Annotated in this window: 57 protein-coding genes, 1 tRNA gene and 1 pseudogene (1 of these 59 running past the window's edge); 39 read left to right on the top strand and 20 right to left on the bottom strand. The window is 73.4% G+C overall.

The annotated features are described in order from the left end of the window. The 10 genes in view from PSD17_RS08975 to PSD17_RS08930 are tightly spaced (at most 49 nt apart) and all read left to right on the top strand, a layout consistent with a single transcriptional unit that may run on beyond the window. Window positions 1-1,187: the 3' portion of an APC family permease gene (locus PSD17_RS08975; RefSeq protein WP_013678135.1), read on the top strand. It extends 232 nt beyond the left edge of the window; 1,187 of the gene's 1,419 nt are visible here — the last part of the coding sequence; its start codon lies off the left edge, out of view; it ends in the stop codon at window positions 1,185-1,187. A 49-nt stretch (window positions 1,188-1,236) separates the two neighbouring features. Then, the gene (locus PSD17_RS08970; RefSeq protein WP_103382262.1) at window positions 1,237-2,367 is read left to right on the top strand and encodes an FAD-dependent oxidoreductase; all 1,131 of its coding nucleotides are present in this window, start codon (window positions 1,237-1,239) and stop codon (window positions 2,365-2,367) included. Between the two features lie 10 nt (window positions 2,368-2,377). Next, window positions 2,378-2,782 (top strand): hypothetical protein, encoded by a 405-nt coding sequence (locus tag PSD17_RS08965; RefSeq protein ID WP_013678133.1) that lies wholly within the window; start codon window positions 2,378-2,380, stop codon window positions 2,780-2,782. 10 nt (window positions 2,783-2,792) lie between these two features. Then, window positions 2,793-5,285, top strand: a complete 2,493-nt coding sequence (locus PSD17_RS08960; RefSeq protein ID WP_339122360.1) for a xanthine dehydrogenase family protein molybdopterin-binding subunit — start codon at window positions 2,793-2,795, stop codon at window positions 5,283-5,285. Beyond that, entirely contained in the window at window positions 5,285-6,121 is an 837-nt protein-coding gene (locus tag PSD17_RS08955) for an FAD binding domain-containing protein (RefSeq protein WP_013678131.1), read from the top strand. Before PSD17_RS08960 ends, PSD17_RS08955 begins: the two co-directional genes overlap by 1 nt. After that, window positions 6,121-6,723, top strand: coding sequence for a (2Fe-2S)-binding protein (locus tag PSD17_RS08950; RefSeq protein ID WP_013678130.1), 603 nt, complete (start codon window positions 6,121-6,123; stop codon window positions 6,721-6,723). The genes PSD17_RS08955 and PSD17_RS08950 overlap by 1 nt, the downstream gene beginning before the upstream one ends. Beyond that, a complete protein-coding gene (locus PSD17_RS08945; protein ID WP_339122359.1) occupies window positions 6,716-7,636 on the top strand; it encodes an AAA family ATPase in 921 nt (306 codons plus the stop codon). Before PSD17_RS08950 ends, PSD17_RS08945 begins: the two co-directional genes overlap by 8 nt. Further along, a complete protein-coding gene (locus PSD17_RS08940; RefSeq protein WP_339122358.1) occupies window positions 7,633-8,850 on the top strand; it encodes a vWA domain-containing protein in 1,218 nt (405 codons plus the stop codon). Before PSD17_RS08945 ends, PSD17_RS08940 begins: the two co-directional genes overlap by 4 nt. Further along, entirely contained in the window at window positions 8,837-9,229 is a 393-nt protein-coding gene (locus PSD17_RS08935; RefSeq protein ID WP_013678127.1) for a RidA family protein, read from the top strand. The genes PSD17_RS08940 and PSD17_RS08935 overlap by 14 nt, the downstream gene beginning before the upstream one ends. Continuing rightward, window positions 9,226-10,068 (top strand): fumarylacetoacetate hydrolase family protein, encoded by an 843-nt coding sequence (locus tag PSD17_RS08930; protein ID WP_013678126.1) that lies wholly within the window; start codon window positions 9,226-9,228, stop codon window positions 10,066-10,068. Before PSD17_RS08935 ends, PSD17_RS08930 begins: the two co-directional genes overlap by 4 nt. Window positions 10,069-10,181: 113 nt before the next feature. On the opposite strand, the gene PSD17_RS08925 is transcribed toward PSD17_RS08930, so the two are convergent. Continuing rightward, complete coding sequence (locus tag PSD17_RS08925) at window positions 10,182-10,685, bottom strand: inorganic diphosphatase (RefSeq protein WP_013678125.1); 504 nt, start codon at window positions 10,683-10,685, stop codon at window positions 10,182-10,184. Window positions 10,686-10,846: 161 nt separating this feature from the next. Here PSD17_RS08925 and dacB point away from each other — a divergent pair, with 161 nt between their 5' ends. The 4 genes from dacB to hpt all read left to right on the top strand — a co-directional run bounded on the left by dacB (window position 10,847) and on the right by hpt (window position 15,074). Continuing rightward, window positions 10,847-12,262, top strand: coding sequence for a D-alanyl-D-alanine carboxypeptidase/D-alanyl-D-alanine endopeptidase (gene dacB / locus PSD17_RS08920; protein ID WP_339122357.1), 1,416 nt, complete (start codon window positions 10,847-10,849; stop codon window positions 12,260-12,262). A 116-nt stretch (window positions 12,263-12,378) separates the two neighbouring features. Beyond that, complete coding sequence (locus tag PSD17_RS08915) at window positions 12,379-13,440, top strand: zinc-dependent metalloprotease (protein ID WP_339122356.1); 1,062 nt, start codon at window positions 12,379-12,381, stop codon at window positions 13,438-13,440. Window positions 13,441-13,450: 10 nt separating this feature from the next. Next, window positions 13,451-14,437, top strand: coding sequence for a tRNA lysidine(34) synthetase TilS (gene tilS / locus PSD17_RS08910; RefSeq protein WP_339122355.1), 987 nt, complete (start codon window positions 13,451-13,453; stop codon window positions 14,435-14,437). Between the two features lie 76 nt (window positions 14,438-14,513). Beyond that, window positions 14,514-15,074 (top strand): hypoxanthine phosphoribosyltransferase, encoded by a 561-nt coding sequence (gene hpt / locus PSD17_RS08905; RefSeq protein ID WP_013678121.1) that lies wholly within the window; start codon window positions 14,514-14,516, stop codon window positions 15,072-15,074. Between the two features lie 24 nt (window positions 15,075-15,098). Here the strand turns inward: hpt and PSD17_RS08900 are convergent, their stop codons facing one another. After that, window positions 15,099-16,046, bottom strand: coding sequence for a serine protease (locus PSD17_RS08900; protein WP_339122354.1), 948 nt, complete (start codon window positions 16,044-16,046; stop codon window positions 15,099-15,101). Between the two features lie 358 nt (window positions 16,047-16,404). Here PSD17_RS08900 and ftsH point away from each other — a divergent pair, with 358 nt between their 5' ends. From ftsH to PSD17_RS08825, 15 genes are all read left to right on the top strand, one after another. Further along, complete coding sequence (ftsH, locus tag PSD17_RS08895; protein WP_013678119.1) at window positions 16,405-18,861, top strand: ATP-dependent zinc metalloprotease FtsH; 2,457 nt, start codon at window positions 16,405-16,407, stop codon at window positions 18,859-18,861. A gap of 2 nt (window positions 18,862-18,863) precedes the next feature. Further along, window positions 18,864-19,481: a GTP cyclohydrolase I FolE gene (gene folE / locus PSD17_RS08890; RefSeq protein WP_013678118.1), complete on the top strand. Its 618-nt coding sequence runs from the start codon at window positions 18,864-18,866 to the stop codon at window positions 19,479-19,481. A gap of 3 nt (window positions 19,482-19,484) precedes the next feature. Further along, window positions 19,485-20,348 (top strand): dihydropteroate synthase, encoded by an 864-nt coding sequence (gene folP, locus PSD17_RS08885; protein ID WP_013678117.1) that lies wholly within the window; start codon window positions 19,485-19,487, stop codon window positions 20,346-20,348. Then, entirely contained in the window at window positions 20,345-20,743 is a 399-nt protein-coding gene (gene folB, locus PSD17_RS08880) for a dihydroneopterin aldolase (RefSeq protein ID WP_013678116.1), read from the top strand. Before folP ends, folB begins: the two co-directional genes overlap by 4 nt. Further along, on the top strand, window positions 20,740-21,264 hold the full coding sequence (folK, locus tag PSD17_RS08875; RefSeq protein ID WP_013678115.1) for a 2-amino-4-hydroxy-6-hydroxymethyldihydropteridine diphosphokinase: 525 nt from the start codon (window positions 20,740-20,742) through the stop codon (window positions 21,262-21,264). The genes folB and folK overlap by 4 nt, the downstream gene beginning before the upstream one ends. Then, window positions 21,261-21,740 (top strand): DUF3180 domain-containing protein, encoded by a 480-nt coding sequence (locus PSD17_RS08870; RefSeq protein WP_013678114.1) that lies wholly within the window; start codon window positions 21,261-21,263, stop codon window positions 21,738-21,740. The genes folK and PSD17_RS08870 overlap by 4 nt, the downstream gene beginning before the upstream one ends. A 42-nt stretch (window positions 21,741-21,782) precedes the next feature. Further along, window positions 21,783-23,156 (top strand): PrsW family intramembrane metalloprotease, encoded by a 1,374-nt coding sequence (locus PSD17_RS08865; RefSeq protein WP_339122353.1) that lies wholly within the window; start codon window positions 21,783-21,785, stop codon window positions 23,154-23,156. A gap of 198 nt (window positions 23,157-23,354) precedes the next feature. Further along, a complete protein-coding gene (locus tag PSD17_RS08860) occupies window positions 23,355-24,248 on the top strand; it encodes a Rossmann-like and DUF2520 domain-containing protein (protein ID WP_013678112.1) in 894 nt (297 codons plus the stop codon). Further along, window positions 24,245-25,126 carry a pantoate--beta-alanine ligase gene (panC, locus tag PSD17_RS08855; protein WP_013678111.1) on the top strand — a complete coding sequence of 294 codons (882 nt, stop codon included), beginning with the start codon at window positions 24,245-24,247 and terminating at the stop codon, window positions 25,124-25,126. Before PSD17_RS08860 ends, panC begins: the two co-directional genes overlap by 4 nt. Window positions 25,127-25,139: 13 nt before the next feature. Continuing rightward, window positions 25,140-25,565 carry an aspartate 1-decarboxylase gene (panD, locus tag PSD17_RS08850; protein ID WP_013678110.1) on the top strand — a complete coding sequence of 142 codons (426 nt, stop codon included), beginning with the start codon at window positions 25,140-25,142 and terminating at the stop codon, window positions 25,563-25,565. A 5-nt stretch (window positions 25,566-25,570) separates the two neighbouring features. Continuing rightward, window positions 25,571-26,449: a type III pantothenate kinase gene (locus tag PSD17_RS08845; RefSeq protein WP_013678109.1), complete on the top strand. Its 879-nt coding sequence runs from the start codon at window positions 25,571-25,573 to the stop codon at window positions 26,447-26,449. Window positions 26,450-26,604: 155 nt separating this feature from the next. Then, window positions 26,605-28,107, top strand: a complete 1,503-nt coding sequence (gene lysS / locus PSD17_RS08840) for a lysine--tRNA ligase (protein ID WP_013678108.1) — start codon at window positions 26,605-26,607, stop codon at window positions 28,105-28,107. A 141-nt stretch (window positions 28,108-28,248) separates the two neighbouring features. Next, the gene (locus tag PSD17_RS08835) at window positions 28,249-28,590 is read left to right on the top strand and encodes a histone-like nucleoid-structuring protein Lsr2 (protein WP_013678107.1); all 342 of its coding nucleotides are present in this window, start codon (window positions 28,249-28,251) and stop codon (window positions 28,588-28,590) included. A 209-nt stretch (window positions 28,591-28,799) separates the two neighbouring features. After that, window positions 28,800-29,675 carry a siderophore-interacting protein gene (locus PSD17_RS08830; protein WP_103384106.1) on the top strand — a complete coding sequence of 292 codons (876 nt, stop codon included), beginning with the start codon at window positions 28,800-28,802 and terminating at the stop codon, window positions 29,673-29,675. Between the two features lie 190 nt (window positions 29,676-29,865). Next, window positions 29,866-32,409 carry an ATP-dependent Clp protease ATP-binding subunit gene (locus PSD17_RS08825; protein ID WP_013678105.1) on the top strand — a complete coding sequence of 848 codons (2,544 nt, stop codon included), beginning with the start codon at window positions 29,866-29,868 and terminating at the stop codon, window positions 32,407-32,409. Window positions 32,410-32,491: 82 nt separating this feature from the next. Here PSD17_RS08825 and PSD17_RS08820 read toward each other — a convergent pair whose 3' ends face one another. From PSD17_RS08820 to PSD17_RS08810, 3 genes are all read right to left on the bottom strand, one after another. Next, the gene (locus PSD17_RS08820) at window positions 32,492-33,157 is read right to left on the bottom strand and encodes a GAF domain-containing protein (protein WP_049803546.1); all 666 of its coding nucleotides are present in this window, start codon (window positions 33,155-33,157) and stop codon (window positions 32,492-32,494) included. A gap of 131 nt (window positions 33,158-33,288) precedes the next feature. After that, window positions 33,289-34,047, bottom strand: coding sequence for an SIR2 family NAD-dependent protein deacylase (locus PSD17_RS08815; protein ID WP_339122352.1), 759 nt, complete (start codon window positions 34,045-34,047; stop codon window positions 33,289-33,291). Between the two features lie 71 nt (window positions 34,048-34,118). Next, complete coding sequence (locus tag PSD17_RS08810) at window positions 34,119-34,439, bottom strand: antibiotic biosynthesis monooxygenase family protein (protein WP_013678102.1); 321 nt, start codon at window positions 34,437-34,439, stop codon at window positions 34,119-34,121. Between the two features lie 35 nt (window positions 34,440-34,474). On the opposite strand from PSD17_RS08810, the gene PSD17_RS08805 reads away from it, so the two are divergent. Then, window positions 34,475-35,302: an alpha/beta fold hydrolase gene (locus PSD17_RS08805; RefSeq protein WP_339122351.1), complete on the top strand. Its 828-nt coding sequence runs from the start codon at window positions 34,475-34,477 to the stop codon at window positions 35,300-35,302. A gap of 245 nt (window positions 35,303-35,547) precedes the next feature. On the opposite strand, the gene PSD17_RS08800 is transcribed toward PSD17_RS08805, so the two are convergent. The 3 genes from PSD17_RS08800 to PSD17_RS08790 are packed head-to-tail and all read right to left on the bottom strand — an operon-like array spanning window position 35,548 to window position 37,472. Beyond that, window positions 35,548-36,036: a 2'-5' RNA ligase family protein gene (locus PSD17_RS08800; RefSeq protein WP_339122350.1), complete on the bottom strand. Its 489-nt coding sequence runs from the start codon at window positions 36,034-36,036 to the stop codon at window positions 35,548-35,550. A 15-nt stretch (window positions 36,037-36,051) separates the two neighbouring features. Continuing rightward, window positions 36,052-36,936, bottom strand: coding sequence for an A/G-specific adenine glycosylase (locus PSD17_RS08795; RefSeq protein ID WP_013678099.1), 885 nt, complete (start codon window positions 36,934-36,936; stop codon window positions 36,052-36,054). A gap of 44 nt (window positions 36,937-36,980) precedes the next feature. Further along, complete coding sequence (locus tag PSD17_RS08790; protein WP_103384460.1) at window positions 36,981-37,472, bottom strand: beta-class carbonic anhydrase; 492 nt, start codon at window positions 37,470-37,472, stop codon at window positions 36,981-36,983. Window positions 37,473-37,778: 306 nt separating this feature from the next. Here PSD17_RS08790 and PSD17_RS08785 point away from each other — a divergent pair, with 306 nt between their 5' ends. Continuing rightward, window positions 37,779-38,624 carry a hypothetical protein gene (locus tag PSD17_RS08785; RefSeq protein ID WP_339122349.1) on the top strand — a complete coding sequence of 282 codons (846 nt, stop codon included), beginning with the start codon at window positions 37,779-37,781 and terminating at the stop codon, window positions 38,622-38,624. Window positions 38,625-38,790: 166 nt separating this feature from the next. On the opposite strand, the gene radA is transcribed toward PSD17_RS08785, so the two are convergent. After that, the gene (gene radA / locus PSD17_RS08780; protein WP_041760157.1) at window positions 38,791-40,167 is read right to left on the bottom strand and encodes a DNA repair protein RadA; all 1,377 of its coding nucleotides are present in this window, start codon (window positions 40,165-40,167) and stop codon (window positions 38,791-38,793) included. Beyond that, the gene (locus PSD17_RS08775) at window positions 40,164-40,766 is read right to left on the bottom strand and encodes a copper chaperone PCu(A)C (protein WP_013678096.1); all 603 of its coding nucleotides are present in this window, start codon (window positions 40,764-40,766) and stop codon (window positions 40,164-40,166) included. Before PSD17_RS08775 ends, radA begins: the two co-directional genes overlap by 4 nt. Before the next feature lie 249 nt (window positions 40,767-41,015). On the opposite strand from PSD17_RS08775, the gene PSD17_RS08770 reads away from it, so the two are divergent. The 3 genes from PSD17_RS08770 to ispF are packed head-to-tail and all read left to right on the top strand — an operon-like array spanning window position 41,016 to window position 42,786. Then, window positions 41,016-41,510, top strand: a complete 495-nt coding sequence (locus PSD17_RS08770; RefSeq protein ID WP_013678095.1) for a CarD family transcriptional regulator — start codon at window positions 41,016-41,018, stop codon at window positions 41,508-41,510. A gap of 41 nt (window positions 41,511-41,551) precedes the next feature. Then, on the top strand, window positions 41,552-42,307 hold the full coding sequence (ispD, locus tag PSD17_RS08765; protein ID WP_013678094.1) for a 2-C-methyl-D-erythritol 4-phosphate cytidylyltransferase: 756 nt from the start codon (window positions 41,552-41,554) through the stop codon (window positions 42,305-42,307). Then, window positions 42,304-42,786: a 2-C-methyl-D-erythritol 2,4-cyclodiphosphate synthase gene (gene ispF, locus PSD17_RS08760; RefSeq protein ID WP_013678093.1), complete on the top strand. Its 483-nt coding sequence runs from the start codon at window positions 42,304-42,306 to the stop codon at window positions 42,784-42,786. The genes ispD and ispF overlap by 4 nt, the downstream gene beginning before the upstream one ends. A 219-nt stretch (window positions 42,787-43,005) precedes the next feature. Here the strand turns inward: ispF and PSD17_RS08755 are convergent, their stop codons facing one another. Next, window positions 43,006-43,446 (bottom strand): VOC family protein, encoded by a 441-nt coding sequence (locus tag PSD17_RS08755; RefSeq protein WP_339122348.1) that lies wholly within the window; start codon window positions 43,444-43,446, stop codon window positions 43,006-43,008. A 96-nt stretch (window positions 43,447-43,542) separates the two neighbouring features. On the opposite strand from PSD17_RS08755, the gene cysS reads away from it, so the two are divergent. Together cysS and rlmB are read left to right on the top strand one after the other, a co-directional pair. After that, window positions 43,543-44,937: a cysteine--tRNA ligase gene (gene cysS / locus PSD17_RS08750; RefSeq protein ID WP_339122347.1), complete on the top strand. Its 1,395-nt coding sequence runs from the start codon at window positions 43,543-43,545 to the stop codon at window positions 44,935-44,937. 44 nt (window positions 44,938-44,981) lie between these two features. Then, window positions 44,982-45,971: a 23S rRNA (guanosine(2251)-2'-O)-methyltransferase RlmB gene (gene rlmB / locus PSD17_RS08745; RefSeq protein WP_103384159.1), complete on the top strand. Its 990-nt coding sequence runs from the start codon at window positions 44,982-44,984 to the stop codon at window positions 45,969-45,971. 204 nt (window positions 45,972-46,175) lie between these two features. On the opposite strand, the gene PSD17_RS08740 is transcribed toward rlmB, so the two are convergent. Genes PSD17_RS08740 through PSD17_RS08730 form a run of 3 tightly spaced genes read right to left on the bottom strand, consistent with a single transcriptional unit; the run spans window position 46,176 to window position 48,846 of the window. Continuing rightward, complete coding sequence (locus PSD17_RS08740) at window positions 46,176-47,018, bottom strand: metal ABC transporter permease (protein WP_041762927.1); 843 nt, start codon at window positions 47,016-47,018, stop codon at window positions 46,176-46,178. A 32-nt stretch (window positions 47,019-47,050) separates the two neighbouring features. Continuing rightward, window positions 47,051-47,899, bottom strand: a complete 849-nt coding sequence (locus tag PSD17_RS08735) for a metal ABC transporter ATP-binding protein (protein ID WP_339122346.1) — start codon at window positions 47,897-47,899, stop codon at window positions 47,051-47,053. A 20-nt stretch (window positions 47,900-47,919) separates the two neighbouring features. After that, the gene (locus PSD17_RS08730) at window positions 47,920-48,846 is read right to left on the bottom strand and encodes a metal ABC transporter solute-binding protein, Zn/Mn family (protein WP_013678087.1); all 927 of its coding nucleotides are present in this window, start codon (window positions 48,844-48,846) and stop codon (window positions 47,920-47,922) included. Between the two features lie 134 nt (window positions 48,847-48,980). Between PSD17_RS08730 and PSD17_RS08725 the strand changes: the two genes are divergently transcribed. Beyond that, the gene (locus tag PSD17_RS08725) at window positions 48,981-50,078 is read left to right on the top strand and encodes a LacI family DNA-binding transcriptional regulator (RefSeq protein ID WP_013678086.1); all 1,098 of its coding nucleotides are present in this window, start codon (window positions 48,981-48,983) and stop codon (window positions 50,076-50,078) included. Window positions 50,079-50,083: 5 nt separating this feature from the next. Here the strand turns inward: PSD17_RS08725 and otsB are convergent, their stop codons facing one another. From otsB to PSD17_RS08700, 5 genes and pseudogenes are all read right to left on the bottom strand, one after another. Further along, entirely contained in the window at window positions 50,084-50,857 is a 774-nt protein-coding gene (gene otsB / locus PSD17_RS08720) for a trehalose-phosphatase (RefSeq protein ID WP_339122345.1), read from the bottom strand. Beyond that, the gene (locus PSD17_RS08715; protein ID WP_013678084.1) at window positions 50,850-52,286 is read right to left on the bottom strand and encodes an alpha,alpha-trehalose-phosphate synthase (UDP-forming); all 1,437 of its coding nucleotides are present in this window, start codon (window positions 52,284-52,286) and stop codon (window positions 50,850-50,852) included. The genes otsB and PSD17_RS08715 overlap by 8 nt, the downstream gene beginning before the upstream one ends. 51 nt (window positions 52,287-52,337) lie before the next feature. Next, window positions 52,338-53,774: a threonine/serine exporter family protein gene (locus tag PSD17_RS08710; protein ID WP_339122344.1), complete on the bottom strand. Its 1,437-nt coding sequence runs from the start codon at window positions 53,772-53,774 to the stop codon at window positions 52,338-52,340. A gap of 66 nt (window positions 53,775-53,840) precedes the next feature. Next, complete coding sequence (locus PSD17_RS08705; RefSeq protein ID WP_339122343.1) at window positions 53,841-54,506, bottom strand: ABC transporter permease; 666 nt, start codon at window positions 54,504-54,506, stop codon at window positions 53,841-53,843. 28 nt (window positions 54,507-54,534) lie between these two features. Next, a pseudogene (locus PSD17_RS08700) lies at window positions 54,535-54,912 on the bottom strand (ATP-binding cassette domain-containing protein); the annotation flags it as partial. Window positions 54,913-54,941: 29 nt separating this feature from the next. On the opposite strand from PSD17_RS08700, the gene PSD17_RS35335 reads away from it, so the two are divergent. Then, a complete protein-coding gene (locus PSD17_RS35335) occupies window positions 54,942-55,709 on the top strand; it encodes a TetR/AcrR family transcriptional regulator (protein WP_445261000.1) in 768 nt (255 codons plus the stop codon). Next, window positions 55,666-55,737 (top strand) — tRNA-Thr (locus tag PSD17_RS08695). The genes PSD17_RS35335 and PSD17_RS08695 overlap by 44 nt, the downstream gene beginning before the upstream one ends. Window positions 55,738-55,895: 158 nt before the next feature. On the opposite strand, the gene PSD17_RS08690 is transcribed toward PSD17_RS08695, so the two are convergent. Continuing rightward, a partial coding sequence (locus PSD17_RS08690) for a hypothetical protein (protein ID WP_339122342.1) occupies window positions 55,896-56,207 on the bottom strand: 312 nt, incomplete at its 5' end.

Genomic DNA, 56,207 nt, shown 5'->3' with positions numbered 1-56,207 from the left:
CGGCCTGGTGGCTGTACCGGGAGATGATCACCGCCGTCCCGGAGCCCGGGTCGCTCCAGTCCTACGCGCGTGAGGCGGGGGTCTTCCCGCTCGGCACGAGCTACCTCGTGCTCTACGCGCCGGTGTACGGCGCGTTCATGTGGCTGGAGCTGCTGATCGCCAACGAGCTCTTCGCGCTGCTCTTCCCGAGCGTCCCGGCGGCGATCTGGCCCTATGTGGTGCTCGTGCCGGTCCTGGCACTGAACCTGCTGGGCCACCAGATCACCGGCAAGGTGCAGTCGACGCTCGTCGTCATCACGCTCGTGGCCGACATCGTGCTGGCGATCTGCGTGTTCGCCCTGATCGCCAACGCGGACTCGTTCTCGCTGAACTGGCCCTCGCCGACCCCCATCACGTTCCTCGGCTTCTTCACGATCGTCGGCCTCTGGCTCGGGATCATGGCCGGGATCATGGAGGTCCAGCAGGTCCTCGTCGACGAGTGGAAGGACTTCCGGCGCTCCCGCGACATCGGGCTGCTGTCCGCGGCGTGGCAGCTGTGGATCCGCCAGATCCCGCTGGCCATCGGCATCCTGGGCAGCCTCCCGATCGCCGCGCTGGTCCTCATGCCGGTCCCGACGATCGGGGTCGTCGAGGAGAAGTTCGGGAACAACCCGCTGTTCTTCCTCGCGCTGATCGCCATGCTCATCGCGACCTACACGACGCTGTCGGTCTACTTCATGGGCATGGGCAAGATCCTCGCCCTCTACAGTCAGCAGGGCGCCCTGCCGCGGGTCATCGGCCGCTACTCGCGCCGCTCGGTCCCCTGGGTGGCGATCCTCATTCTCGCGGTCTTCGCGCTGATCGGCGTCTACATCGGCGACTTCACGTTCGTGTCGCACGTGCTGTCGACGTGGTCGGCGACGCTGTACTTCTTCGTCGCGCTGTTCTACCTGCTCATGAAGCGGCGCAAGGATCTCGACCGGCCGCTGGTGGCCCGCCTCGGCACGCCGCTCGCGGTCTTCCTGCTGGTCGTCACCGCGATCGTCGGCATCGCCATCGCGGCGACCGACTGGGCCGCCGCCACGACGTGGGCCGCCCTGGTGGTCGTCGTCGTCCTCTACGACATGTTCGTGGTGCCGCGGACCAAGCGCGGCGCCCTCTACCGCCAGCAGCTGCTGCGCCGGCGCACGTCGGCCGCCCGGCTGTAGGCCCTCCGCCGCCACCCCACGGCCCCACCGCACCACGGAAGGACCCTGCATGAGCACGACCAGGCACGCGGAGATCGCGGGTGCCGGCCTCGGCGGACTCGCGTTGGCGATCGCGCTCGCCCAGAAGGGATGGAGCGTCCGCGTCCATGAGCGGTCGGACGACCTGCGCATGTTCGGCGCCGGGATCTGGCTGTGGGAGAACGGGTTGCGCTCGCTCGAGGCCCTCGGCGTCGAGCAGACCGCCACGGCGAGGGCGAAGCGGATCGAGACCATGGTCGCCCGCGACCAGGACGGTCGGCCGTTGCTGCGTCGTTCCTTCGGCACGGAGGACCGGCTGATCCTCCCGCCGCGGGCCGATCTCTACGACGCGCTGATCGCCCGCGTCGGGGAGCTCGGCGTCGAGGTGGAGCTGCGGTCCACGGCCATCGGGATCACCCCGCGCGGCGAGCTGGAGATCGAGGACGGCAAGACGCTGCAGGCCGACCTCGTCGTCGCGGCCGACGGGGTGTTCTCCCGGCTGCGCGAGGCGCTCCTGCTGACCAGGCGGGTCGACTATCTCGACGAGGGCTACACGCGGCTGCTCATCCCGCGCCGCCCCGACGACCCGGACACCGAGGTCACCGAGTACTGGAGCGGGTCGCGCCGGCTGCTCTACGACCCCTGCACCGACGACGTGGACTACGTCTGCCTGTGCTGTCCCGTCGACGACGAGGCCGGCCGCCGCGTGCCCGTCGACAAGGAGTCCTGGCTCGCCTCCTTCCCGATGCTCGGCGGGATCATCGAGCGGATCGACGACTCGGGCCGTTGGGACCGCGCCATGCGGGTGACACCGCGGGCGTGGTCGCGTGGCGTCGCAGCGATCGTCGGCGACGCAGCCCACGGCCAGCCGCCCAACCTCGGACAGGGTGCGAACCTGACGTTCCAGAACTGCCTGGCCCTGGCCGAGTACCTGGAGCGTGACGCCGACGTAGCGACCGCGCTGGCCCGTTGGGAGCGGGAGGAGCGCCCACTCACCGACCACATCCAGCGCTGGACCGACCTCTACGGTCGGGTCGCGAGTGCGTGGCCGGACCGGTTCGCGCACCGGCGCAGCCAGGTCCTGGAGACGGTGACCAGGATTCCGTGGGTGGACCGGCAGCTGAACAAGGCGGCGCGACACCGGCCCTTCGGGGCCCGGTGAGGAGATGACGATGAGCGAGGACACCACAGGCACGCAGTACCTCCCGCGGCCGGAGAAGATCACGGCGGAGTACATGCGGGACGTGCTCGACGAGTACTACGCGAAGAAGTGGAACGCCAACCCCGACACGGTCGCGGCCGTCTCGTCGTGGCGGAACTGGCCGCTCGTGGTGCGGATGCCGGACCTCAAGCAGGACTTCACGGTCCTGATCGACGACGGCGTCGTCCAGAAAGTCAGTGTCGGGCTCCCGGAGCGGCCGCGCATCCTCACCGTGATGCTCGCGGACACCATGCAGCGCATCTACTACGACGAGACGACGTCGGCCATCGAGTCCATCTCCGGGCGGATCAAGATCCGGGGCAACGAGGTCGAGCGACGGCGCCTGCTCGCCGCGATCTCCTTTCTGACGTGGTGAGGAGGAGGACGTGACCGAGACACAGGCCCGTCCCACGGGCGTGGCGCCGCGGCTGGTCGGGACCTCCGTCCCGCGCAAGGAGGACCTGGCTCTGCTCACGGGCACCGCGCGGTTCGTCGACGATCTGCGGCTGCCCGGGATGGTGCACGCGCGGATCCTCCGCAGCGAGGTGGCCCATGCCCGGGTCCGCTCGATCGACACCGCGCCGGCGCTGGAGGTCCCCGGCGTCCTCGACGCCCTGGCCGGCGCCGAGCTCGTCGGCAAGGTCAAGCCGTGGGGCGACCTCATGCAGGACCTCCTGGTCGGCGACCACTTCCCGTTCGCCACGGACAAGGTCCTCTACCAGGGCCAGGAGCTCGCCGCGGTCGTCGCCGAGACGAAGTACCAGGCGTGGGACGGCTGCGAGGCCGTGCGCGTGGACCTGGACGAGCTGCCGGCGGTCGTCGACCCGGAGGAGGCGCTGGCGCCGGACGCGCCGCTCGTCCAGGAGCAGATCGTCTACGAGTTCGGCGAGGGAAACGTCTTCGACCGCTACAAGGTGCGCATCGGCGACTTCGGCGCCGCCGAGGCCGGGGCGGCCGTCGTCGTCCGGCAGCGGTTCGCCACCAACAAGCAGGCCGGTGCGGCCCTCGACCCGCACGGGTGCGTGGCCGACTACGACTCCTTCACCGGCGTGCTCACGCTGTACTCGTCCACCCAGTCGATCTACATGGTCCGGGACGTGCTCGCCGACGTCCTGCAGATCCCGCGGACGAAGGTCCGGGTCGTGGTGCCCGATGTCGGCGCGGGGTTCGGGTCGAAGGCGCAGATCTTCGGGCACGAGGTGATCGCCTCGCTCTTCTCCATGCGCCTGGGCCGCCCGGTCAAGCTCGTGCTCTCCCGCGGCGAGATCTTCCGGTCCGGCACCACCCGTAACGCCCAGGTCCGCTACGCCGAGCTGGCCATGGCCGCCGACGGCGAGATCACCGGCTACCGGGACTACGTCGTGCACAACACCGGGGCGATGTCGGTGTGGGGCAACCAGGTCGTGCACATCGGCACGAACGTCGGCATGCTGCCGTATCCCATCCCGAACATCCACGTCGACTCCGACATCGTGCACACCACGACCGCACCGGGGGGCCCGCTGCGCGGCTTCGGGATCCCGCAGGCGATCTGGGCCAAGGAGCAGCTCGTCGACATGGCCGCCCGCGAGCTGGGCCTCGATCCGCTCGCCGTGCGCGAGCGCAACGTGATCGACCCCGACGAGTTCCCCTTCCGGACGCCGATGGGACACGTGATCGACTCGACCTCGATCAAGCAGTGCCTGCAGGCGAGCGCCGAGGCCGTCGACTGGTCGGCTCCCCGCGCGCGGTACGAGGGCAAGGGCCTGGCGGTGTCGATGAAGTACACCAGCTGCCGGCACCCGTCCCTGGACACCGACCTCTCCGCCGTGCGGCTTCGCCTCGAGACCGACGGCACCGTCACGATCTACTCCAGCGACGTCAGCCACGGGCAGAGCCACGCGACCATGCTGGCGCAGATCGTCGCGGACGGGATCGGCGTCGGTATCGAGAAGGTCAGCCTCGCCCCGCCGGACAGCATGACGGCCCCGTTCGGGCTGGGCACCTACGCCTCGCGCGGGGCGGCGGTGCTGGGCACGGCGTGCCGGCTCGCCACCGAACGGCTGCGGGACAAGATCCTCGCGATCGCGGCGCACGTCCTGGAGGTCGGGCCCGAGGACCTCGACACCGGCCACGACCGCGTCTTCGTCAAGGGCCTGCCCGACAGCGGCATCTACCTGGAGATCATCGCGGCGACGGCCGCATACCGCACCCACCAGCTCCCGCCCGGCTTCGAGCCGACGTTGGAGACCGTCGCGACCTACGACACCCCGACGGAGCGTGAGGGCAGCGACGGGTCCGGCAACCTCAGCGTCACCTACTCCGGAGCGGCCCACGCCGCGCACGTCCGTGTCGACCCTGACACCGGCCGCGTCACCGTCGTCGACTACGCGATGGTCCACGACACCGGAACGGTGATCAACCCGCTCGTCGTCGAGGGCCAGCACCACGGCGGCTTCGCCATGGGGCTGGGGATGGCGCTGTCGGAGGACTACGTCTACGACGCGCAGGGCCGCCAGCTGAACGCCTCGTTCAAGGACTACCTGGCGGTGACCGCGCCCGACGTCCCCGAGCTGACCAAGACGGCGGAGATCCCCGCGCCCTCGACGATGATCCCGGGCGGGCAGAAGGGCGCGGGCGAGTCAGGAACCGGTCCCGTCCCCGCCGCGATCGGCAACGCCGTCTTCGACGCCACCGGGGTTCGGTTCACCGTCCTGCCGATCACACCGCAGCGCATGCTCGTCGCGTTGCGGGAGAAGGAGCGCCAGGGCGTCGAAACGCTGCGCTACCCCGACGACATGCCCGACTTCACCGGGCCCCGCCGTCACGCCGACTGGCCGTCGCCGGTCTCGGCGGGCGCCGACCTGGACTTCGACTTCGACTGGGAGGACGACGACTGATGCGGCCGTTCACCTGGCTCGCCCCCGACACCACGGAGGAGGCCGTCGCCCTGCTGCGCGAGCACGGCAGCGGAGCGCGTGTGATCGCGGGCGGCCAGAGCCTGCTGCTGGCGATGAAGGAGCGCACCGTCGGGCCGTCGCACCTGGTCTCGCTGGGCGGCATCACCGGGCTCGCCGGGGTCACGACCGAGCCGGACGGCGCGCTCGTCGTCGGCGCGGCCACGACCTACGCCGCGCTGACCCGAGCCGCGCTGCGCGGCTGGCACGGCGTGCTCTCCGACGTCGCGGGCGACCTCGCCGACCGTCCCGTCCGCAACCGGGGGACCATCGGCGGCGCGCTGTGCGCCGCCGACCCCCGCTTCGACGTGCCCGCGTTCGCCGTCGGGGTCGACGCGGTCCTGCGGATCAGCGGGGCCGGGGGCGACCGGACCCTCCCGGCGGGGGAGTTCCTGCTCGGCAACGGGCTCACCGCCATCGGCCAGGACGAGATCCTCACCGCAGTCGTGCTGCCGCCGCCGGCGACGTGGGACGCCGTGGTCTTCGAGAAGTTCCGCCACCGCGTGTTCGACGCCGCGATCGTCTCGGCGACCTGTGCCCTCCGCCGCGGCTCCGGCGCAACGCCGGCGGCGGTCCGGGTCACCGTCGCGGGGGCGACCGCCACCCCCGTCGTCCTCGCCGTCGACGCCGGGGCCACCGGCGCGCACGCCGGGGAGGTCGCGGCCGCGTCCGTCCTCCCCGACGCGACGGACGAACCCACGCGCTACCGCCGCGAGCTGGTCCGCACCCTGGTCCGCCGCACCGTCGACCGTGCCCGCACCCAGCAGGGAAGTGCCTGATGCAGAAGGTCTGCCTCACCGTCAACGGCCGCGAGGTCAGCGCCGAGATCGACGAGCGAACGCTGTTGCTCGAGTTCGTCCGCGACGTGGCCGGTCTGACCGGGACCCACAACGGCTGCCTGGAGGCGCGCTGCGGATGCTGCGTGATCGAGGTCGACGGTGATGTCGTCAAGTCCTGCAACGTCCTCGCCGTCCAGGTCGACGGCGCCGAGGTCACGACGATCGAGGGTCTCGCCCCACAGCGGCTCGCCCCCGTCGACCACATCACGACGCAGAGCCTCGCGGGGATGTACCGGCCGCTCGAGGCCGTCCGCGGGACGCCCGACGACCTGCACCCGGTGCAGGCGGCGTTCCATCGGTGCCACGCGGTGCAGTGCGGGTTCTGCACCCCGGGGATGGTCATGGTCCTCAAGGACTACCTGGAGGAGAACCCGGAGCCGACCCGCGACGACGTCCGCCGGGCGATCGCCGGCAACCTCTGCCGCTGCACCGGCTATCAGCACATCGTCGACGCCGCGATGGAGGCGGCCGCCGAGCTGCGCGGGGACCCGGCGCCGGAGGGTGCCGCGCACGGAGCGACGGCCGCTGCCGACGGTGGCTGAGCCCGCCGGCGGCGCTGACGACACCGCTCCCGCCGACGCCGTCGCCTCCCTCGTCGCGGCGCTCGGGGGCACCGGGTACGTCGCGGACCGTGAGCTCGCGCTCGTCCTGCACCTCGCGGAGGTCCTGGAGCTCCCGGTGCTCCTCGAGGGCGAGCCGGGCGTCGGGAAGACGGCTGTCGCCGAGGCGCTCGCGGCCGCGACGGGCGCGCGGCTGGTGCGGCTGCAGTGCTACGAGGGCCTCGCCGCCCACCACGCCCTCTACGAGTGGGACTACGCCCGCCAGCTGCTGGCCATCCGCATGGCCGAGGCGCGTGGGCCGGTCGGGGAGGAGCTGCGCGCGGAGGTGTTCTCCCCGGACTTCCTGCTGCGCCGGCCTCTGCTGGAGGCGATCGACCCGCAGGACGACCGACCCGTCGTCCTGCTCGTCGACGAGGTCGACCGGGCCGACCAGGAGTTCGAGGCCCTGCTGCTGGAGGTGCTCGGACAGTTCCAGGTGACCGTCCCCGAGCTCGGCACGATCGTCGCGACGCGCAGGCCCCGCGTCGTGCTCACCGCCAACCGCACCCGCGCCCTGTCCGACGCGCTGCGCCGGCGCTGCCTCTACCACTGGCTGCCCTACCCCACGACCGACCGCGAGGTGCGGATCGTGGAGGCCCTCGTCCCCGGGGCGTCCAAGGAACTGGTCCGGCGCGCGTGCGCGCTGGTCGCGCAGGTCCGGGCGAGCGGCTACCGCAAGACGCCCGGGGTGTCCGAGACCGTCGACTGGGTCCGGGCGCTGACCGCGCTCGACGGTTCCCTCGACGCCGACACCGTCCACGGCACGGCCGGCTGCCTCGTCAAGGACGCAGCGGACCTCGCGCGGTTCCGTGCAGGCGACGGCGCGCGCCTGCTGCGCGCGGTGGGCGGCGGGTGAGCGGCGAGGCGTCGCGACCGGGAGGGCGCGGCGGAGCGCGGCACAGCGTCGCGCGCGCCCGCGACGCCCGCCGCCGGCGCACCGGTCGGCTCGCCGACGACATCGTGATCTTCGCAGAGCTGCTGCGTTCCTGTGGCGCCGCCGTCCCCGGCGGGGCGCCCGCCCGGGCCGTCCGCGCGCTCGGTGAGGTCGCCCTGGACCGCCGGGAGGACGTGCAGGCGGCGATGCGGGCCACGCTGGTCTCCGATCGGCCGTCGACCCGGCTCTTCGACCTGGTCTTCCCGGTCTTCTGGAGCCGTGCCGACGTCGCCGTCACCGCCGCGGACCCCGTGGCGGGGGACACGTCCACCTCGCCCGCCGAGGGCGGCGCCGCCGAGGACGGGGACAGCGGCGGGGACGCGGGCCGGCAGGGGGACCGCCGGGTGCCCCGACCGACCGCGAGCCTGCGACGTGGGGAACCGATGCCGGTCACCGCGGTGGACGACGACGACGTCGACACGGAGGTCCGCCGCATGGTGCGGGCCCTCGCCCGCGCACCCGGCCGGCGACGCCGCACCGCGCCGGCGGGGGACCTGCTCGACCTGCGCGCCAGCCTTCGCCACGGGCTGCGCTCCGGCGAGCTCGTCGAGCTGCTGCACACCCGGCCGCGGCCCGCCCGAGCCGAGGTCGCCGTGCTGTGCGACGTCAGCTCGTCGATGGCCGGTGTCACCGGCCTGTTCCTCACCGTCACACACGCGCTCGCGCGGCACGCGCGGCTCGTCGAGGCCGGCGTCTTCCACGTCGAGCTCACCCTGGTCGGCGCCGAGCTGCGGCGCCACCCGCGACAGGTCGCCGTCCGCAGGCTCGCCGCCCGGGCGGGCGCGCTGTCCGGCGGCACCCGGATCGGCCACTGCCTGCGGGAGTTCGTCGACGCCGTCGAGCCGGGGCTCACCCCGCGGACGGTCGCGTTCGTGCTGTCCGACGGTTGGGACGTCGGTGAGCCCGACCTCCTCGCCGCCCAGCTGCGCCGGCTGCGCGAGCGCGTCGGGCGGGTCGTCTGGTGTGACCCGCACGCCGCCGCCACCGGCTTCGATCCCCAGGTCCGCGGGCTGCGCGCCGCGCTGCCCCACGTCGACGACCACCTCGACCTCTCCGGCACCGCCGCCCTGCGCGGCGTCGCCGACCACCTCGAACGACACCATCGCAACCCCGGAGGAGCCCATGACCGTTCGTGAGGAGCTCGTCGTCCCCGGCGGGCCGCCCGCCGTCTCGCACTACACCGACGCCGTCCGCTTCGGCGACCTGCTCCACGTCTCGGGGATGGTCGCCCTCACACCCGACGGCGAGGTCGTCGGCAAGGGGGACGTCACGGCACAGGCCCGGTACGTCCACGAGCTGCTGGGCAGGACGTTCGGCCTGGTCGGGGCGTCGTTCGCCGACGTACTGAAGGTCACCGTCTACCTGACGGACATCGACGACCGCCAGGCCGTCAACGAGGTTCGCAAGGAGTTCTTCGGCGCCGCGAAGCCGGCGTCGACGCTGGTGCAGGTGTCCGCGCTGGTCCTGCCCGAGCTGCTCGTCGAGATCGAGGCCGTCGTCGGGATCCCGTCGTGACGGCGTTCCGCCGGCTGGGCCCGGCAGGTTCCGAACGTCCGGTCGTCGAGATCGACGGCACCGTCTTCGACCTCACACCGCTGACCGCCGACATCGACGGCGCCTTCCTCGCCGCGGACGGCCTCACCCGGGCAGCGGAGGAGGCTCGTGCGGGTCGGCTCCCCGTCGTCGATCCCGCCGGTCTGCGGATCGGCCCGCCGGTCGCGCGACCGCAGGCGATCCTGTGCATCGGGCAGAACTACGCCGCTCACGCGGCCGAGTCCGGCAGCCCGGTCCCCGAGCAGCCGATCCTGTTCCTCAAGCACCCCAACACCCTCGTCGGACCGGACGACGACGTCGTGCTGCCGGCGGGCTCGACCCGTGGCGACTGGGAGGTCGAGCTGGCCGTCGTCATCGGGTCACGGGCCGCGAACTGTGTCACCGACGAGGACGCGCTCTCCCACGTCGCCGGGTACGTCGTCGCGAACGACGTCTCGGAGCGCGAGTACCAGTTCGATCTCTCAGGGGGCCAGTGGTCGACGGGCAAGACGTTCCCGACGTTCTGTCCGCTCGGTCCCGACCTCGTACCGGCCGCGGAGGTCGAGCCGCAGGCGCTGCGGTTGCGATCCTGGGTGAACGGCGAGCCACGCCAGGACTCGTCGACGAAGGACATGGTCTTCCCGGTGGCAGCTCTCGTCCGGGTGCTGTCCCACCGGCTGGTGCTCGAGCCGGGTGACCTCGTACTGACCGGGACGCCCGAGGGCGTTGCCCTCTCGGGTCGCTTTCCGCATCTGCGCCGCGGGGACGTCGTCGAGATGGAGATCGACGGTCTCGGTCGTCAGCGACAGAACGTCCGCTGACACGGCGAGTCCGGCCGTCGAGGGCCGAGGAGAGGATCCGGGCCGCAGAGGGCCCACCCGGTGCCGCCGGGCGACGCTGACGCGGCCGCCACCGGGGGACGTGCGAACGGACGCTAGTGGTCCTCGTGCTCCGCGGCGGCCTCGTGGGCGCGCTTGCGGGAGGCGAGGATCTCGGACTCGGCGTCGGCGCGGCCGACCCACGTCGCGCCCTCGACGCTCTTGCCCGGCTCCAGCGTCTTGTAGATCTCGAAGAAGTGCTGGATCTCCGCCCGGTCGAACTCGGGCAGGTGGTGGATGTCGCGCAGGTGCTCCTGGCGCGGGTCGTCGGCCGGGACGCAGAGGACCTTGTCGTCGCCGCCCTTCTCGTCCTTCATCCGGAACATGCCGATGGCGCGCGAGCGGATCAGGCAGCCCGGGAACGTCGGCTCCTGGACGAGGACCAGCGCGTCGAGGGGGTCGCCGTCCTCCCCGAGGGTGTCCTCGATGAATCCGTAGTCGGCCGGGTACTGGGTCGCGGTGAAGAGCGTCCGGTCGAGGCGGATGCGTCCCGTCTCGTGGTCCACCTCGTACTTGTTCCGGCCGCCCTTGGGGATCTCGATGGTGACGTCGAAGTCCACGGTTCGTTGCTCCTGATGGGTCGGTGGCGGCTGTCGGGAGCCGACGCCGGTCGGGCGACCGGCCCCGGCGCCTACCTCTAGTGTGGGGGACCGCCCGACGGTGTGGGCCCTCCGGGGGTGCGGGTCACGCCCGTGAGAGAGGTCGCAGGCAGGAGGAACGGGTGGGTTTCGGACGTCGGATCGGCGACACGTTCCGAGTCCCGGGTCGTGGGCTGCGCCGCGGCGTCGCGGTGCTCACTGTTCTCGTGACGGCCGCGGCGATCGGTTCGGCGGTCGCGCTGTCGGCTCCCCAGCTGCTCGGCTCGTCGGCCGCGGACGCCCCGGCGATCCCGGTCCCGGTGCCCGCGCTGGGGCCGCTCCCGGCCGACGCGCCGCTGCCGACGGCCGCCGGCCTGACCGCCGCGCTGCAGCCCGTCACCGGGACCAGCGCGCTCGGGACGTTCGGCGGTGCCGTCGTCGACCCCTCGACGGGGTCGCAGCTGTGGCAGCGCGCCGTCGACCAGCCGCTGGCCCCGGGATCGACGGCCAAGCTGCTCACCTCCGCCGCCGCGCTGCTGACGCTCGCGGGGACCGATCACCTCTACACGAAGGTCGTCCAGGGCCCGACGCCCGGCTCGGTCGTGATCGTCGGCGGCGGTGACCCCTCGCTGACCGACCTGCCCCCCGGCAAGGACTCCGTTTACCCCGATGCCCCGCGGCTGGCCGATCTCGCCGCCGCGGTCGAGAAGTCGATGGGGAACCAGAAGATCACCTCCGTGATCGTCGACACCAGCCGCTACACGGGGCCGACGTTCGCGCAGGGGTGGGACCGGGCCGACATCGCGGGCGGCGACATCACGCCCATCGAGCCACTGATGCTCGACGGCGGGCGCATCGACCCCACCGCGCAGGACGGTGCCCGCGTCGCCGACCCGGCAGGTGCGGCGGGCCAGGCGTTCGCGAAGGAGCTGGGGCTCGACCCGTCGGTGGTCAGCTCGGGCACCGCGCCGCCGAACGCGCAGGTACTGGGCACGGTGTCGTCCGCGTCGATCTCCGACCTGATCGAGTACATGCTCGAGGCGTCCGACAACGTGACGGCCGAGATCCTCGCGCGCGAGGTCGCGATCGCCCGTGGCGGGGAGCCGTCGTTCACCGGCGGCGCGGCGCAGGTGCTGGCCGCATTGAGCCAGGCCCGGATCGACCCGTCGGGCGCGGTGCTGGTCGACGGCAGCGGGCTCTCGACGGTCGACCGCATCCCGCCGCGACTGCTCACCGGCATCCTCGCGGCCGCCGCCGCGCCGCCGCAGGGTCCCGACGACACCGACTTCCTGCGGCCGATCCTCGCCGGCCTGCCCGTCGCGGGCGGCGACGGGACGCTGGAGGACCGCTTCGGCACCGGGACGTCCGCGGCCGGGCGCGGGGTGGTGCGCGCGAAGACGGGCACGCTGACGGGTGTGAGCAGCCTCGCGGGCGTCGTCACCGACGCCGACGGCAGGCTGCTGGTGTTCGCGTTCATGTCCAACGGCCCCAGCCCCGCCGACGTCCGGCCCCGCCCCGACGCGATCGCGGCGGAGTTGAGCCGCTGCGGCTGCCGCTGACGGCCCGGCCCCCGAGCCGACTACGCCGACCCACGAGGTAGGACGCCGGCCCACGAGGCAGATGGAGTGCCGTTCGGGGTGCGGCCGGACCGCCCCGGGTGCGTAGCCTCGGGTAGGTGCCGTCCGCTCCGACCCAGACCCCTGTGCCCGCCCCGTCCGGCCTGCCCGTCAACTGGGACCTGGCCAAGCGCACCGCCGGCCGACTGATGGGCCCGGGCCCGCAGGCGTCCCGCGCCGAGGCCCGCGAGCTGGTCGTCCGGCTGCGGGCCGACGCGGCCGTCGCCGAGGGGCACGTCCGCCAGGTCACCGGCTTGGGCGCGGGCCTTCCGCTGTTGCCCGCCGACGTCGTCGACCGGCCGGCGTGGGCCGCGGCGGCCGTCGACGGCATGGCCGCGCTGACCGCGGGCGCGTCGCTGCCCCGCACGGCCCGGGTCGCCCGTGCCGTCACCGGGACGACGGCCGGCCTGCAGGTCGGGTCGGTGCTCGCGTACCTGGGCGGGCGGGTGCTCGGCCAGTACGACCCCTTCGGCGGCCCCGACGGCGCGGGCCGGCTGCTGCTGGTCGCGCCCAACGTGCACGCGGCCCGGCAGTCGCTCGACGTCCCGGCCGCCGAGTTCGGCCTGTGGGTCTGCCTGCACGAGGCAACGCACAGGCTGCAGTTCACCGCCGTCCCGTGGCTGCGCGACCACTTCGCGGGACAGGTCGGCAAGTTCCTCTCGTTGGCCGACACCGACGGCAGCGACGTCCTGTCGCGGCTGCCGGAGGTCGCGAGGCGCATGCGGGAGACGAAGGGCGACGCGCTGGCCGTCGTCGAGCTGCTGCAGGGCCCGGAGCAGCGCGAGGTGCTCGACGGCCTGCTCGCGCTGACGACGTTGCTGGAGGGCCACGCCGACCACGTGATGGACGCCGTCGGCCCGTCGGTGGTGCCGAGCGTCGCAACGATCCGTGAGCGGTTCACCGTCCGGCGCCGCGGCGGCGGACTGCTCGACCGGCTGCTCCGTGCGCTGCTGGGCGTCGAGGCGAAGATGAAGCAGTACGCGGTCGGGGCGGCGTTCACGTCGTACGTGGTGCTGGCGGTGGGGATGGACGGGTTCAACCGGGTGTGGGAGTCCCCCGAGACGTTGCCCACGCGGGCCGAGCTGGCCGAGCCGGCGGCGTGGCTGCGCCGGATGGGCTGAGCGGCGCGCGGTGACGACGACCCGGGCGGGGAGCGCCGTGGCGTCGCTGCGGCTCGCGGTCCGGCGCGCGCTCGTGGCACTGCCCGCGCCGGTGCGGGAGGCGCCCGTCGTCGTCGGCTGCTCCGGGGGTGCCGACTCGCTCGCCCTGACCCTGGCCGCCGCCGCCGAGCTGCCCGGACGGGTCACGGCGGCGATCGTCGACCACGGGCTGCAGGAGGGCTCCGCCGCCCGGTCGGCCGCGCTGGCCGCCGATCTCGGCGCGCGGGGCGTCCCGGCCGGGGTGCACCCGGTCGTCGTCGGCGGACCGGGCGGGTTGGAGGCGGCGGCCCGGCGCGCCCGGTACGCCGCGCTGCTGGCCGCACGCCCGGCTCCCGACTGCCCGGTGCTGCTCGGGCACACCCTCGACGACCAGGCCGAGACCGTCCTGCTCGGGCTCGGCCGCGGTTCGGGGCCGCGCTCGATCGCCGGGATGCGGCCGTGGGACCCGCCGTGGGCGCGGCCGCTGCTCGGCGTCCGGCGTGCGACGACCCGGGCCGCGTGCGCGGAGCTGGGCGCGACCGCGTGGGACGACCCGCACAACGACGACCCCCGCTTCACCCGCGTGCGGCTGCGCCGGGAGGTGCTGCCGCTGCTTGAGGACGTGCTCGCGGGCGGGGTCGCGGAGGCGCTGGTCCGCACGGCCGCGCAGCTGCGCGAGGACGGCGATGTGCTCGACGCACTGGCCGGCGAGCTGCTGGCTGCGGCCCGGCTCCCCGAGGGGGGCCTGCGGGCCGCGACACTCAGCCCGGCACCGCAGGCCGTGCGCCGCCGAGCCCTCCGGGAATGGCTCCTGACCAGCGGTGTGAGAGATCTCACCGACCTCCACCTGCGCGCCGTGGACGATCTCGTCGGACGCTGGCGCGGTCAGGGCGGCGTCGCCCTCCCGGGCGGTTTGGACCTGGTCCGCCGAGATGGCAGGCTCTCCCTGCATCGGGCCGAGCCACCGCCGGTGGGCTGAGCCCGCGGAGGTACGTCCCGGGGACACGACCGCACGAACGTCGGGCCGACGAGCCCGGACCGAGGAGGCCCACCCCGTGTACGACGACGGCGACATCGCGTCCGTCCTGGTCACCGAGCAGCAGATCCGCGACAAGATCGCCGAGCTCGCCGAGCTCGTGGGGCGGGACTACGCCGATCGTCCGCGGGGGCGGGAGACCGATCTCCTGCTGGTCGGCGTCCTCAAGGGCGCCGTGATGTTCATGACCGACTTCGCGCGGGCGATGCCGCTGCCGGTGCAGCTGGAGTTCATGGCCGTCAGCTCGTACGGCTCGTCGACGTCGTCGTCGGGTGTCGTGCGCATCCTCAAGGACCTCGACCGCGACATCGCCGGCCGCGACGTGCTCATCGTCGAGGACATCATCGACTCCGGGCTGACCCTGTCGTGGCTGCTCAAGAACCTGGAGTCACGGCGTCCGGCGTCGCTCGAGGTGTGCACGCTGCTGCGCAAGCCCGACGCGGTCAAGGTCGACGTGCCGGTCAAGTACGTCGGGTTCGACATCCCCAACGAGTTCGTCGTGGGCTACGGGCTCGACTACGGCGAGCGCTACCGCGACCTGCCGTTCATCGGGACGCTCGCACCCGAGGTCTACGCCTGACGGTGGGCGCCCGTCCGGCTCGGCTCAGCCGCCGAGCGGCGGGCCCGCCGGCACCGCCACGGCCGTCGCGGGGACGCCGGGCGGGCTCTGGGTGAACGCCCGCGTCCCCGGCACCAGCGCGATCGGGCCCAGCCCGCCGTACTCGTTCGCGTAGGCCAGCGCCCTGGCCAGGTCGGCCACCCCGTTGCTGACGGGCAGGGGTGCGAGGTTCAGCGTCGACAGCACGGCGACGGCGCCGCCGTCCGCGTCGAGGTAGCCCGACCCGGAGTCACCGGGGACGCCGGGGCTCGTCGTGTAGACCTCGTGGCCCCAGCCGCCGTTGGTGTCGCCCGCGCTCACGCCGCCCTTGGGGCTCAGCGCGCTGATGCCGCCGCGCAGCGGGGAGTTGCCGTAGGTGAACGTCTGCGCGCCCTCGGGCAGCCCCGCCGAGGAGACACCGGTCGGGCCGCCGAAGAACGGCATCGTCGGGTTGACCGACGCGACGTCGGCCGGGTCGATCGCGACGAGCGCGAAGTCGTTGGCCCCGCACGCACCCCGGTCGGTCTCGCCGCGTGCCTGCATGGCCGACCACGAGCTGTAGGCCAGCACGCCCTTGCGGGTCGCGCCCGTGATGTCGACCTCGGTGCCCAGCGGCAGCAACGTCGAGGTGCACCCGTCGGTGTCGGTGGCCTTGCCGGTGGCGCTGCAGTGCGCGGCCTGCCCGAGGTAGGTGCGTCCGCCCGCGGTGAACACGAAGTTCGACGTGCACTGGCCGCCGCCCGTCGTCGTGGTGAGGACGCCGGGGTGGATGGCCGCGCTCTGCTCGGGCGCCCAGGCCGGGGCCGCCGGGGCCGCGGGGGCGACGGCCGCCGCGGGGCGCGCGGGCTGCGCCGTGGCCGTCGCGGGCAGCACCAGTGCCGTCACGGTCGCCGCTGCGGTGAGCACCGCCGCCGTGACCGCCCCGCGCAGCTTGTTCCCGGACCCTCGACGCATGCGTTCCCCCCGCGGAACGAGGTGGGTCGACGCCCCCTCGCGTGTCGTGCTCGTCGGCTGCCCAACGACCGTCGGCAGCCCCGGGATACCCCTTGCCGGACGATCCTTCCCGGGGCCGCCGGCGGGAACACCGGCGGGGTGGTGTTCGTTGCCCGGGCACGTACCGGTGGTGCTCCGTCCGCGGGGCGCTGCCGCACGCGCACCGATGCCGGTGAGCAGCGGTGCCGCGGTCGGCCCGACGGGCAGCTATCCTGGCTGATCCGGGGCCGGTGCGAGTCCGACAGACTGCTCGGGGCGAGTGTCGGACGCCGCCGGGAAAATCGTCCAGGGAGGGTGAAGGCCGCGAGGCCGATGCTGCATGGATCGCAAGCGCCTGCTCCGCAACCCGTTGATCTGGGTCCTCGTCGTGATCCTGGTCTACTTCGCCTTCTCCACGCTGTTCGACGACACCCGCGGGTACACGCAGGAGCCGACGTCCACCGCGATCGCGCAGATCACCAGCGGCAACGTGAAGGACGCGGTGATCGAGGACAAGGAGCAGCGGCTCCGGCTCACGCTGGCCACCCCGCTGCCCGGCACCTCGACCACGCAGATCATCACCCAGTACCCCGCGGCGTCGTCGGGCGCGATCTTCGACGCGCTGCGCCAGGCGGGCAACAACCCGAGCTACAACACGATCGTCCGTCAGGACTCGTTCCTGATGTCCATGCTGATCTACCTGATCCCGCTGGGCCTGGTGCTGCTCATCCTGTTCTGGATGATGAACAACGCCCAGGGCGGCGGGAACCGGGTGATGTCGTTCGGCAAGTCCCGGGCCAAGCAGCTCAACAAGGACATGCCGAAGACCACCTTCGGTGACGTCGCGGGCGCCGACGAGGCCGTCGAAGAGCTCTACGAGATCAAGGACTTCCTGCAGAACCCGGGCCGGTACCAGGCGCTGGGCGCGAAGATCCCCAAGGGCGTGCTGCTCTACGGCCCGCCCGGCACCGGCAAGACACTGCTGGCGCGCGCGGTCGCGGGCGAGGCGGGCGTGCCGTTCTACACGATCTCGGGCTCCGACTTCGTCGAGATGTTCGTCGGTGTCGGCGCGTCCCGGGTGCGCGACCTGTTCGAGCAGGCCAAGCAGAACAGCCCCTGCATCATCTTCGTCGACGAGATCGACGCGGTCGGCCGCCAGCGCGGCGCGGGCCTCGGCGGCGGGCACGACGAGCGTGAGCAGACGCTCAACCAGCTGCTCGTCGAGATGGACGGGTTCGACGCGCGCGGCGGCATCATCCTGATCGCCGCGACCAACCGCCCCGACATCCTCGACCCGGCGCTGCTGCGGCCCGGCCGCTTCGACCGGCAGATCCCCGTCGGCGCGCCCGACCTCGCGGGGCGCCGCGCGATCCTGGCCGTGCACTCGAAGGGCAAGCCGTTCGCCAACGACGTCGACTTCGACGGGCTGGCCAAGCGCACCGTGGGCATGTCGGGCGCGGATCTGGCCAACGTCATCAACGAGGCGGCGCTGCTCACCGCGCGCGAGAACGGCACGCTGATCAACGGTGCCGCGCTCGAGGAGTCGGTCGACCGCGTCGTCGGCGGCCCGCGGCGCAAGGGCAAGATCATCTCCGAGCAGGAGAAGAAGATCACCGCCTACCACGAGGGCGGGCACGCGCTCGCCGCGTGGGCGATGCCCGACCTGGAGCCGGTCTACAAGCTCACGATCCTGCCGCGCGGGCGCACCGGCGGGCACGCGCTCGTCGTCCCCGAGGACGACAAGGGCCTCATGACCCGCTCGGAGATGATCGGCCGCCTGGTCTTCGCGATGGGCGGGCGCAGCGCCGAGGAGCTCGTCTTCCACGAGCCGACGACGGGCGCGTCCTCCGACATCGACCAGGCCACCAAGATCGCCCGCGCGATGGTCACCGAGTACGGCATGAGCGCCCGGCTCGGCGCCGTCCGGTACGGCCGCGAGCAGGGCGACCCGTTCCTCGGCCGCTCGATGGGCAACCAGGCCGACTACTCGCTCGAGGTCGCCCACGAGATCGACGAGGAGGTGCGCAAGCTCATCGAGGCCGCGCACAACGAGGCGTGGGAGATCCTCAACACCTACCGCGACGTCCTCGACGACCTCGTCTTCGAGCTCCTGGAGAAGGAGACGCTCACCCGCAAGGACCTCGAGCGGATCTTCGACCGGGTCGAGAAGCGGCCGCGGATCACGGCGTTCAACGACTTCGGCGGCCGCACGCCGTCGGACAAGCCGCCGATCCAGACACCTGCCGAGCGCGCCCGCGAGCGTGGCGAGCCCTGGCCGCCCGACACCCGGCCCGCGCTGGAGCCGGCCCCGGTCGGCTCGTACCCCGGTGGCGGCAACGGCGTTCCCGCGCCGGGCCCGAACGGCGGTCCTCCCGGCAACCAGCCGCCCTACCCGGGCGGCGGCTTCCCGCAGGCCCAGCAGGGCTGGCAGGACCGGTCGACGCACCAGGTGCCGCTGCGGCCCGGTCAGGCGGCTGTCGCGGGACACCACCCGCCGCGGTCGTCGCAGTCGAACCCCGGGCAGCCGAACGCGGTGCCGCCCAACTACGGCGCGCCGCCGGACTGGCGTCCGGCCACCACCCCGGCCGGGCAGAGCTGGCCGCCCCCGGAGTGGCAGCCCGGCCCCGACGCGCCGGCCACCGGTCCCGCCACGGGCCCTATCGCGGGCGGGACGCCCGTCACCGGCAACGGGCACGGACCGGACCACCAGGCGGCCGGCGGGCATCCCGCCGAGGGCGGCGGCAACGGCACGGCGCCGCGCGACGGGTCCGACGAGCGTCCCGGGCAGGGGGCCTGATCGTGAGCTCCGCTTCCGCGGCCGCCCCGACCTCCTCCGTCAACGGGCACCGCGGCGTCGACCGCGCGCGCGCCGAGGCGGCGGTGCGCGAGCTGCTCATCGCCATCGGTGAGGACCCCGACCGGGAGGGCCTGCGCGACACCCCGGCCCGGGTCGCGCGCGCCTACGAGGAGATCTTCGCCGGGCTGTACACCGACGCCGACGCCGTGCTCGACAGGACGTTCGACGAGCAGCACCAGGAGCTCATCCTCGTCAAGGACATCCCGATGTTCTCGACGTGCGAGCACCACCTCGTGCCGTTCCACGGCGTCGCGCACGTGGGGTACATCCCCAACGTCACCGGTCGCGTCACGGGCCTGTCGAAGATCGCCCGCGTCGTCGAGAACTACGCGCGCCGCCCGCAGGTGCAGGAGCGGCTCACCGGGCAGGTGGCCGACGCGCTCGTGCGCAAGCTCGAGCCGCGCGGGGTCATCGTCGTGATCGACGCCGAGCACCTCTGCATGGCGATGCGCGGCGTGCGCAAACCGGGCTCGCGCACGACGACGTCGGCGGTGCGCGGCCTGTTCTCGACGTCGTCGACGTCGCGGGCCGAGGCGATGTCGCTGATCCGGAGCGGCTGACCCGTGGCGGGGGACCTGCCGCAGCCGGGACGGTGCGCGGTCCTGGGCATCCTCAACGTCACGCCGGACTCCTTCTCCGACGGCGGGCGCTTCCTCGACCCCGATGCCGCCGTCGCCCACGGCATCGCGCTGCGCGAGGCGGGGGCGGACATGGTCGACGTCGGCGGCGAGTCGACGCGGCCGGGCGCGCACCGCGTCTCGGTCGACGAGGAGCGGCGCCGCGTCGTGCCGGTCGTCCGGGAGCTCGCCGGGCACGGCGTGCCGGTCAGCATCGACACCACCCGCGCCGAGGTGGCCGAGGCGGCGCTGGAGGCGGGCGCCGACGTCGTCAACGACGTGTCGGGCGGGATGGCCGACGCGCGGATGGCCTCGGTCGTCGCGCAGGCCCGGGTGCCGTGGATCCTCATGCACTGGCGCGGCCACAGCGACCGGATGGACGATCTCGCGCGCTACGACGACGTCGTCGCCGAGGTCCGCGACGAGCTCGTCGCGCGGGTCGACGCGGCCGTGCTCGCCGGGGTCGACCCGGCCTGCATCGTGCTCGACCCCGGCCTGGGCTTCGCCAAGACCGGCGACCACAACTGGGCGCTGCTGCACCGGCTCGACGTGTTCGTCGAGCTGGGCTTCCCCGTCCTGGTCGGGGCCTCGCGCAAGCGGTTCCTCGGCACGTTGCTCGGCGGACCGGACGGCGTCCGGCCGCCTGCCGGCCGGGAGGTCGCGGGCGCTGCCGTCACCGCGCTGGCGGCGCAGGCGGGTGTGTGGGGGGTCCGGGTGCACGACGTCGCGTCGTCGGTCGACGCGATCGCCGTCGCGCGCGCGTGGCGGCTCGGCGCGGCGCCCGATCGCGCAGGAAGGACGAGCAGGTGACCGACCGCATCGAGCTGCGGGGGCTGCGGGTCCGCGGCAACCACGGGGTGTTCGACCACGAGCGTCGCGACGGGCAGGACTTCGTCGTCGACGTCACGGCCTGGGTGGACCTCGCACCGGCGGCCGCTTCCGACGACCTGGCCGACACCCTCGACTACGGCGCGCTCGCCCAGCGCGCGGCGGCGATCGTCGGCGGCGAGGCGTGCGACCTCATCGAGACCGTCTCCGCCCGGGTCGCCGACGACCTCATGGACTTCGACGCGCGGCTGCAGGCCGTGGAGGTGACGATCCACAAGCCGCAGGCGCCCATCCCGCTGGAGTTCGCCGACGTCGCGGTCGTGGCACGGCGGTCGCGGAAGGCCCACGACAACCGCGGACGGATCGTGCCCGCATGACCCGGGCCGTGCTGAGCCTCGGCTCCAACCTCGGCGACCGGATCGCGCACCTGCGCGCGGTCGTCGACGACATGGCCGACGTGCTCGTCGCCGCCTCCCCGGTCTACGAGACGGCGCCGTGGGGCGGGATCGAGCAGCCCGACTTCCTCAACGCCGTGATCGTCGTCGACGACCCGGGGACCGACGCCTGGGGCTGGCTGCGCCGTGGGCAGCGGTTGGAGCAGGCGGCGCACCGGGTCCGTGAGCAGCGGTGGGGCCCGCGCACGCTCGACGTCGACGTCGTCGCGGTCACCGCCGACGGCGCCGACGTGATCAGCGACGATCCCGAGCTGGTGCTGCCGCATCCCGGCACGTCCGAGCGCGCCACGGTGCTCGTCCCCTGGCTCGACGTCGACCCGGGCGCGGTGCTGGCCGGGCGCGGTCCGGTCCGCACCCTCCTCGACGCGTTGCCGGCCGGCGAGATCGCCGACGTCCGCCGTCGCGACGACCTGCCGCTCGTCGTGGGCAGCGACGCGAGATGACCCCGACCCGCCCGCGCGACCTGGTGATCGCCGGGCTGGTCGCGGCCGTCGTGGCGCACCTGCTCGTCCGGTTCACCTACTCCGCGCTGCCGACGTTCCCGCTCACGGCGGGGATCACGCTGGCGGTGCTCGGCATCGTCGAGGTCGTCGCGGGCAACCTGCTGCGCGCCCGGATCGAGCATCGGCCGGGAACCCGTCCGGTGGAGGCGCTCGCCGCGGCCCGGGCGGTGATCGTGGCCAAGGCGTCGTCGCTGGGCGGGGCGGTCGTGGCCGGGCTGTGGGCCGGCCTGCTGGTCTACGTGCTGCCGATGGTCGGCGACGTCGTCGCCGCGGGGTCCGACGCCCGCGCGGCCGGGGTCGGGCTGGTCAGCGCGCTGGTGCTCGTCGCGGGCGGGCTGTGGCTGGAACGCTGCTGCCGCACCCCCGACGACCCGCGCGACGAGGAGGCCGGCCGCGGCCCGGGCGCCGGGCGCTGACCCTCCGCGGCGCCTCGTGATCGCCCCGTAGGCTGGGGGGCCATGACGCAGACCGTCGCCATCCCCACCCGGCAACGCCATCGCCGGGTGGTTCTCGCGCCGGTCATCGGCCTCGTCGTGCTGGCGATCTGCGGGCTCGTCGTCGTGGGTGTCGTCGCCGCCCGGATCGGCGTCGGGGCGGTGTTCGTCGGCGCGATCTGCGCGCTGCTGCCGGTCGGGCCGGTCGTCGCGGCGTTCCTGTGGGTCGACCGGTGGGAGCCCGAGCCGCCGCGGCTGCTGCAGCTCGCGTTCCTGTGGGGCGCGGGCTTCGCCGCGCTGTCGGCCCTGCTCATCAACAGCAGCGCCGCGCTCGCGGCCGACGACCTGCTCGGCCGCGGCACCGGCGACGTGCTGGGTGCGGTGGCCATCGCGCCCTTCGTCGAGGAGGCCGTGAAGGGCCTGTTCCTCGTCGGGTTGCTGGTCTTCATGCGCCGCGAGATCGACGGCATCGTCGACGGCATCGTGTACGCGGGGCTGGTCGCGGCCGGGTTCGCGTTCACCGAGAACATCCTCTACATGGGCCGCGCCTTCGCCGAGGGTGTGGGCACCGAGACCGGCAGCGTGCTGACGGTGCTGGTGCTGCGCGGGGTGTTCTCCCCGTTCGCGCACCCGCTGTTCACGTCGATGACCGGCATCGCCGTGGGGCTCGCGGCTGGCTCGCGCCGGGTCGGCACCCGGGTCCTCTGGGTGCTCGGCGGCTACCTGTGCGCGGTCGCGCTGCACGCGCTCTGGAACGGCTCGGCGACCCTCGGCGGCAGCGGCACGTTCGTCACGGTCTACGTCGCGATCATGCTGCCGGTGTTCGTCGCGACGATCGTGCTCATCATCTGGCAACGACGCCGTGAGCAGCGCACGGTCGCCGACCAGCTGCCGGGCTTCGCGGCGGCGGGCTGGATCGCGCAGAGCGAGGTCGAGCTGCTGGCCAGCCTGGCCGGCAGGCGCGGGTGGCGGCGGGCGGTGCGCAGCCGGTCGGGTCCCGCCGCGGCGCGGGCCGTCGCCGAGTACCAGGCGGCCGTCACCGAGATGGCGTTCATGCGGGCCCGGATCGCCCGCGGCGCGGTCCAGCAGCGAGCCCAGCAGCGCAACGACGAGATGCTGCTGCTGCTCAAGAAGGCCCGGGCCAAGGCGCTCGGCATGCCCGACGCGCTCTCCGCGGCCTGGAAGCAGGCGCCCCCGCCGGGCTGGGAACCGCCGACGATCATGGTCGCGCCGGGCGGCCGGCCGGCGCCGGCTCCGACGCCGCCGCCGTGGCCCGCCCAGGGCCCCGGTCCCGGCTACGGACCCCGCCCCGGCCCGCCGCCCCCCGGCTACGGCCCGCGCCCGGGCTACGGCCCGCCGCCCGGTCACGGCGGTCCGCCCCCGAGCCACCGCCCGTGAGCGACCCCTGACCAGGCGGACCGGTTCACCTGCCGGTCGCGGGGGCGTCGCGACGGGGGTGGCCGACGCCGCTCGTGAAGCGGCTCACGCGGGCGTCATCCGGGGGCCGGGGCGCGTCTAACCTGTGCACGTCGTCAGCCGTAGCCGACAACTCGTCTGGTACCCGCGACCGGGACTGGAACGAGCGAGGAGTGCGTGATGAGTGCAGGCAGGCCTGCGCGGCTCGCCGTGGGCGTCGTGTCCGCGGGCCGGGTGGGTTCCGTCGTCGGTGCCGCACTGGCCGCCGCGGGACACCACGTCGTCGCGACCTCAGGCGTCTCGCGGGCGTCCGTCGCCCGCGCGCAGACACTGCTGCCCGACGTCCCGCTGCTCCCGCCCGACGAGGTCGTCTCCCGCTCCGACCTCGCGCTGCTCGCCGTCCCCGACGACGTGCTGCCCGGCCTCGTCCGCGGTCTCGCCGCCGCGGGTTGCTTCCGGCCGGGCCAGATCGTCGTGCACACCTCGGGTGCGCACGGCGTGGCGGTGCTGGACCCGGCCGTCGAGCACGGCGTCCTGCCGCTGGCCCTGCACCCGGCCATGACGTTCACCGGCCGCGTCGAGGACGTGCAGCGGCTGACGTCGTGCTGCTTCGGTGTCACCGCCCCGGAACACGACGAGGCGGCCTGGAACGTGGGCGAGGCGCTCGTCGTCGAGATGACGGCCGAGCCCGTGCGGGTGCCCGAGGCCGCCCGGCCGCTCTACCACGCCGCGCTCGCCCATGGCGCGAACCACCTGGTCACCCTGGTGCGCGACGCCACCGACCTGCTCGAGAAGGTCGGCATCCGGCCGGCCGAGCGGCTGATCGGGCCGCTGCTCTCGGCGGCGCTGGACAACGCGCTGCGCCACGGTGACCGTGCGCTGACCGGGCCCGTCGCGCGCGGGGACGTCGGCACCGTCGCCACCCACCTGCGCGAGCTCGACGCCGCCGATCCCGAGCTCGCGCGCACCTACCGGACGCTGGCCGCGCGCACCGCGCACCGCGCCACCGCCGCGGGGCTGCTCGCCGAGCAGGCCGCCGACGACGTGCTCACCACCCTGCGGGAGGACCGATGACCAGCGTTGCCCGGACCACGGGCGGCTACCGCGCGGGCGAACTCACCGTCCACCGTGTGCCCGCCGAGGTGCACGCCGTCTCGCGGGCCCTGCGGGGCGCGGGCCGCCGCGTCGCACTGGTCCCGACGATGGGCGCCCTGCACGACGGGCACCGCGAGCTGATCCGGCACGCCCGGCTGCTCCCGGGCTCGACCGTGACCGCGGTGTCGATCTTCGTCAACCCGCTGCAGTTCGGGCCGAACGAGGATCTCTCGCGCTATCCGCGGCCGCTGGAGGCCGACCTCGAGGTGCTGCGCGAGGAGGGCGTCGAGCTCGCGTTCGTCCCGTCGGTCGACGACATGTACCCGCCGGGTGCGCAGACCCGCATCGTGCCCGGCCCGCTCGCCGACGAGCTCGAGGGCGCGATCCGCCCCGGTCACTTCGAGGGCGTGCTGACGGTGGTCGGCAAGCTGTTCCAGATCGTCGCGCCGGAGATCGCGATCTTCGGGGAGAAGGACTACCAGCAGCTCGTGCTGCTGCAGAAGATGGTCCGCGACCTGAACTTCCCGCTCTCGATCGTCGGCGTCCCGACCGTGCGGGAGCCCGACGGGTTGGCGCTGTCGTCGCGCAACGCCTATCTGTCCGACGAGCAGCGCACCCTCGCGCCGTTGCTGCAGAAGGCCCTGACCGAGGGCGCGGCGGTCTCGGCACGCGGCGCCGACGCCGTGCTCGCCCGGGCCCGTGACGTGCTGGCCGCCGAGCCGGCACTCGACGTCGAGTACCTGGAGCTGCGCGACCCGGAGCTCGGCCCGACGCCCGCGACCGGCCGTGCCCGGCTGCTCGTCGCCGCCCGTCTGGGCACCACCCGCCTGATCGACAACGTCCCGGTCCAGCTGTAGCTCGGAGGCCACCATGTACCGCACGATGATGAAGTCCAAGATCCACCGTGCCACGGTGACGCAGGCCGACCTGCACTACGTCGGATCGGTGACCGTCGACCTCGACCTGATGGAGGCCGCCGACCTGCTCGAGGGCGAGCAGGTCGCGATCGTCGACATCACCAACGGCGCCCGGCTGGAGACCTACGTGATCCCCGGCGAGCGCGGCTCCGGCGTCATCGGGATCAACGGCGCCGCCGCGCATCTCGTGCACCCCGGCGACCTGGTCATCCTGATCTCCTACGGTCAGTACGACGCCGCCGAGCTCGCCGCGTACGACCCGCGCGTCGTGTTCGTCGACGGCCGCAACCGGGTCGCCGAGATCGGCGACGACCCGGGGCACGCCCCCGCCGGGTCGGGCCTCGTGTCCGGCTCGGTGACCCGGATGCGCTCGGCCTGACGCCGGTGCTGCTCTGCATCGACGTCGGCAACACGCAGGTCGCGCTCGGTCTCTACGACGACACCCCGGTCGTCGACGACGGCAGCGAGCCCGACCCGCGACCGCCGCTCGTCCGTGACTGGCGGATGCGCACCGACGCGCGGATGACCGCCGACGAGCTGGAGGTGGCGATCAACGGCCTGCTCGGCGAGCGGGCCGCGGCGGTCTCGGGCGTCGCCGCGCTCTCGACGGTGCCGTCGCTGCTGCGCGAGCTGCGGCTGATGCTGGAGCGGCGCGGCGGGCGGATGCCGACGGTCGTCGTCGGCCCGGGGGTGCGCACCGGGGTGCCGCTCCTCGTCGACAACCCGCGTGAGGTCGGCGCCGACCGCGTCGTCAACACGCTCGCGGCGCACCGCATCTTCGGGACGGCGTGCGTCGTCGTCGACTTCGGGACGTCGACGAACATCGACGTCGTCTCCGCGCGCGGGGAGTTCCTCGGCGGCGCGCTCGCTCCCGGGATCGAGATCTCGATGGAGGCGCTGGCCACGCGGGCCGCGGCGCTGCGGACCGTCGAGCTGGTCCGCCCGCGCGCGGTGATCGGGAAGAACACCGTCGAGTGCCTGCAGTCCGGTGTGCTGTTCGGGTCGGCCGGACAGGTCGACGGGCTGGTGCAGGCGATCATCGCCGAGATGGGCCCGAAGGCCGGCCCGGTGACGGTGCTCGCCACGGGCGGTCTCGCCCCGCTCATGGACGGCGTCTCGCGGACCATCACCGAGTACGTCCCCGATCTGACGCTGCTCGGTCTGCGCCTGACCTACCTGCGCAACCTCCGGACCACGGTCGGGACCGTCGGCGCCGCACACCCGGTGCCCGCGGGCCCGGCCTCCGGGCGGCCCTCGCGGTAGGCCCGCGCCGCAGCCCGACCGTGCCGCGTTCGGTTCGGCGACGAACCAACGGGACGCGCCGCACGCCGCGCGCGGGAGGTGGGGCAGGCGATCCGTCCGGACGCGACCAGCACCGATGGCAGCGGGCGTCGGACACATGTCTACGCTTGCTCGGCGTGACCGACGAGCACTCCACACCCGCCGACGACGACCTTCCCGAGCAGCTCCGGGTCCGCCGGGCGAAGCGGGCGGAGCTGCTCGAGCAGGGGATCGACCCGTACCCGGTCGAGGTCGGCCGCACGCACACGTTGCGTGAGGTCCGCGACGCGCATCCCGATCTCGAGCCCGACACCGCGACCGGCGACAAGGTGGCCGTCGCGGGGCGCGTCGTCTTCCAGCGCAACACCGGCAAGCTCTGCTTCGCGACGTTGCGCGAGGGCGACGGCACCGAGCTGCAGGCGATGCTCAGCCTGGCCGACGTCGGGGAGGAGTCGCTGGCGCAGTGGAAGGCGATGGTCGACCTCGGCGACCTCGTGCTCGTCGAGGGGGAGGTCATCACCTCCCGCCGCGGCGAGCTCTCGGTGTCGGCCGACACCTGGCGGATGCTCGCCAAGGCCGTCCGCCCGCTGCCCGTCGCGCACCGCGAGCTCTCGGAGGAGACGCGGGTGCGCCAGCGCTACGTCGACCTCATCATGCGGCCACGGGCCCGCGAGATGGTGCGCGCCCGCTCGACGGTGCTGCGGACGCTGCGGCGGGTCTTCGAGGAGCGCGGCTACATCGAGGTCGAGACGCCGATGCTGCAGGTGCTGCACGGCGGCGCGACGGCCCGTCCGTTCGTGACCCGCTCGAATGCGCTGAGCCAGGATCTCTACCTGCGGATCGCGCCGGAGCTCTACTTGAAGCGGGCCGTCGTCGGCGGGATCGAGCGCGTGTTCGAGCTGAATCGTGTTTTCCGTAACGAGGGCATCGACTCGACGCACTCGCCCGAGTTCGCGATGCTGGAGGCCTACCAGGCCTATGCCACCTACGACGACATGGCCGAACTCACGCGTGAGCTGATCCTGGAAAGCGCCAGGGCCGTCTTCGGTTCGACGGTCGTGCGGCGCGCCGACGGTTCCGAGCACGATCTCGGGGTCCCGTGGCGCAGCGTCACGCTTCACGCATCCGTGGCCGAGGCGGTCGGTCGAGAGGTGACCATCGACACCTCTGCCGAAACTCTGCGTAAGATCGCCGCGGAACACGACGTCGAGTTGAAGGATTCCTGGTCGGCCGGCGAGATCGTCCTGGAACTGTTCGAGAAGCTCGTCGAGCACACGCTCGTGGAACCGACGTTCGTGCGCGACTACCCGGTCGAGGTCCGGCCACTCACCCGGCAGCACCGCGACGACCCGAGGCTCGCCGAGGCCTGGGACCTCATCGTTTTCGGAACGGAGCTGGCCACCGCCTACTCCGAACTCGTCGATCCCGTGGAACAGCGGGAGCGCCTCTACCGGCAGTCGCTGCTGGCGGCGGCGGGCGACCCCGAGGCGATGCAGCTGGACGAGGACTTCCTGCGGGCCATGGAGTACGGCATGCCGCCCACGGGGGGTATGGGGATGGGCGTCGACCGTCTTCTGATGACGCTCACCGGCCTCGGCATTCGCGAGACGATTCTGTTCCCGCTCGTCCGTTCCGAGTGACGCGGCCGCCGGAGTGGGACTTTCGGCCTTCCCGCTTCGGTGAACCCGGGTCGACACCGCTTGCGGAATGCATATAGTCTCGCTTTAGCGGCGTCGCCGCAGTTGTAAGAGCTCAGCGTTGTGAGAATGGAGGCTGCGGCGGTGGCGCAGATCCGTGAGATCAGACTGATCGACGACCTGGACGGTAAGGCGGCCGACGAGACGGTCGAGTTCGGGATCGACGGCAAGACGTACGAGATCGACTTGTCCGAGTCCAATGCCGGAAAGCTGCGGGACGCGCTCGCGACCTATGTGGCCGCGGCCCGCCGTGCCGGTGGGCGTCGTCGCGCCTCGGCGGGCTCGGCGCCGTCGAATCGGCGCCAGTCCGTGGACCGCGAGCAGAACCAGGCAATTCGGGATTGGGCCCGGAAGCGGGGAATGAAGGTGTCGGACCGGGGCCGTATCCCGGCCGAGGTGCTCGAGGCTTACCACCAGGAGAACTGAACGCGGCGGAGACGTCGAAACGAACGGGGCCGATCGATGTGATCGGCCCCGTTCGTCGTCGGGGACGCTTTTCGGTCGTGGAACGCGGCGCCGCGTCGCGGTCGGCGCCGGGGTTCGCCGCCCCGCGCGGGGGCGCGGGGGCGGCGTCGGGGTTAGGGTGGCCTTACCGTCGGCGTTCGCCGGACGGACTCCGACGGAGGGGAGAGCCGATGGCCCGCACGGCGACGAGTCTGGAAGTCCTGCGGACCGAGCCCCTCGGCCCGCACATGATCCGTGTGGTCCTGGGTGGCGACGAGCTCGCGCGCTTCCCGGACACCGGGTACACCGACCGCTACGTCAAGCTCCTGTTCACCCCGCCCGGCGTCGAGTACCCGGAGCCGTTCGACGTCGAGGCGATCCGGCGCGAGCTCCCGCGCGAGCAGTGGCCCCGGATCCGGACGTACACCGTCCGCCGGCTCGACCACGACGCGGGCGAGCTGACGATCGACTTCGTGCACCACGGCGACTCGGGTGTGGCCGGTCCGTGGGCCGCCGCCGCCCGGCCGGGCGACCTGCTGCGGCTGCTGGGTCCCGGCGGCGCCTACGCCCCGAACCCCGCGGCGGACTGGCACCTGCTCGTCGGCGACGACGCGGCGCTGCCCGCGATCGGCGCCGCACTCGAACGGCTGCCCGCGGGCGCGACGGCGCTCGCCGTCCTGCAGGTCGACGGACCCGCCGACCACCAGGACTGGCACACCGCGGCCGACGTGCGCGCAACCTGGCTGCACCGTGCCGACCTGCGGGCGACCGGGGACGTGGGCGAGGCCGCGGCGACCCAGCTGCTCGACGCCGTCGCGGCGCTGGAGTTCCCGGTGGGCGACGTGCACGCGTTCGTCCACGGCGAGGCGGCCGCGGTGCGTGGCCTGCGTCGGCACCTGCTCGGCGACCGCGGCGTCCCGCGCGACGCCCTCTCGGTCTCCGGATACTGGCGGCGAGGTCGCGACGAGGACGGCTTCCGCGCCGACAAGGCAGCCGAGCGGGCGGCCGAGCAGACCGGCGACGGAGCCGCCGCGGCGGCCGTCCGGGGCGGCGCCGAGGGCCGCTGACCACAGCGTTCACCCCACCGACGGGAATCGTGCGGGGGGCGGCGCGCGTTGTGACGGGCGCATCGTCATGTGGGCGCACGGAGGCGGTGGGACCCGTCCGACCGATACAGTGGTATGGGGCGTCCGCGGCGCAGTGTCACAGGGATGCTGGGCGCGCCGCATGTGTGGGCGCAGCAGGCAAGGAGTGCGAATGTTCGAGAGGTTCACCGACCGTGCACGGCGCGTTGTCGTCCTGGCCCAGGAAGAGGCCAGGATGCTCAACCACAACTACATCGGGACCGAGCACATCCTCCTTGGCCTGATCCACGAGGGTGAGGGTGTCGCCGCAAAGGCGCTCGAGTCGCTCGGGATCGCTCTGGAGGGTGTCCGCCAGCAGGTCGAGGAGATCATCGGCCAGGGGCAGCAGGCACCGTCGGGGCACATCCCGTTCACGCCTCGGGCGAAGAAGGTCCTGGAGCTCTCGCTGCGCGAGGCGCTGCAGCTCGGCCACAACTACATCGGCACCGAGCACATCCTGCTCGGCCTGATCCGCGAGGGCGAGGGCGTCGCGGCGCAGGTGCTGGTCAAGCTGGGAGCCGACCTCAACCGGGTCCGGCAGCAGGTTCTCCAGCTGCTGTCCGGCTACCAGGGCAAGGAGCCCGCCGAGGCCTCCGCGGGCCGCGGCGAGGGCACCCCGTCGTCCTCCCTCGTCCTCGACCAGTTCGGTCGCAACCTCACCCAGCAGGCCCGCGAGGGCAAGCTGGACCCGGTCATCGGCCGGGAGAAGGAGATCGAGCGGGTCATGCAGGTCCTCTCCCGGAGGACCAAGAACAACCCCGTCCTGATCGGCGAGCCCGGCGTCGGCAAGACCGCCGTCGTCGAGGGCCTGGCCCAGGGCATCGTCAAGGGCGAGGTGCCCGAGACGCTCAAGGACAAGCAGCTCTACACCCTCGACCTGGGATCGCTGGTCGCGGGCTCGCGCTACCGCGGTGACTTCGAGGAGCGCCTGAAGAAGGTGCTCAAGGAGATCCGCACGCGCGGCGACATCATCCTGTTCATCGACGAGATCCACACCCTCGTCGGTGCGGGCGCCGCCGAGGGCGCGATCGACGCGGCGAGCATCCTCAAGCCGATGCTGGCCCGCGGCGAGCTGCAGACGATCGGCGCCACCACGCTCGACGAGTACCGCAAGTACGTCGAGAAGGACCCCGCGCTGGAGCGCCGCTTCCAGCCGATCCAGGTGGGCGAGCCGAGCGTCACGCACACCATCGAGATCCTCAAGGGCCTTCGCGACCGCTACGAGGCGCACCACCGGGTCACCATCACCGACCCGGCGCTCGTCGCCGCGGCCACGCTGGCCGACCGGTACATCTCCGACCGCTTCCTGCCCGACAAGGCGATCGACCTGATCGACGAGGCCGGGGCCCGGATGCGCATCCGTCGCATGACGGCGCCGCCGGACCTGCGGGAGTTCGACGAGAAGATCGCCGGCGTGCGCCGCGACAAGGAGTCGGCGATCGACGCGCAGGACTTCGAGCGGGCCGCGTCGCTGCGCGACACCGAGAAGCAGCTGCTCGGGCAGAAGTCGGAGCGTGAGAAGCAGTGGAAGTCGGGCGACCTGGACGTCGTCGCCGAGGTCGACGACGAGCAGATCGCCGAGGTCCTGGCCAACTGGACCGGCATCCCCGTGTTCAAGCTCACCGAGGAGGAGACCACGCGTCTGCTCCGCATGGAGGACGAGCTGCACAAGCGGATCATCGGCCAGGAAGACGCCGTCAAGGCCGTCTCCCAGGCGATCCGCCGCACGCGTGCCGGCCTGAAGGACCCGAAGCGCCCGTCCGGCTCGTTCATCTTCGCCGGCCCGTCCGGCGTCGGTAAGACGGAGCTGTCCAAGGCGCTCGCGAACTTCCTGTTCGGCGAGGACGACGCGCTCATCCAGATCGACATGGGTGAGTTCCACGACCGCTACACCGCCTCGCGGCTCTTCGGTGCCCCTCCCGGGTACGTGGGCTACGAGGAGGGCGGCCAGCTCACCGAGAAGGTGCGGCGCAAGCCGTTCTCGGTCGTGCTGTTCGACGAGATCGAGAAGGCGCACCAGGAGGTCTACAACACCCTCCTGCAGGTGCTCGAGGACGGCCGGCTCACCGACGGCCAGGGCCGGACGGTGGACTTCAAGAACACCGTCATCATCTTCACCTCGAACCTGGGCACCCAGGACATCTCGAAGGCGGTCGGGCTCGGCTTCGCGCAGAGCAACGACGAGGCGTCGAACTACGAGCGGATGAAGACGAAGGTCCACGACGAGCTGAAGAAGCACTTCAGGCCGGAGTTCCTCAACCGTATCGACGACATCATCGTGTTCCACCAGCTCACCGAAGAGCAGATCATCACGATGGTCGACCTCATGATCACGCGCGTCGAGGCGCAGCTGGCGAACAAGGACATGGGCATCGAGCTCACGCCCGCCGCCAAGTCGCTGCTCGCACGCCGTGGTTTCGACCCCGTGCTGGGCGCCCGGCCGCTGCGCCGGACCATCCAGCGCGAGATCGAGGACCAGCTGTCCGAGAAGATCCTGTTCGGCGAGGTCGAGCCGGGTCAGATCGTGCTGGTCGACGTCGAGGGCCTCGACCCCGACGCCCCCGAGGGGTCGCGGGCGGCCGACGACAAGGCGCACTTCACCTTCCGTGGTGAGGCCCGCCCGGCGGCGCTCGTTCCCGACGCCCCGCCCGTCGACCTGGCCAAGACCGACGACTGACGGGTAGCAGGCACGACGAAGGGGCCGGTCCGCGAGGACCGGCCCCTTCGCCGTCCCGACCCCCCGGGTCTCGGCGGCGTGGTCAGTGCCCGCGGTGGGTGGCGTCCGTCCGCGAGAGCGTGGTGAGGCGGGCGCCGCTCCCCGGTCGGCGCAGCCGCAGCAGCCAGCCCTCGGTGAGCGGTTCCAGCACGGCCTCGCCGAGCAGGCCCAGGCACAGGGCCGCACCCGAGGGCTCCGGCAGGTCGATCCGGTCGGGCAGCCAGCCGAGCGGCTGGGCGGCGAGCACCCGGCCCGCCGGGGTGAGCAGCGCGCCCGGTTCGTCGCGCAGCTGGACGAGCCGCGCGAGGTGACGGGCGCGCATCCGCTCGTCGCGCGCCGCTGCCAGCGTCGCCAGCTGGTTCTCCGCCAACCGGGCGGCGGCCGCGGTGAGCATGAGCGTCGTCGGATGGAACGTGGCGCCCATGCCCGTGACGTCGACGACTCCGATCAGCCGGCCGTCCTCGGGCTCGTGGATGGGTGCGGCGGCGCAGGTCCACGCGTGGAGGGTGCCGACGAGCCCGGTTCGGCCGTCCGCGTGCGGCACCTCGCGCTCGCCGTCGCGCCAGAGGATGCGCCCGTTCTCGTCCGTGACGATCATCGTGTGCGTCGCCTCGTCGGCGATGCCGAGCAACGTGTCGCGGAGCAACGGCACTGCGGGCGCCAGCGGATGCGCGCCGCGCAGGTCCGTCTCGACCGAGTTGCTCGTCATCAGCGCCATCGTCGCGCGCTCCGCCCGGTCAGGCAACCCTTATCGCGATCCTCGTCTGCGTTCCTATCCCCATGGATAGCCCGCAACTACGGGATGCGCACCGGCAACACGACTGTGTGCAGCGATGGTCGCTATCGCGACGATCGCCGCTCACGTGCCGCGTCCAGCGCCTCCAGCGCTTCGGCTGCGGGCAGCGCGAGTCCGATCCCGCGACCGTGGCGCACCTGCGGCTCACGGACGTTGATCCTGATCAGCGCGCCCGTCGCCGCGGTCGCCAGCTCGGCCTGGCGGCGCACCGTCGGCACCGCGGTCCCCGCCCCGATCTCGACGACGACGAGCCTGCTCCGGTGGGTCCGTACCCACACGACGTGCTCCTCGAGCTGCGGCCGGGCCTGCGAGTCGTCCCACGACCAGTCGCCGAACATCAGGATCGCCGGCCGGCCGAGACCGCCACAGCCCGGGCACGCCGGGAGCGGGCCTCGGGCGCGCATCGTCGTCGGGTCGACGTCGACCTCGACCCCGTCGGCCGGCCACACCGGCTGCCCGCATCCGGCGAGACACTGCAGGTGGTGGATCGAGCCGTGGCACTCCGCGACGGTCGACGGCGCGAACCCGGCCTTCTGGAACTGCCCGTCGACGTTCGAGGTGAACACGCGCGTCGGGACGCGGTCCGCCCAGCGGCGGAGCACGGCGAACCCGGTGTGCGGCGTCGTCACCCGGTAGAGCGACAGTCGATGGCCGTAGAAGCCCCACGCGAGCGCCGGGTCGTCGGCGAAGTGGACCGGGTCGGCCAGCTCCTCGAACCGCAGCCCGAGGGCGCGATAGGGCGGGTAGGCGCGCCAGAAACCCTCGGGTCCTCGGAAGTCGGGCAGCCCGGAGTCGACGCCCATCCCGGCGCCGGCGCACACGAGCAGCGCGCCGGCGCCGTCGACGAGTTCGGCGGCGCGTCGGAGGTCCGCGCTCAGTCGGCGTCCAGGTCGACGACCTCGAACTCCAGCAGCGACGCACCCGTCGACACCGGCTGCCCCGACGCCGTCGGCGCCTGCGCGCCGCCGCCGTGCGCCTGCATGGCCGGGCCGTTGCGCCAGGCCTGGAAGGCCTCGTCCGACTCCCACCGGGTGACGACGAAGTAGCGGTTGTCACCCGACACCGGGCGCATCAGCTCGAAGGAGATGAACCCGGGCTGGTTGTCGACCGCGTGCTTGCGGTGGGCGAACCGCTTCTCCAGCTCCGGGCCCGATCCTTCGGGTACTTCGATCGCGTTGATCTTCACGACGGTCATGCACTTCAGGTTAGTTTGCGCGGGTGCGGCGTTCGGTGCGGACCTCCGACGGCGTGTACCTCGCCGTCGTCGAGTTCGGGGGCCGGGGTACCCCGGTGCTGCTGCTGCACGGGCTCATGGGTCGCGCGACGACGTGGTGGCCCGCAGTGGGCTGGCTGTCCGCGCACGGCCGGGTCGTCGGTGTCGACGCCCGTGGCCACGGCCGCTCCCAGGCCGCCGGGCCGTGGAGCACGGAGCGGATGGCCACCGACGCCGCCGAGGTGCTGGAGCAGCTGGGCGGCGGCCCGGCGATCGTCGTCGGACACTCGATGGGCGGGTTGCACGCCCTCGCGCTGGCCGCGAGCCGCCCCGATCTGGTGCAGGCCGTCGTCGTCGAGGACATGGCCGTCGACCTCACCGGCGCACCCGACGGCGCGCTCGCCGACGCCCGCGCCTGGTTCGGGGCGGTGCCGCAGCCGTTCGAGTCGCTCGCGCAGGTGCGCCGGACCTTCGGGCACCCGCGCCCCGAGTTCGGCGACTACATGGCCGAGTGCGTCGAGGAGCGTGCCGACGGCTACCACCTGCTCTGCCGGGTCGACAACGCCGTCGCGATCGCCGCCGAGTGGACGCGGCAGCACCACTGGGACGCGCTCGCCGCCGTCCGTGCGCCGGTGCTGCTCCTGGCGGCGGCCGAGGGCATCGTCCCCCGCGGGCAGTCGGAGAAAATGATCGAAGCGTTGCGCGGCAACAGGTTCGGCCCCTACGCGCGGCTCGTCACCCTGCCCGGCACCGGGCATCTGGTGCACGCCTCTGCCCCCGACGCCTTCCGCCTCGCCGTCGAGGGCTTCCTGTCGACGACGGCCGCCCTCCGCAACCCGACCTGACCCACCACCCGCTTCGCCCACCCGCCCGCTCCGCCCACCCACCCGCTCCGCTGCCCCGCCCGTCCGCTCCGCCGCCCCGCCCGTCCGCTCCGCTCTTCTGCAGGAACGGCACTTTCCCGCAACTGGGCTGCGGGAAAGTGCCGTTCCTGCAATCCGGGGGAGCGGCGCCTCGCCCGGGGGGCGGCGCCTCGCCCGGGGGGCGGCGCCTCACCCGGGGAGCGGCGCGTCACCGGGCGAGCGGCGCCTCACAGGGGGGCGGCCTCGCCGGTGCGGGTGTCGGCGACCTCCAGGGCCGTCACCGCGGCGCGGACGGGGCGCAGGGGGTGCAGCGTCGTGAAGGCGGTCGCGGGGTCGCGGGTCGCCAGGACGCAGTGCGGGACCCAGGAGCCGGGCAGGTAGGTCGCGACGGGCCCCCGGACCTTGCCCGCCAGCACGTCGTGCACGGCGTCGTGCACGGCCAGCAGCTCGGTGTCGACGACGGCGGCGAGCACCAGCTGGTCGTCACGCCCGGCGACGGCGGTGAGGTTGGTGAGCCACAGCGTGGGCAGGGTGAGGACCCGCACCGCGGTGGCCAGCGCCGCCCTGGCCGGCGAGGGGATCGTCGTCGCGGCGGCGACCGTGACCGCGGGCCGCCCGACCGGCACCGGCACCCCGGCGACGACGAGCCGCGCCCGCAACCCCGTCAGCTCGTCGGCGGCGTCGTCGGCGAGGCGGAAGCGGACGGTCTGCGCCACGGTCGGTCCCGGGGCTCAGGCCGGCAGGGCGAAGCGGCCGTCGTCGAGCTGCTCCGCCAGCCCGTCGACGAGCAGCGAGTCGAGGCAGCGGTCGCGCTGGGCGGCGTCGGCCCACGCCCGGTCGAGCGCGGCGCGGTCGACGGGCCCGGTCGCGCCGCGCAGGACGTCGAGCAGCCGGCCGCGGACCTGCCGGTCGGTGCCCGCGAAGGCCTGGGGGGCGCGGCGCGGGCCGTCGTAGGTGGGCGCCCCCGCGGCGAGCCAGGCGCACCGCTCGCGGACCGGGCACGCGGCGCAGCGCGGGGTCCGCGCGGTGCACACCGTCGCGCCGAGCTCCATCATCGCGATCGAGAACGTCGCGGCCTCGGCCTCGTCGGCGGGCAGCAGCGCCTCGACGTCGGCGAGGTCGGCCCGTACCCGGGCGGGCCCGGCGTCGCCGGCGCCGTGCACGGCCCGGGCCACGACCCGTCGCACGTTGGTGTCGACGACCGCGCACCGCCGCCCGTAGCCGAACGCGGCGACCGCGCGTGCGGTGTAGGACCCGACGCCGGGCAGCGCCTCCAGAGCGTCCACGTCGGCGGGGACGATGTCGTCGTGCACGGTCGCGATGGTCGCCGCCGCCTCGTGCAGCCGCAACGCCCGCCGCGGGTAGCCGAGCTTGCCCCACGCGCGCAGCACGTCAGCCCTGGGCGCGGCGGCCAGTGCGGACGGCGTCGGCCAGTCGGCCATCCATCGCAGCCAGACGGGTTCGACGCGGGCGACGGGCGTCTGCTGCAGCATGAACTCGCTGACCATGACGCCCCACGGCGTCGTGCCGGGGCGGCGCCACGGCAGGTCGCGGGCGGCGACGGCGTACCAGGGGACGAGCGTCCCGGCGAGGGGCGGCGCGACGGGCGGTGGCACGAGGGCATCGTGCCACCCACCCGCCGGTCGTCCGTGCGGACCGGTCAGCCGACCACCTCGTTGAGCTTCCCGGTCGCCACGTCGAAGACGAAGCCGCGCACCGACTCCGTGTGCGGGACGAACGGGCTGGCCTTGATCCGGGCGATCGACTGCACGACGTCCTCGTCGATGTCGCCGAACGACTCCGGCGCCCACGGCGGCTTGATGCCGGTCTCCTCCTGGATCGACCGCTTGAAGTCGTCGTCGGTGAACGTGAGCATGCCGCAGTCGGTGTGGTGGATCAGGATGATCTCGGTCGTGCCGAGCAGCCGCTGGCTGATCGCGAGCGACCGGATCTCGTCGTCGGTGACGACACCGCCGGCGTTGCGGATGACGTGCGCCTCGCCCTCGCCCAGCCCGAGGACGCGGTACACGTCCAGGCGCGCGTCCATGCACGCGACGACGGCGACGCCCTTCGCGGGCGGGAGGGGGAGTGGGCCGGAGAAGGTCTCGGCGTAGGACGCGTTGTTGGCGAGCAGTTCGTCGGTCACGGACATGACGGTTTCTCCCTGGTGAGCGAAGTCGCGGGCCGGCCGCCCGCGGTAGGTCGGGGCGCGCGCAGGCCACGAGCGGCCGCCGCAGGGGCGGTCGCTACGCGGCCGGGCGACAGAACTCGTCGAAGTGCACGACCCGGCGGCTCGGCCAGAAGAACTGGAGCCGCATCCGCATCACGCGACGAGTCAAGCGCGCCGCGCGGTGACGCGCAACCACGTCAGTCGGCCGGGTGGTTTCCGGGTCCCGGACGGCGCCACGCCGGGACGACGTCGGCTGCGGCTGGTAATCATCGATCTACTCTGCGTCACATGTGGGAGCCGACCGGACCGTTGCCCGCGTCGGTCTACTGGCGGCGACGCTGGGTTGCTCTCGCATCGGTCGTCGTGCTGTTCGCGGTGCTGGGGCTGACGGTCGCCGCGCTGGTCCACGGCCGCTCCGAGCCGACGAGCGACGAGCCGACGGCCCTTGCGGCCAACCAGGCGGCGCTGAGCAGCGAGGCGCCCACGTCCGTCCTCCCCGCCGCGCCGCCCGGCGACCCCACGGCGTTCGTCGCCCCCGGCGCCGACCCGGCCGATCCCACGGTCGGCACCGGCGTCACGACGGGCCCCGGCACCCAGATCGCACCGACCGACGCACCGTCCACCGCCCCGGTGACCGACGAGTCCCGCGTCGAGACCTCGCCCGCCGCGGCCGCGGAGGCGCTCCCGCCCGGTGACCAGCAGCCGTCCCCGCCCGCCACCGTGCCGCCGACCGGACCGGTTCCGTGCACCAACGACATGCTCAGCGTCGGGGCGACGATCGACCGGCCGGACCACAAGGTCGGCGACAAGCCGGTCGTCGGCGTCGTCGTCACGAACACGAGCGGCGAGCCCTGCGTGCGCGACCTCGACGGCAGCCGGCTGGAGATCGTCGTGTGGAGCGGCGACGGGGTGAACCGCCTCTGGTCGAGCAACGACTGCGCCAACCCGTCGACGCCGGACCTGCGCACGCTCGTACCAGGCCAGCCGGTCTCGTTCTCGGTGACGTGGCAGGGCCGCACGTCGACCCCCGGCTGCGCGGCACCGCGGACGGTCGTCCCGGCCGGCGCCTACCGGCTGCTCACCCGCATCGACGACCTCATCAGCCCGCCGACCCCGTTCCTGCTGACGTCCTGACCCGGCCGCCCCCGAGGCCGGGACGCAATATCGAGCGCAACCCCACGGTCGTCCGACCCGCTCCCCGCGACCGTGGGGTTGCGCTCGGACCGCTGGCCGCAACCTCACGGTCGGCGCGCGGGCGCTGCAGGACCATGGGGTTGCGCCCGGACCGGCGGCCGGGGTCTCAGTCCCGCCGCAGCCTGCGGACGACCTGCCCGAGGTCCGCGACCTCCTGCACCTTCATCCCGACGGACCGGACGTCGCTGTCGGGCGGCACGAGCGCCTGCGTGAAGCCGAGCCGGGCGGCCTCGGCGAGCCGCCGGCCGACGCCGTTGACCCGCCGGACCTCGCCCGCCAGCCCGATCTCGCCGAGCAGCACCATGTCGGGGGGCAGCGCGAGATCGCGCTTCGCGGAGACGACGGCGAGCGCCAGCGCGAGGTCGGCGGCGGGTTCGGTCACCTTCATCCCGCCGACGGTCGCGGTGTAGACCTCCGCGTCGTGCAGCGTCACCCCGACCCGGCGTTCGAGGACCGCGAGCAGCATCGCCACCCGGGCGCTGTCGAGCCCGCTGACGGCCCGCCGCGGGCTCGGGATGTTCGCGCCGGCGACGAGCGCCTGCACCTCGGCCAGCATCGGCCTGCGCCCGTCCATGACGACGGTGACCGCCGTCCCGGGGACCACCGCGTCGCGGGTGGCGCCGAAGCGGGCGAGGAAGAGTCCCGACGGGTCGGCGAGCCCGACGATGCCCTCGTCGCGCAGCTCGAAGCAGCCGACCTCGTCGGCGGGCCCGAAGCGGTTCTTGACGCCGCGGACCATGCGCAGCGTGGACTGCTTGTCGCCCTCGAACGCCAGCACGACGTCGACGAGATGTTCGAGCACCCGTGGCCCGGCGATCGAACCGTCCTTGGTGACGTGCCCGACCAGCACGACCGGCAGCCCGCGCTCCTTGGCCAGCGCCGTGAGCCCGACGGTCACCGCGCGCACCTGCGTCACGCCGCCGACGCCGCCGTCGACGTCCGATGTGGACATCGTCTGGATCGAGTCGACGATCAGCAGGCCGGGCGCGAGGGCGTCGAGGTGGCCGACGATCGCGCCGAGGTCGGACTCGGCCGCGAGGTAGAGATCGTCGTGCAGGCCGCCGGTGCGTTCGGCGCGCAGCCGGACCTGCCCCGCGGACTCCTCGCCGGTGACGTAGAGGACCCGGCCGCGGTGCGCCGCCTTCGCCGCGACCTCGAGCAGGAGCGTCGACTTCCCGACGCCCGGCTCACCGGCCAGCAGGACGACCGCGCCGGGCACGAGTCCGCCGCCGAGGACCCGGTCGAGCTCGTCGACACCGGTCGGCCGCGCGCGTGCCGAGTCGAGCTCGACGTCGGCGATCCGGCGGGCGGGTGCCGACGGCGCGCCGGCCGCGACGCGGGGCCCGCGCCCGGACGGGACCGACTGCTGCGCAAGGGAGCCCCACGCCTGGCAGGCGGGGCAACGCCCCACCCACTGGGCGGCCTGGTGGCCGCACTCCGCGCAGACGAAGCCCGCGCGGGCGGTGCGGGTGCGGCCGGTCAGTGGCCGCCGCCGGAGGAGCCGGTCGCGGGCGGCTGCGCGCCACCGGAACCGGGGCCGCCGGGGACCAGGTTGTCCGGGTTGCCCATCGGCAGGTCGACGGTGACGTTGCCCGCGCGCTCGAACGTGAGCACCAGCGGGTAGCTCAGGCCGGGCGAGACGTCCTGGCTGAGGCCCTCCAGCGTCATCTCGATCGGGAGGCCGGTGTTCCCGGGGACGCCGCCGGGAGTGGTCGACGCCGTGAGCGCGCCGTGCGGCGGGATGGTGGTGTCGCCGGTGATGCGCACGCTGCCCGCGACGGGGCTGCTCGCCGAGACGAGCCGGTCGGGCAGGTCGTCGTCGTTGGCGATGCTCATCGTGATCGGGGCCGAGGACCCGGCCGTGTAGGCCGCCAGCCGCTGCGAGCCGCCGACGGGGAACTCGATCTCGGCGTTGCGGATCTCGATGTGCTGCGCGGTGACGTTGGCGCCGGAGACGGCCGCCTGCTGCTCCGCGGTCTGTGCGATCTGGCCCGCACCGCAGCCCGCGAGGGCGAGCGCGCCGACCACGGCGCCGGCCACCAGTGCGACTCGGGTCGGGCGGAAGCGCTGGGTGCGGCTCACGGGTCTGCTGTTCCTCTCGTGCCGGAGGGCCCTCCCCGTGGTCGGGGTGACCAGGCGGAAGCGTAGTCGCGCGGGTCCGGGAGCCCCAACGGGCCTCCGGTCACACCGGGTGGGGTTTCGGTCACGGAGCCGTACACGCACGTTTGCCTCTGGTTGTCAAGGCCGTGACCTGCGACGACGGTCCCTCCCGGTGGGCGGGGGCCAGGCCGCCCGTGTTAACCTGGGTACAGCGAAAGGGGCAGAGGACACATGGTTTTCAAGGTCGGAGAGACCGTCGTCTACCCGCACCACGGTGCCGCTCTCATCGAGGCCATCGAAACCCGCACGATCAAGGGCGAGGAGCGTAAGTACCTCGTCCTCAAGGTCGCGCAGGGTGATCTCACGGTGCGTGTTCCCGCAGAGAATGCCGAGGTCGTCGGCGTTCGTGACGTGGTGGGCCAGGAGGGCCTCGACAGGGTGTTCGAGGTGCTGCGTGCGCCCCACACCGAGGAGCCGACGAACTGGTCTCGGCGGTACAAGGCCAACCTCGAGAAGCTGGCCTCCGGCGACGTGAACAAGGTCGCCGAAGTGGTGCGTGATCTCTGGCGGCGCGAGAAGGACCGCGGCCTGTCCGCGGGCGAGAAGCGCATGCTGGCCAAGGCGCGGCAGATCCTCGTCAGCGAGCTCGCGCTCGCCGAGGGCACCGACGAGGAGCGGGCCGAGGTCCTGCTCGACGAGGTGCTCGCCACAGCCGCCACGGCCTGAGAGTCCCGCCCGGTCCCGATCGTCCTCCTCCGGTACCCGTCGTGAGCGTCGTCGCGGTCGTTCCCGCTGCGGGCTCGGGTCAGCGGCTGGGTGCGGGGGAGCCGAAGGCCTTCGTGACCGTCGGCGGTACGCCCATGCTCGTGCGGGCGGTGGACGGGCTGCTCCGGTCCGGTGCGGTCGATCATGTGGTCGTCGCGGCCCCGGCGGAGCTCGTCGAGTCCGCCCGGCGGCTGCTGCCGGGACGTCCGGTCACCGTCGTGGCGGGCGGTGCGGACAGGACCGCGTCCGTGCTGTGCGCACTCGGCGCGCTGCACGACGGCGGTGATCCGAACGGCGTCCACACTGGAGATGAACGATCGGGGACCCGTCGGGGTGACGCCCCCGAGGTCGTGCTCGTCCATGATGCGGCCCGCCCGCTGACGCCGCCCGCGCTCGTGGCGGCGGTAGTGGCGGCGGTGCGCGCGGGGCATCGGGCCGTGGTGCCGGTGCTCCCCGTCGCCGACACGGTGAAGCGGGTCGACGCCGTCGGGCGCGTCGTCGAGACGGTCGACCGGACGGTGCTGCGCGCGGTGCAGACGCCGCAGGGCTTCACCCCCGAGCTGCTGCTGCGCGCGCACCGCGCCGCCGCGGCCCGGGGAGCCGCCGCCACCGACGACGCCGGACTCGTCGAGGCCATCGGTGAGCCGGTCCACACCGTCCCCGGCGACGCCACGGCGTTCAAGATCACCACTGCGTGGGACCATCGGATCGCGGAGAACCTGTTGCAGGACAACGACAACACCAGCATCGTCCGGTGACGGCCGCGTTGCTCCGCGTCGGCGTCGGCACCGACGTCCATCCCGTCGAGGCGGGCCGGCCGTGCTGGCTGGCCGGGCTGAGGTGGGACGGCGTCGACGGCTGCGCCGGCCACTCCGACGGTGACGTCGCCGCCCACGCGCTGTGCGACGCGCTGCTGTCCGCGGCCGGGCTGGGTGACCTGGGTGCGGTGTTCGGTACCGGCAGGCCGGAGTGGGCCGGTGCGGGCGGGGTGCAGCTGCTCGCGGAGGTCCGCCGGCTGTTGGCGCGCGACGGCTGGACCGTCGGGAACGCCGCGGTGCAGGTCGTCGGCAACGCTCCGAAGATCGGCACCCGGCGCGACGAGGCGCAGCGCGTGCTGTCGGAGGCGGTCGGCGGACCCGTCGCCGTCTCCGGGACGACGACCGACGGGCTCGGCCTCACCGGCCGCGGCGAGGGCGTCGCGGCGATCGCGACGGCACTGATCGTCCGGGGCCCCTGATCGTCCGGGACCACAGATCGTCCGGGACCACCGATCGTCCGGAACCACCGAGGACCGGGCCTCGGGCGCGACGCGTTGGGCCGCAACGCCTCTAGGGGGCCGCTGGCGGATCGCCGTCGATGGGCTCGGTGATCCGGGCGGTTCGTGGCAAGGCGGAGCCGGGTCGGCGACAACGCAGCCACGGGCCGTGCGGGCGCCGAGACCGCGGCGAGTGATCCGTCAGACCTGCCCTTGGCGCACCCCGTCGAGCCGGGCCTGCACCTCGTCCGGGATGAGGGTCTCCAGCGCCGCAGAGACCATCCAGTGGTGTCCGAACGGGTCGGCGACCCGGCCGCCGCGCGAGCCGTACTCGTGGTCGCTCACCGGGTAGACGACCGTCGCGCCGGCGGCGAGCAGTCGCTCGGTGACGGCGTCGGCGTCGGACACCTCCAGTGACATCAGGACCGGCGGGTGCTGGCCGGGCGTCGGCGCGGGATCGCCGTCGCCGGCGTCCTTGAGCTCGAACCGCAGGCTCCCGACGGTCAGCGTGGCGTGCACGATCCGGCCGTCCATCGTGTAGCTCTCCTCGACGACGGCGCCGAGCGCCGCGGTGTAGAAGGCGAGCGCAGCGGCACCGTCGGCGACGACGAGCTTCGGCGTGAGCTGGAGGATCTCCGTCATGCCCCCGAGCCTGCCGGGTCCGCGCGCCGCTGTCGTGGACGAATGGGATCCGGGGCGACGATCGGAGCCTGCCTGGTCACCCGTAGTCTGTGTGGGGTGAGCCTGCGACTGCACGACACCGCGACCAGGGAGCAGCGTGACTTCGTACCGCTGCGGGCCGGGACCGTGTCGATGTACGTGTGTGGGGCCACCGTCCAGGGCGTCCCGCACATCGGCCACGTCCGCAGCAGCCTCAACTACGACGTGCTCCGGCGCTGGCTGACCTACTCGGGGCACGACGTGCTCCTGGTGCGCAACGTCACCGACATCGACGACAAGATCCTGCGCAAGGCCGCGGACGCCGGTCGTCCCTGGTGGGAGTGGGCGGCGACGCACGAGCGCGCCTTCTCCGCGGCGTACGACGCGCTGGGCTGCCTGCCGGCCTCGGCGGAGCCGCGGGCGACGGGGCACGTCACGCAGATGGTCGACCTCATTGCGCGGCTCATCGATCGCGGGCACGCCTACGCCGCGGGCGGCGACGTCTACTTCGCCGTGCGGTCCTTCCCCGAGTACGGGTCGCTGTCGGGGCAGAAGGTCGACGACGTCGCGCAGGGCGAGGGCGACCGTGGCGACAAGCGCGACCCGCTCGACTTCACGCTCTGGAAGGGCGCCAAGCCCGGTGAGCCGTCCTGGCCGACCCCCTGGGGCGCAGGGCGTCCGGGCTGGCACCTCGAGTGCTCGGCGATGGCCACGGCCTATCTCGGTCCCGAGTTCGACATCCACGGTGGCGGCCTCGACCTGGTGTTCCCGCACCACGAGAACGAGCAGGCGCAGTCGCACGCGGCCGGCGACGGGTTCGCCCGCTACTGGCTGCACAACGCGTGGGTGACCATGGGCGGCGAGAAGATGTCCAAGTCGCTCGGCAACACGCTGTCGATCCCGGCGATGCTGCAGCGGGTGCGCGGCGTCGAGCTGCGGTACTACCTGGTCGGCCCGCACTACCGGTCGTCGATCGAGTACTCCGACGCGGCGCTGTCGGAGTCGGTGTCGGCGTACCGGCGCATCGAGGGCTTCCTCGGCCGGGTCACCGAGCGGGCCGGGACGCCCGGCGTCGCCGCCGAGGTCCCGGCGGCCTTCGCCGCCGCGCTCGATGACGACCTGGGCACCCCGGGTGCGCTGGCCGTCGTCCACAACACGGTGCGCGAGGGCAACTCCGCGCTCGATGCGGGGGACCACGCCGCAGCCGTCCGGGCGGCGGAGTCGGTGCGCGCCATGACCGGCGTGCTCGGGCTCGACCCGCTCGACGAGAAGTGGGCGGGCGGGGGGTCCGACACCGCGGCACTGGGGGCGCTCGGCTCGCTCGTCGACGACCTGCTGCAGCGCCGCCAGGAGGCGCGCGCGGCACGCGACTTCGCCGCGGCCGACGAGGTGCGCGACCGGCTGACGGCCGCGGGCATCTCCGTCGAGGACGGGCCCGACGGGCCGAGCTGGTCGCTCAAGGACGTTCAGTAGGTGTCTCAGGGACCGTCGGGTCCCGGTGAGGTAGTGGGTAGATCATGGCCGGCAACTCCAAGCGGCGCGGCGCGATCCGCAAGGACGGCACCAAGAAGGGTGCCGTCGTGGGCTCGGGCGGCCAGCGTCGTCGTGGGCTGCAGGGCAAGGGCCCGACGCCGCCGGCGTCGCTGCGTCCCGGACATCCCGCCGCCCGCAAGGCCGCCCGCGACGCCAAGGCGCAGGCCAAGGTCGCGGGCCGGCAGGGCGGTGGCGCGGGCAACCGCAGCCGGCGCGCGGGCGACGGCGAGACGCCGGAGACGGTGCTGGGTCGCAACCCCGTCGTCGAGTGCCTGCGCGCGGGCGTGCCGGCCACGGCCCTGCACGTGGCGGTGGGCGCGACCGCCGACGAGCGGGTCAAGGAGGCCGTCCACCTCGCGGCCGACGCCGGCATCTCGATCCTCGAGGTGCCGCGCAACGACCTCGACCGCATGGCGGGCGGTGCGCTGCACCAGGGTGTGGCGCTCGTCGTGCCGCCCTACGAGTACGCCCACCCCGACGAGCTGCTGGAGGCCGCGGTCGGCTCCGGGCGCCCGGCGCTGATCGCGGCGCTCGACGGCGTCACGGATCCGCGCAACCTCGGTGCCGTCGTCCGGTCGGTGAGCGCGTTCGGCGGGCACGGCGTCGTCGTCCCGCAGCGGCGTGCGGCGGGCATGACGGCCGTCGCGTGGCGGACCTCGGCGGGTACGGCGGCGCGGCTGCCGGTCGCCAGGGCGACGAACCTGACCCGGACGCTGCAGGAGTACGCCAACACCGGTCTCATGGTCGCGGGGCTGGCCGCCGACGGCGACGTCTCGATCGACGACTTCGACCTCGCCACCGACCCCCTCGTCCTCGTGATCGGGTCCGAGGGCAAGGGCCTGTCCCGGCTGGTCCGCGAGACGTGCGACGTCACCGTGTCGATCCCGCTGGCGCGGGAGGTGGAGTCGCTCAACGCGTCGGTGGCGGCGGGCGTGGTGCTCGCCGAGGTCGCGCGCCGCCGCCGGGTCGGCTGACGTCCCGCCGCCGACGAACCCGTACGTCGCCCTGCCGAAGGACTGCGCCGACGAGACCGCGCGCAACCTCACGGTCGTGTTCGCGCGCGTCGACGACGCTGAGGTTTGCGCTCGACCGGACGCCGCGCGGCGACCGGCCGATCGGGGACGGGGGCGCGCCCGCGGCGACCGGCCGATCGGCGACCGCCCGGCGGTTGGGGCCGATCAGCCCGTCCGGACCTGGCCCCGGACCCTGCCGATGATGCGGCACACCAGGTAACCGAGGAACGCGATCGTCGCGACGTATCCGGAGATCGGCAGCCCGGGCGCCAGCGAGAGCACCGTCCCGCCGACGAGCGCGACCTCCGCGATCACCACGGCGAGCACCGTGGCCACGACGGGGCTCGCCGTCACGCGCGCGGCCGCGGCGCCGGGGATGATCGTCACCGACAGCACGAGGATCGCGCCGACGATCGGCACCGCCAGCGCCGTCACCAGTGCGATGAGCACGGCGAACAGCGGCGACAGCAGCCGCACGGGCACCCCGCGCGCGACGGCCACCTCCGGGTCCGTGCTCGCGAACAGCAGAGGCCGGTAGATGACGGCCATCGTGGCCAGCACCAGGATCGTCACAACGACGAGAACCTGGAGGTTCGTCGAGTCGACCGACACGATCGAGCCCGTGAGCAGGCCGAACTTGTTCGACGCCCGTCCGGGGTAGAGCGCGAGCAGCAGCACCCCCAGCCCCAGCCCGAACGCGAGTACGACGCCGATGACGGAGTCGCGCTCGCGCTGCCGCAGCCCGAGCAGGCCGAACACGAGCCCGGCCAGCACCGACCCCGCGACCGCGCCGACGCTCACGCTGACCCCGAGCAGCAGGGCGGCGGCGCCACCGGTGAACGCCAGCTCCGACGTCCCGTGCACCGCGAACCCCATGCCGCGGGCGACGATCAGCGGCGCGAGGACGCCCGCGACGAGCCCGAGCAGCGCGGCGGCGAGCAACGCGTTGCGCACGAACGGCTGGGCCAGCAGGTCGCCGGTCCCGTCGAGGCTGAAGAGCTTGCCCAGCACGTCGTTCGCAGTGGCGTCCATCGGGCTGTTCACCGGGCCGCTCCGCCCGGCGCGGGGACGACCGCGTCGTGATGGTGCCCCGACTCCTCGACCCCGACGACGACCAGCCGCTCCCGCACCCTCAGCACCTCGACGTCGGTCCGGTAGAGCTCCGAGAGCGTCTCCGACGTCATGACCTCCTCCGGCGTGCCGAACCGGAACCGGCCGTCGACCAGGTAGAGGACCCGGTCGACCAGCGGCAGGACGGGGTTGATCTCGTGCGTCACGAACACGACGGCCGTGCCCGCGTTGCGGCGGCGCTCGTCGATGAGCCGGCTGACCGTCCGTTGATGGGCGAGGTCGAGGGAGAGCAGCGGCTCGTCGCACAGCAGTACGCGCGGGTCGCCGACCAGCGCCTGTGCCACCCGCAGCCGCTGCTGCTCGCCCCCGGAGAGCCTGCCGACGGGCGAGCGGGCGTACCGGCCGGCCCCGACGGCGTCGAGTGCCGCGTCGACGCGGCGGTTCCGCTCGCGGCGGCCGCGCAGGCCGAGCCCGAGATGGTGCCCGTCGAGCCCGAGCCCGACGAGGTCGCGCGCCCGCAGTGGTAGGTCCTCGGGCAGCGCCTTCTGTTGCGGCACATAACCGATGCCCTCACCGCCGCGGCGGGCCGGGTGCCCGTCGACGAGCACCTCACCCGCGTCGAGGGGCTGGAGGCCCAGCAGCACGCGCAGTAGGGTCGTCTTGCCCGATCCGTTGGGCCCCAGCACGGCGACGAACTCGCCCCGTGGGATCTCGAGGTCGAGCTCCTCCCACAGGGTCCGGGCGCCGAACCGGACCGTCGCGCCCCGCAGCGTCACCGCCGCGGGCTCGCGGCCGTCGACGGGGGGCGGGCCGGTCATCGCACCTTCCCGGAGAAGGGTCATCCGAGCGCCCGGGTGAGCGCGTCGATCTGCTGGGACTGCCACGAAACGTAGTCGGTGGTCCCGGCAGGCAGCGTCTCGGTCACCCTGACGACGGGGATCCCGGCGGCGGTGGCCGCCTGCTCGACCTGGGTCGTCGACGGGCTCTCGGTCTGCGCGTTGGAGACCAGCGCCTTGACCGACCGGTCGCGGAACAGGGCGAGCGTCTCCTGCAGGACGGCGGCCGGTGGGTCGTTGCCCTCCTCGGCGGCCTCGGAGAACTTCTCGGGCGTGACGTTGCGCAGCCCGGCCGCCTCCAGCAGGTACAGCGGGACGGGCTCGGTGATGGCGACGGCCGCGCCGTCGTGCCGGGACTTGACGGCGTCGAGAGCCGCGGTGAGCCCGTCGATCCGCTGCGAGAACGCGGCGGCGTTGGCGGTGTAGGTCGCGGCGTCGGCGGCGTCGATCCGGCCGAGGTCGGCGGCGAGCTCGGTGGCAAGCCGCTTCATCGTCGGCAGGTTGTACCAGACGTGCTCGTTGAACTCCTCGCCCGCGGGCACCTGTTGCTGCAGGCCCGAGAGCTGGGCGACGTCGATCGTCGTCGGCTTGCTCTCGGCGGCGTCGACGAGCTTGGTGGCGAAGTCGTCGTAGCCCGCGCCGTTGACGACGACGAGGGCGGCCTTGCTCACGGCCAGCGCGTCCGCGGGTGTCGTCTCGTACTCGTGCGGGTCCTTCGCGGGGTCGTCGATGATCGAGGTGACGTCGACGTGGTCGCCCCCGACGGCCCTGACGATGCTGCCGTAGACGTCGGTCGACGCGACGACGGCGACCTTGCCGTCCGCGTCGTCCGCGGCCGTGTTCGTGGATCCGCCGCTGCCACAGGCGGCGAGCGTGGCCGCGGTGAGGAGGAGGCCGCCGATCGTCACGGCGGTGCGGCGCAGGTGCATGTCGGCTCCGTATCAGCGAATGCGCATATTTGTATTGAAAACCATTATCAATTCACTCTACAGTGTGGTCCCCGCGGATCAAGCCGCACGGGGCCGCCCTTTCTTCCCGCCGTCGCCGTGGTTAGCTTTGGAAGATGTCTCAGCCGAATGCGCGCAGGCCTGCCACGCTGGCATCCCTGGCCGCGGAGCTGGGCGTGTCCCGCACGACGGTCTCCAACGCCTACAACCGCCCCGACCAGCTGTCGGCGACGTTGCGCGCCCGCGTGCTGGAAGCCGCCCGCCGACTGGGCTACCCGGGGCCCGATCCCGTGGCCCGGTCGCTGCGCACGCGGCGCGCCGGCGCCGTCGGGCTGCTGCTCACCGAGGCGCTGTCCTACGCCTTCCGCGACCCGGTGGCCACCGGCTTCCTCGAAGGCCTCGCGCTGGCCTGCGAGCAGGCGGGTCAGGGCCTGCTCCTGATCCCGGTCAGCCCGTCGCAGCCCGACGTCACGACGGTCCACCAGGCGGGTGTCGACGGGTTCGTCGTGTACTCCGTCCGTGAGGACGACCCGCACTTCCTCGCCGTCCTCGAGCGGCCCGTGCCGACCGTGGTCTGCGACCAGCCGGTGGGCATCGACGGGGTGGACCGCGTCGGGATCGACGACCGCGCCGCCATGCTGGGGATGGCGCGCCACCTCACGGGGCTGGGGCACCGCCGGATCGGGGTGCTGTGCATGCGGCTGGCCCCCCAGCCGAACGACGGCCCGGCCGACCTCGCGCGGCAGGGCGCCACCAGCTACCCCGTGCAGCGGGCGCGGCTCGGCGGCCTGCGCGAGGGTTTCGCCGAGGTCGGGATCGACTGGGCGGACGTACCCGTCCACGAGCGGTTCGACCACTCCGTCGACGCCGGCGAGTCCGCCGCCGCCGAGCTGCTCGCCGCCAACCCCGGGATCACCGCGCTGGCGTGCACGTCGGACATCCTGGCGTTGGGTGCGCTGCGGCACGCCACCGCGCGCGGCCTGTCCGTACCCGAGGACCTCACCGTCACCGGGTTCGACGGGGTGCCCGAGGCCGAGCGGGCCGGGCTCACGACCGTGCGGCAGCCGGTACGGGAGAAGGGTCAGGTCGCGGGCGAGCTGCTGCTGGAGCGCGGCGAGCGCAACCGGCCGCGGCAGGTCGTGCTGCCGACGGAGCTCGTCGTCGGACACACGAGCAAGGGCCCGCGGGAGTCTCGGTTCTTCTCCGGCTGGTGAGCCAGCTACGCCTCCGCGCGGCCCGCCGCGTCGCGCCGGGCGTCGAGCAACCGGGTCAGCACCTCGGACATCTCCGCGGGGTCGGCGACGCGGTGGGACGCGGCCGTCGGGCCCTCGCCGACCTTGATGCCGACGTCGCCCGGGTGCAGCCGGGCGAACGCAGTCTCGTCGGTGACGTCGTCGCCCGCGAACAGCACGACCTCGGCGCCGGTGCGCTCGCGCAGGACGTCGATCGCGGCGCCCTTGCTCACCTCGACGACCGCCAGGTCGATCACGGCCTTGCCCTCGGTCGGGTCGATCCCCGGCGCGGCGGCCGGGCCGCTGCGTACCGCGGCGAGCACCCGCTCGGCGACGGCCGGCTCGGCGTTGCGCACGTGTACGGCGGCACCCGCGGGCTTGCGCTCCAACGCCACACCGGGCTCACCGTCGACGAGCTTCTCGAGCTCGGCGATCAGGTCCTCCCGGCGACGGTGTTGCGCCTCGTCGAGGAAGCCGTCCTCGGCGTCGGAGAACTCCCCGCCGTGGCTCCCGACCAGAACGGCGGGCGGCCCGAACCCCGAGACCGCCCGCAGATCGGCGAGCCCGCGGCCGGAGACGAGCGCGACCGTGGTGCCCGCCAGCCCGGCGAGCCCCGCGATCGCGCGGGCCGAGGCGGGCAGTGGGCGCGCCGCCGACGGGACGTCGACGATCGGGGCGAGCACGCCGTCGAAGTCGAGCGCGACGAGCAGCCGCTCCGCGCCGGCGAGGCGGTCGAGCGCGGCGTCCAGCGGCTCAGGCATCGGCGGGCGACGGCAGGCCGAGGGCGTCGAGGAACGACCGCGCCCACCTGTCGACGTCGTGGGTCATCACCTGGCGGCGCAGCGCCCGCATCCGCCGGCGGTTCTCCTCGGCGGGGGCGTTGGCGGCCTGGGCGATCGTCGCCTTGATGCCGTCGGTGTCGTGCGGGTTGACCAGGTAGGCCTGCGTGAGCTCCACCGCCGCCCCCGCGAACTCCGACAGCACCAGCGCGCCGCCGTGGTCGTAGCGGCAGGCGACGTACTCCTTCGCGACGAGGTTCATGCCGTCGCGCAGCGGGGTCACCAGCATGACGTCGGCCGCGAGGAAGAACGCCGCCAGCTCCTCGCGCGGCAGCGCCTGGTGCAGGTAGTGCACCGCCGGATGGCCGACGCGGGCGAACTCGCCGTTGATCCGGCCGACCGTCAGCTCGATGTCGTCGCGCATCTGCTGGTAGTGCTCGACGCGTTCACGGCTGGGCGTCGCCAGCTGAATCATGACGGTGTCGTCGGCATCGAGGGTGCCCTCGGTGAGCAGCTCGTGGAACGCCTTGAGCCGCACGTCGATGCCCTTGGTGTAGTCGAGGCGGTCGACGCCGAGCAGGATCCGGCGCGGTTCGCCCAGGTCGGCCCGGATCTCCGCGGCCCGCTTCTGCACCGCGTCGGTGTGGGCGAGGCGGTCGAGCGCAGCGGAGTCGATCGAGATCGGGAACGCCCCGACCTTCACGAGCCGGTCGCCGACGAGCACCTCGTTGCGCCCGGCGCCCGCTCGGGCGTCGGCCAGCCGCGTCGCCAGCCAGCGGAAGTTGCGCGCGCCGCCGGAGGTGTGGAAGCCGACGAGGTCGGCCCCGAGCAGCCCTGCGACGATCTCCCGCCGCCACGGCAGCTGCATGAACAGCTCCGTCGGCGGGAACGGGATGTGCAGGAAGAAGCCGATCCGCAGGTCGGGCCGCAGCTCGCGCAACGCGGCGGGCAGCAGCTGCAGCTGGTAGTCCTGGATCCAGATCGTCGCGCCCTCGGCCGCGACGGCGGCGGTCGCCTCGGCGAACCGCTGGTTGACCTTCACGTAGGCCTGCCACCAGTGCCGATGGAACGCCGGTGGCGCGACGACGTCGTGGTAGAGCGGCCAGAGACAGCCGTTGGAGAAGCCCTCGTAGTACTCCTCGACCTCGTCGGCGGTCAGCCGCACCGGGTGCAGCTGCAGCCCGTCCTCGACGAGCGGCTCGACGTCGGCGTCCGCGAGGCCCGGCCAGCCGACCCAGGCGCCCTCGCGGCTGCGCAGCATCGGCTCGAGCGCGGTCACCAGGCCGCCGGGGCTGCGCTTCCAGCGGGTGGAGCCGTCGGGCAGGCGCTCCAGGTCGACCGGGAGCCTGTTCGCGACGACGACGAACTCCGCACCGGGCAGCTCGGACTCGTCGGCCGTGTGGACCGCCACCGTTCCTCCTCGACGGGCGCGGCCGGGGGAGCCGCGGACCCGGCCCTGAGATTACTGGCGCTCCGCGTCCTGCGGGTCGTTCGTGAGCGCCGGAACCGGCGTCGGACCCGGCTGCCGGTGACGGTCGCGGGTGATGAACTCGCCCAACGCGACCCCGGCGGCCAGCGCCAGGCCGATCGCGAGCGCGAGGGTCACCGTGACCAGTCCCTCGGCGACGCCCTGCACCGCGAGCTGGTAGAAGCCGCGGTAGGCGGTCAGCCCGGGCAGCAGGGGCGTGATGCCGGCGAGGGTGACGACGAGCGTCGGCACCCTCGTCGTGCGCTTGAGGAGGCCCGAGAAGACCCCGACCACGACCGCGGCGACGCCCGTCGCCGCGATCGGCCCGGCCGCGGCGACGTGCGTCAGCAGGATGTAGACGCCCCACCCCGCGGCGCCGGCGGCCCCGGCGAGCGGCAGCGTCCGTAGCGGCGCATAGCCGGCGAGCGCGTAGGCCGCCGCACCGACCGCGCCCGCCGCGACGGAGATGCCGAACTGGCCCGCCGAGGCCGACACGTCGCCGGAGACCTCCAGCACGACGCCCACCTGGAAGCCGACCTTCAGACCGATGACGACGCCGGTCAGCAGCCCGGCCGAGAGCAGCCCGATCTCGGCGACCCGGCCGGCCGCGGTGACGTAGTACCCGGTGATGGCGTCCTGCACGGTGCTGACCACCGACAGCCCCGAGAGCAGGACGGTGATGCTCGCGGCGACGACCAGCGACGGCCGCGCCCCCGGCGGGAACGCCCCGGCCGCGAGCAGCCCGACCGTGCACAACGACGCCAGCAGCCCGCCCACGACCTGCTGGAAGAACGTCGGGAGCTGCCAACGGTTGAGCAGCCGCCCGGCGCGGTCGATCAAGCCGGTCACGACGAACGCGATCAGCCCGGTGATCGGGGCGCCGCCGAGCAGCACCGCGATCGCCGCGGCGAGCAGCGCCCAGCCCGCCGTCGCGACCCAGCGCGGGTAGGGATGCGCGGCCTGGGTGGCCGTGGAGAGCGCCGCCGCGGCCCGCCGCACGTCGAGCTCCCCGGACTCCAGGTTCGTGACGATCTCGCGCACCGCCGCGAGGCGCGTGAGGTCCAGGGCCCGGTAGCGCACCAGGCGCATCGACGTCACCGGCGGCGCGACGCGGCCGCGATGGCAGCACATCGTGATCGAGGTGAACGTGATGTCCACGTCGACGGCGGGCAGGCCGCCCGTCCTGGCCACCGAGAGCATCGTCGCGGTGACCTCGTCGACGCTCTCGCCCGACGACAGCAGGACCTCGCCGATCCGCATGGCGAGGTCCAGGACCTCCTGGACGCGGGAGTCGTCCGGCACCTCCGGTCCGACGACGAGCATCGGCAACGTCGGCGGTCCCGCGGCGAGCAGCCTGCGGGCGTCGCGCCGCAGTGCGCCGCGCAGCCGCCGGGTGAGCCGGTCGGCCGGACCGTCGAGGTGGCCGGCCACGTCAGCGGAGGAGGTGGGGGGCGGGCGCGGGCACGAGGGCCAGGGTAGGGACTCGCGCGGATCTTCTCAGCGGCTGGTGCGTCTGCGGTAGCAGGCGGTCGCGAACGCGAACGACACCGCCAGCAGCCCGACCGCCCAGACCGGCCCGAGCCAGCTCGCCGAGCCGATGGGGGTACCCGTCAGCAGACCGCGGACGGCCTCGATCACCGGCGTGACCGGCTGGTGTTCACCGATCGTGCGCAGCACCGCCGGCATCGTCTCGGTCGGGACGAACGCGCTGCTCAGGTAGGGCAGGAACAGCATCACGAAGCTGAGCGCGCTCGCCGACTCGACGCTGCGCGCCAGCGTCCCCAGGCCCGCGGCCAGCCATGACAGCGCCAGCACGTACAGCAGCACCAGCCCCGCCGCGAGCAGCCAGTCCACCGGCACCGACCGGAGCCGGTCGATCATCCCGCCGTTCATGTCGTCGGCCACCGCCATCGCGGTCGACGCGGCGCCGTACCCCGCGCACAGCAGGATCGTGCCCGGCACCACGTAGGTGACGTAGGCGGTGCCCGTGTGGATCGCACCGCCGAAGACGTAGACGAACATCGCCATCATCATCAGCAGCGGCAGGACCACGGACATGATCATCGTGTCGACGTTGCGCCTGGTCAGTCGGATGCTGCGGCCGATCATCGTCGAGGTGGCGGACAGCGAGACGGCGGACGGAGAGGGCAGGGCGGCGGTCATCGGGGATCTCCTCCACGTCACGCGGGGACGTGGTGGGCTCGTCGAGGAACAGCAGGCGTGGTGCCGGCGACGAGGCTCACTGCGAGGTCGAGGCGTCGCCGCAACCCGCCCGAGTAGGTGACGACGCGCCGGTCGGCGGCCTCGGTGAGGTCGAACCGGTCCACAGGGCGGCGGCGCGTGTCGCGGCGCCACGTCTGCCCAGCCGCAGGAGCCTGCCGATCATCGTCAGGTTCTCCCGGCCCGTCTGCTGGGCGTCGACGGCCGCGTACTGGCCGGTCAGGGTGATGACCTCGCGGACCTGCCACGGTTGGGTACCGACGTCGAACCCCGCGATCCGGGCCCACCCGCCGTCCGGTCGGGTCAACGTGCCGAGGATGCGGACCGTCGTCGTCTTGCCCGCGCCGCGGGCCACGACCGACCCGCACCGTCGAGGAGATCGTCCGCGCCGCCGTCGAGATCGCCGACGCCGACGGCCTCGCCGCGGTCTCCATGGCCCGTGTCGCCGAACGCCTCGGCAACGCACCCATGGCCCTCTACCGGCACGTCCGCAGCAAGTCCGAGCTGTTGATCCTGATGGCCGACCTGGCCATGGAGGGTCCGCCACCGCTGCCCGCGGGCGGCGGCTGGCGCCCCGCCCTCACCGCGTGGGCCCGCGGCGTGGTGGCGCTGTACCGCGCCCACCCATGGGCGGCGACGCTGCCGTTGACCGGGCCGCCCGTCGGCCCCACCAACCTCGCCTGGTTCGACGCCGCCCTCGGCGCCCTCGACGGCACCGGCCTCGACGCCGGCCACAAGGTCGCCGTCGTCATGGGGCTGATCACCTACGTGCAGGGCGAGATCCGGCTGACCACCGATCTCGCCGCCGCCTTCGCCGACGATCCCGCCGCCTTCGGAGCCCGCTACGGCGCGGCCCTCAGCCGTGTCGTCGACCCCCGCGCCCTCCCCGCCCTCGCCGCCGTCGTGGCCGCCGGAATGTTCGACGTGACCGCCACCGACTTCTGCGCCGACGTGGCCGCCGACTTCGACTTCGGGCTCGGGTGCTACCTCGACGGCGTCGCGGCGGTCATCGGCCGGCAGGGCACGGCACCGGGCCGACGCCCCGCGACCGGCGCGCGACGCCCCCGCCTGCGGCCACTAGGATTCGGAGGCTCCAGCACCCGCCGGTGTAGCTCAGTGGTAGAGCAACCGCCTTGTAAGCGGTAGGTCGTCGGTTCGATCCCGACCTCCGGCTCTGGTTAGGAACACGCCTTGATCCATAATCGCTGCAACGGCGACCGCCAACGCCTCGGAGGTATGCGGTGCTTCTTGGTAGCACTTAGCCGGACTATCGCCGAGCTACACCGGCGCGCCGTGCCCTCCGCGGGGCACATCTCCAGCGGCTGACGGTCGTCAGTCTGGTGTGATCGACACGATAGCGGTCGAACAGAACAGCTTTCGGGCGAGATTTCGTTCCATTCGGTGATCACCTTGAATTCGAAAGGACGAACGGCGCCGCGGCACGTGCATTCCGTGGAAAGCTTGCTCGTCGGACACTGCAAGTGGAACTCGACCCGCCCATCGTCGCGGTTCCTCAAACGACCGCGGATGCACCCATCGAGCGACGTCTTCCGGCAGCTCATCTTGACCTGAGGTCTGGATATCGGGCTCTTCACAATCCAGGGTGTAGCCGCGGCCGGAAGCCGCCGGCCTCCAGTAGCGATC

Source organism: Pseudonocardia sp. D17, from assembly GCF_036984265.1.
Taxonomy (GTDB): domain Bacteria; phylum Actinomycetota; class Actinomycetes; order Mycobacteriales; family Pseudonocardiaceae; genus Pseudonocardia; species Pseudonocardia benzenivorans.
This window is presented reverse-complemented; position numbering and strand designations above follow the sequence as displayed.

Excerpts from the sequence above, each read along its gene's own strand:
- PSD17_RS08815 (WP_339122352.1), bottom strand. The coding sequence starts at position 34,047 with ATGGGCGTCGACTCCGGGCTGCCCGACTTCCGAGGACCCGAGGGTTTC.
- PSD17_RS08725 (WP_013678086.1), top strand. The coding sequence starts at position 48,981 with ATGTCTCAGCCGAATGCGCGCAGGCCTGCCACGCTGGCATCCCTGGCC.
- PSD17_RS08830 (WP_103384106.1), top strand. The coding sequence starts at position 28,800 with ATGGCCCGCACGGCGACGAGTCTGGAAGTCCTGCGGACCGAGCCCCTC.
- PSD17_RS08785 (WP_339122349.1), top strand. The coding sequence starts at position 37,779 with ATGTGGGAGCCGACCGGACCGTTGCCCGCGTCGGTCTACTGGCGGCGA.
- PSD17_RS08865 (WP_339122353.1), top strand. The coding sequence starts at position 21,783 with ATGACGCAGACCGTCGCCATCCCCACCCGGCAACGCCATCGCCGGGTG.
- panC (WP_013678111.1), top strand. The coding sequence starts at position 24,245 with ATGACCAGCGTTGCCCGGACCACGGGCGGCTACCGCGCGGGCGAACTC.
- PSD17_RS08820 (WP_049803546.1), bottom strand. The coding sequence starts at position 33,157 with ATGACGAGCAACTCGGTCGAGACGGACCTGCGCGGCGCGCATCCGCTG.
- PSD17_RS08770 (WP_013678095.1), top strand. The coding sequence starts at position 41,016 with ATGGTTTTCAAGGTCGGAGAGACCGTCGTCTACCCGCACCACGGTGCC.
- PSD17_RS08965 (WP_013678133.1), top strand. The coding sequence starts at position 2,378 with ATGAGCGAGGACACCACAGGCACGCAGTACCTCCCGCGGCCGGAGAAG.
- PSD17_RS08860 (WP_013678112.1), top strand. The coding sequence starts at position 23,355 with ATGAGTGCAGGCAGGCCTGCGCGGCTCGCCGTGGGCGTCGTGTCCGCG.
- PSD17_RS08955 (WP_013678131.1), top strand. The coding sequence starts at position 5,285 with ATGCGGCCGTTCACCTGGCTCGCCCCCGACACCACGGAGGAGGCCGTC.
- panD (WP_013678110.1), top strand. The coding sequence starts at position 25,140 with ATGTACCGCACGATGATGAAGTCCAAGATCCACCGTGCCACGGTGACG.
- PSD17_RS08935 (WP_013678127.1), top strand. The coding sequence starts at position 8,837 with ATGACCGTTCGTGAGGAGCTCGTCGTCCCCGGCGGGCCGCCCGCCGTC.
- PSD17_RS08755 (WP_339122348.1), bottom strand. The coding sequence starts at position 43,446 with ATGACGGAGATCCTCCAGCTCACGCCGAAGCTCGTCGTCGCCGACGGT.
- PSD17_RS08735 (WP_339122346.1), bottom strand. The coding sequence starts at position 47,899 with ATGACCGGCCCGCCCCCCGTCGACGGCCGCGAGCCCGCGGCGGTGACG.
- PSD17_RS08950 (WP_013678130.1), top strand. The coding sequence starts at position 6,121 with ATGCAGAAGGTCTGCCTCACCGTCAACGGCCGCGAGGTCAGCGCCGAG.
- PSD17_RS08705 (WP_339122343.1), bottom strand. The coding sequence starts at position 54,506 with ATGACCGCCGCCCTGCCCTCTCCGTCCGCCGTCTCGCTGTCCGCCACC.
- PSD17_RS08870 (WP_013678114.1), top strand. The coding sequence starts at position 21,261 with ATGACCCCGACCCGCCCGCGCGACCTGGTGATCGCCGGGCTGGTCGCG.
- folK (WP_013678115.1), top strand. The coding sequence starts at position 20,740 with ATGACCCGGGCCGTGCTGAGCCTCGGCTCCAACCTCGGCGACCGGATC.
- PSD17_RS08970 (WP_103382262.1), top strand. The coding sequence starts at position 1,237 with ATGAGCACGACCAGGCACGCGGAGATCGCGGGTGCCGGCCTCGGCGGA.
- otsB (WP_339122345.1), bottom strand. The coding sequence starts at position 50,857 with ATGCCTGAGCCGCTGGACGCCGCGCTCGACCGCCTCGCCGGCGCGGAG.
- PSD17_RS08810 (WP_013678102.1), bottom strand. The coding sequence starts at position 34,439 with ATGACCGTCGTGAAGATCAACGCGATCGAAGTACCCGAAGGATCGGGC.
- ftsH (WP_013678119.1), top strand. The coding sequence starts at position 16,405 with ATGGATCGCAAGCGCCTGCTCCGCAACCCGTTGATCTGGGTCCTCGTC.
- PSD17_RS08900 (WP_339122354.1), bottom strand. The coding sequence starts at position 16,046 with ATGCGTCGAGGGTCCGGGAACAAGCTGCGCGGGGCGGTCACGGCGGCG.
- PSD17_RS08730 (WP_013678087.1), bottom strand. The coding sequence starts at position 48,846 with ATGCACCTGCGCCGCACCGCCGTGACGATCGGCGGCCTCCTCCTCACC.
- PSD17_RS08825 (WP_013678105.1), top strand. The coding sequence starts at position 29,866 with ATGTTCGAGAGGTTCACCGACCGTGCACGGCGCGTTGTCGTCCTGGCC.
- PSD17_RS08790 (WP_103384460.1), bottom strand. The coding sequence starts at position 37,472 with ATGTCCGTGACCGACGAACTGCTCGCCAACAACGCGTCCTACGCCGAG.
- rlmB (WP_103384159.1), top strand. The coding sequence starts at position 44,982 with ATGGCCGGCAACTCCAAGCGGCGCGGCGCGATCCGCAAGGACGGCACC.